This is a genomic window from Dysgonomonas sp. ZJ279 (assembly GCF_011039205.1).
Classification (GTDB): domain Bacteria; phylum Bacteroidota; class Bacteroidia; order Bacteroidales; family Dysgonomonadaceae; genus Dysgonomonas.
This window is the reverse complement of the sequence record NZ_JAAKEL010000015.1, coordinates 1-57,671: the sequence shown is the minus strand read 5'-3', so window position 1 is coordinate 57,671 and position 57,671 is coordinate 1. Positions and strand designations below refer to the sequence as shown.

Sequence of the window (57,671 nt, the reverse complement as noted above, 5' to 3'; positions counted from 1 at the left end):
TGTGAATAAAGAGACCACAACTAGCGTTAAAGTAATTATATATTTTTTCATATTTGATATAGTTTATTTCTATTCTTTAGACTGAACAAGTTTTTATTAGAAACCAATACCTACTGTAAAAGTAAAGCTGGATGTTACACCTTGAAACGAACGTACACGAAACTCGCCGGCAGCAGTACCACTTATCGATTCAGGATTTTCCCCATTAGGCATACTGTTCAACAGATATCCCAAATTGTGTCCAGACACTGTCAGGTTCATATTTTTCGCTTTCATTTTTCGACAAAAAGCACCAGGCACACGATAAGTGAGAGCAACATCACGTAGAGCAATATAATTCAGTTTCTTTACCCATGCGTCGGATACAACACCAAAATTACGTCCAGCCTGTGTCCATGCATTATTTCTATAATTCCATGCAGAAGAGTGGGTCGGTTCTATCACCCCTTTATCAAATAATTCCTGATAAGACTCCCCAGACTGTGAAACGCCACCTTTACCTACTGTATAGGTACTTCCGTCGGGCTGAGCAATCGGAGTTCCTTCAGGGAATAGACCCGCAGGAATAACTCCATCATGATAAGTCAATCCATCAAATGCAGATGTCCAAGTGAGGCCTCCATGCCCCGGAGCACCCTCTAATGATTTCTTGGTAAAACCGTAAGCTGTACCATAACGTGAGTTATAAGATGCTACATATCCCCCAATACGCATATCTAATCCTACAAATAGCGACCAGTCTTTGTATCTCAGTTTAGTAGAAAAAGAACCTAAGAAATCCGGAATCATTGATCCTATTTCTTGGATTTCAGTTTCATTACGGAGATAATTGGCGCGTCTCACAGATTCAGTCCAAACCAAAACAGGTAAACCTGATGTTCCATCTATTTTCAGTTCACTATCTGTCATCAATGTTCCATAGGAAGCACCGACCTTTGCTACCGAACCAATACGGAAGTTACCATAAGCAGGATCCCCTGCCAATACAATATAATCCGCTACGTTCTCATGTAGAGATATAACTTTGTTATCATTCTTTGTATAAGTGAAGAATAATTCCCATTCCAAATCTTTAGTCCGGATAGGCACTACATTCAAAGCTAACTCAACACCTTTATTTTCGATATTACCGGCATTAATCAACTGCTGCGTGATACCAGACTGATAAGGTACGGAAATCGTCATGATCTGATCTTTTGTATTTTCTTTGTAATATGTAAAATCTACACCGAAGCGGCCATCAAAGAAACGCCAGTCCAAACCAACCTCCCAAGCATTTTTACGTTCGGGTCTCAGATTGGTTGAATTCATTTTCGTCGGAATTGTCAAACCGTAGTAATTAGAGGACCCTAACGTAGAAGTTGTTAGTGAATAAGCGGTATTGATATTGTAAGGACTTGTATCATTACCTACCTGCGCCCATGATCCGCGTATCTTAGCAAAAGACACCCAATCTGGCAGGTTGTCGCGGAAAGTAGAACTCAAAAGCCACGATCCATTCACAGAAGGATAGAAGTAAGAATATGTTCCATGCTCATCCGTATATACTAAAGCAGACGACCAGTCGTTACGTCCGGTTACATCCACATATACCTGATCTTTCCAGCTTACTCCGGCTTGGAATGCAACAGAAAGAATTTTCTTCCGGTCAGCAATTCTTGCTGAGTATACAGGTGTTTTTTTCGAATTTGCAATAAAAAACTGACCCGGCACAACCAAACCATCATCTGTTCGTATATCCTGCGCTTGAGCAAAATTTTCGTAATACTCCCCACGAAGGAATCCGTTTACATTCCAATCTCCAAATGCTTTGTTTGCCAAAAAGTTAGCATTTAAGTTGGTCTGTTCTCTGTTTCTCATTCTCATATCGTATTCACCACCTTCATTGGCATAGCCTTGTCCCAGTTGCTTACCTTCATAACGGGTGTAGTAATAATTGTAGCTAGCCTCCGTATTGAATTTCAACCAATCGAGCAAATCAATATCCAGTTTTATTGCCGGACGAACAGATGTTTCCTTTTGTTCATAAGTGTTTTCATAGAGATCAAACCAAACACTACTTCCAGGCATATTACCATATTGATCGCCGTACGATGTACTAGCCAAACCTCCATGAGAACCCAGATACTTCGTTCTAGAATAAGCAGGATCGTAAGAACGCCCCCATGTTCCGTTTACAAAGTTCTCGCCTATATTTTTTTGTGGATTTCTAGGCATAGAATTAGCAAACGCCATGCTCGCTTCCAGCCTTACCTTATCTGTTATTTTATGAGCTGCTTTTCCCAAGAATGATACACGTTGAAACTCACTATTAGGAAGAGTTCCACTGGCATACTTGTATGACATAGAGGTGTAAAATGTTGTTTTATCATTCCCTCCACTTATAGCTATATTGGTATTTGAGTTGAAACCAGCTTGGTAAGCTTCTCTGAAATTATTTTTTTCAGGGTTGTAGGCTCTGAACGTTCCATCATAATATTCGACTTCGCGCCCATCGAATGCAGGACCGTAACTCATTCCCCGACTCGGTATCAAAGTGAAACGTCCATCATTATTTAGCTGAAATTGGCGAAAATTATCGAAGATGAAATAATTACCATTAGCATCTTTTTGACCATAACTCACATTTCCTGCGATTGTACCATTACCAAATTCATTCTGCAAATTAGGAGTAGATGTTATAGCATCAACACCAAAAGTTTGCGAGAACTGGATACCCAAACCTTGATTAGTCTTACCACTTTTAGTTGTAATTACAACTGCACCGTTCAAACCACGAGAACCATACAGTGCTGTTGCAGCAGCGCCTTTCAGTACCGATACGGTTTCAAAATCATCGGGATTCAGATTCTTAAGTTCGTTACCATAGTCATTGGGGTTACTATCCCAATCAGGATTTCCTTCCTTAATTTCATTACCAATAATCATTCCATCCACTACATAGATCGGCTGATTGTTTTTACCTAAAGTAGAAGCACCACGTATCTGAATTTTGGTCGAGCCGAACAGACCACCATCTGAATTCGCGATTTCCACACCGGCGACTTTTCCTTGCAGTGCCAACACAGGGTTAATCACATTACTATTCAAGTCTTCACCTTTCAATTCCGTCATTGCATATCCCAGTGATTTCTGAGAGCGTTTCATACCTAAAGCTGTTACAACAACTTCATCTAAGTCGGTAGTATTAGATTTCAATGTAAAATTTAATGTTGGCTGTCCTGTGTACCTTGCTTCTACAGTAACATAACCTACACTAGAGGCCGTTATTGTAGCTCCTTGCGGAACATTGGATAATGTAAACTGCCCATTTTCATCAGCCATTGTTGCATTAGTAGTACCTTTAACCGATACTGTTGCCCCAGGAATAGGGCCATCGGCATCGGTGATGATACCAGTTACTTTTTGTTGCTGTTGCACACTTTCTATACCATATGAATTATGACTACCCGAGGCCATCATAATCCCATTTGCGCATAGTGTAACAAACAGCACACAATAAATTTTCTTCCTTATTCGATCCATAAGATTAGTTTTAAAGATTTAAATAATAATTTTTCCGGTGTTTTTGAATTTTAGAGTTTTAAGCGAGGTCCGTTAACATTTTGAGTTTTTTTGAAATATATTATCCTTAGTTTTAAATTCGACTTTAGTAAATAGCAAAGCCATACCCCAAACAATTAAATTGTCTAGGGTATGGCCTTTACATCCACCTTTAGCAGGTAGAAAAATATTAAATACGGTAAATCGTTGTTATCTTGGTATTTTTTTAGTATACTATTCTCTCTCTCTCTCTCTCTCTCTCTCTCTCTCTCTCTCTCTCTCTCTCTCTCTCTCTCTCTCTCTCTCTCTAATAAAATAGAGTTAACTGCCAAATTTCCAAGAGGAAAAATAGCAGACATCGCTGATTTATTTGGAGAACAATAGTGCATAAAGATGTTTTTCATAATTCGATACAAATGCAAAATTAAAAATATTTATTATATTTTATTATAAAATACAAATAAAATTTAATCTTTATTAGTATGTATAGACATGGGATGAGTAAACATTTATTAACTAAGCATCATTAGGAATACAATAAGATAGTATCTAAAATACATATAACAAAATAAGCTAAAGACCTTTACAATTCACATATAAGTCAATACCCTAACAATAAGATTGGACGAAAAAAGCCGTCTATGAAGACAGCTTTTTTCAAGTGTTTTTTAACATAAAAACTAATATTCTCATCTCTGAAGTATCTGTAGCCGCATTATTTTTGACTAATTATGGAGATTCAAGAAAAAGAATTGCAAACAACAATGCCATAAACTACCCTTAGAGATATAACAATATCAGATTAATAAAAAAAAGGTGAATTCAATATCCACCTTTTTCCACATTAGCCTATTTGCATTATTATACTTACACGGCTCTTTCATTTGTCACACACCAAAACAATCTGATCAGTAGATGTTTATTTTACGGTGTCACGTTATCATCCTTTTTCAATTTATATAAGATAGGCAATGTAAAATAAACATCTACTGCCTTCCCGTTTTGCTTCCCGGGATTCCAATTCGGCATCGACTTCACGACACGCAGAGCTTCATTGTCACAGCTAGGATGCACACCTCTTATTATCGACACATCCGTAACCTCCCCTGTACTTTTAACGATAAAACGGAGAGTTACCCGCCCTTGTATTTTCGCCTCAACAGCATCAGCAGGGTAGTTAAGATTTTCCCCTATAAACTTATGCATTTCAAGTTCACCACCAGGAAAGGTAGGCATTTGTTCTACTGTTACATATGTATCTCCTTTTTTCTCTCCAATTTTAAATGGTTCAGTCGTTTTTTTCTGTGGAGCTTGATCAACACCTACCTTTTCTTCAAGCAATTGCTCATTATTGCTTTGCGGAGTCAACATTTCTTCCAACGGAGAGGTTACCAATTCGGGTGATGCCTGTACGGCATTACCGAGCAGCAGTACTGCTCCAAGTGGTATAGCCAACAAGTATTTTGCTGACTTGAAAACAGAAGTTTTTTCTTTATTCATCATGGCAATACGTTTTTTAAGTTGTGATACATTAAAATTATTAATTATAGAAATACCGGTATTTTCATTTGAAACCTGCAGAAGTACGTATTGATAGGCCGTAGTATTAAAGCCCTCGTCCAACACGCCTTTATCGGCAAGATATTCGAGATTGACTTTCATCTCTCTCCTCAACAGCCACACAATTGGATTCCACCAAAAGCAAGCACAGAGCAATTGAGCCAACACGACATCGACTGAATGCCATTGTCTGACATGCACACGTTCGTGAGCAATTATTTCTACTGCTTCTGCATTACAGACATTAGCACCAACAAATATCCAATTGAAAAATGAGAATGGAGAAACCTTCTTTCCCGACAATTTTATAATGCAACACCCGTCCGATTCTTCCGATTCATTCACAATTTTTAGTCTTATAATACTACTCATTTGAAAAACGAACTTCAGCAGCATAATCAAGGCTATAAACGAGAGCCCGATAAATATCCAGCTCTGCACTGATACGCTTGTGTTTTTTTCGACAGGCATTACGCCACCTTCTATTTCAGACAACCAAAAAGCAGGAATTTGAGTTTTTTCCGCCGCTGCTACTTCGAAACTAACAGCAGGATAAAGCAAGGAGAAAAATATAGCAAATAAAAAATATATTCTTCTTATCCTCAGGAATGTATCTTTCTTCAGACAGACCATATATAGTCCATAAAAGATAACCAACGATATTGTAACTTTAATCAGATAAATTATTATAGCATTTTCCATAACTGTAAAATTTAGACGATCAGCATTTCTTACCTTTTTCTATCATTTGTATAATCTCAGCCAATTCTTCTGGGGATATCTTCTCTTCTTTCACAAAGAAGGAAACGAGTTCCTTATACGAGTCTTCGAAATAACTCTTCACAACATTCGACATGAAGTATTTTTTGTAATCATCTTCTATTATCTGGGGGCTATATACATATACGTTTCCATACTTCTTCGAATTGAGATAACCTTTCTGCTCAAGATTCCGAACTACAGAGGCCACTGTCGTATAAGGCGACTTGGGTTCATCCATTGCATTTACTATATCTTTCACCACACATTCTTGCAATTGCCAAATGTGCTGCATAATTATTTCTTCCTGATGAGTTAACTTTTCCATGTTGTCTATTTTAAAAACGTAAAACTACTATTTTTTCGTAAATATACATCAAGTTTCGTAACAAGCAAATTTTCAGCAGCTTTTTTTTGAAGAAATGAATAAAAAATAGACTTTCTAATCTACTATTAGTTCAACAGATAAAGAAATGTATATAATTTAAGGAAAGTTAGATATAAGGAAAGAAATGACATCCGATTAAACCTATCATTATAAATTGACAATAACGAATTTCCTATTACAAAATGGAGGAAACCGACATCCCTCATTGCATTTCGAGATGACAGTAATGTACCTAAGCACCTACAAATCATAAATAGGGTAGCCAATCAAACACGATTAACTTAATGATAATGAAGAGACACTCGAACTATTAATTTATAGATTCAACAATTCTATTATTTTTTGTTCCATTAGTGCAATATCCTTTTCTACCTCGGATTGATAAATATTGCCTCCAGTCTTGAAATAAATCACTTTACCTTCTTTGTCAAGAACTAGATTAGTTGGAAATCCTGAAGATAAGTTTAAGCGATAACATTCTTCTTTTGAAATAGAACAAACAACATAGGGTATTTGATATTTTTGAATACTAATCCTAGCTTCTTCGGGGGAATCAAAAGTGAACGATACAAATTGGAACTTAGGATTATCTTTATATTTATAATATAATGCACTAAGAGCCTCAAACTCGGCAATACAAGGAGCACAACTTTGAAACCAAAAATTAACAACAGTCACTTTTTCAAACAAAATTTGCTCTGTGATTCTATTGCCTCCTAATGTTACAGTAGAGAATTGAGGGTATTGTTTTCCAATATTCGACTGACTGATACTATCTTTTTTGGCTTTATAAGTTTGTAAATCCATCTGAGAGTATGAAAATATTGAATAAAATATTAATATGATAAATACCAGTCTCTTCATTAATTATATGTTTTTATAAGAAAAATTTATGTGTCGTAAAGTAGTTAATAACAATTTGTAATAAGCAACCTCTATTTACACAAGTACCAATACACTACGGATCAATAAGAATTATTTTACATTCTGATGAGGCGGCAATACTTTATTCTTAGCTATTGTAGCAACAAATTCTTTCAAGTAAAATGGCTCGAAATAAGCAGAATCGACAAACTCTTTTTTAGCGAAAACATCTTCCGCCAAGTCAACCATATCAATAGCCGAAGGGTAAACATTTTCGACAAAAATTGCATTTGGTGATTGAAGTGCATCTTTACACTTGGCAGACCCATTGCCAAAGAATGCTATTTTCTGATCTTTCAATATCTCTATGAACGAAGTCTCATCAATAATATCAGCCTTAACATCACGAACAAGTGTAAGTTGCGAATCGAATAGTGCATCATACACTTCCATACGACGGGCGTCAATCATCGGACAAAGCAATATAGCCGGATCAACCAAACCTTTTTTTGCCACAGCCGATGCCATAAGCTTTAGTGTACCGATGGCAATCATCGGAATATTCAAACCATAGCATAAGCCTTTTGCTTCGGATACGCCAATACGCAAACCTGTATACGAACCGGGTCCGCAACTGACTGCAACCGCATCAAGTTTTAATCCTTTAGATCGAAGCTCTTTCGTGGCCTCATCGACAAATGTGCCAAGCAACACAGCGTGAGAAGGCCCTTTGGTTTCTTCTCGTTGAAAAATCAACTCACCGTCTTTCGATACGGCAACCGAGCAAACTTCCGTTGCTGTTTCTATATGTAATATACAAGCCATGTAGCAATTATGAATTATAAATTTTGAACAAGCTGCCTATCAGCTGATACCAACAAGGTGACAAAGTAACACCCTGACACTACTTTCTCCATTATAAATAGATAAGCATCTAAAAGGGAAACGATAGCGGATGCAAAATTACACAAATTATTAGATATGTCTATATTACCGAAAGGACAAGAAACATAAAAATAGCAAATAATTGTGATCGAGATAGTAAAAAAATAATATCGGCAACATATTATTTTACTATGCCTTGGAGAATAAAAAACAAGAGACTGTTCCTTAAATAAGAAACAGTCTCTTGCGAATTAAAATTTTAAACAACTAGTGAAAGCCACCCGATTTTATAAATCAGAATCGTATTCCCAGCTTAAGCATTGGCTGTGCGATTACTGATATATTATGATTGTCGGATGACAACAAACCCAATCCTGCTTGAGGGCGTATATTATACACTGAATATTGATAGGATATAGGACGCACATCGAAGCCAACAAATAAAGCGTTCGAGAAGAAATAGTCTGCACCTACCACGGGAGCCACCTTCCACGAGTACGCCTCTCCTACCGATGCACCCATATATTTTTCGCTATCAGAACCATTAGCTTTCATTCTTCCGTAAGCAAACCCGAACTCTCCTCCTACACGCAGATAGAGTTGATCGTAACGTGTTTTGAAATAACGATCGGCGCCTGCACCAATATAAAACTGCATGCTATTGCTACTTGGCACAGCATTGTATGTGGGGACATCTCCCAACTCATCACCTGTTCCCGTAACTTCGGTATAACCGGGATTGTGGCTATTATCAAATCCTCCTGTAAGCTTTAAAGCCCATTTATCAGTCAAAAACCAACGACCCTCAACACTGAGTATCATTTTATTGTCGAACCATGAAGACATGGGAGCCGACAGCGTATATTCCGACAAATTGGGTTCCGGCGCCGACTTTCCGATATACGATCCTACTCCCAAATTGAGAGAGACCATCAGGTCTCCTTTCTTAAGGGGTTCAAAATCGTTACCTTGTGCCGAAACCATAAAGGCAAAAGACAGGAGCATTACTAAACATATTATTTTTTTCATTCTTAGCTACTGTTTTAATCCCGATAGAGACAGAGGCAAGACTATCTTACCTCCGGAACTCTATTTGGATAGATTAACCTTCTTATTTCAACTTATCGTCTACAACTTTCTTAGCTGCTTCAAGTAATTTTTCTTGTACCTTCAGGTCAGCTTCGTCTTGTGCAAGTTGTTTTTCTAAATTAGCAATAATTGCTTTTTGGTTTTGAACAGCATTTGTATTGCTAGCTTTAGATTCTGCAATATATACATTCATACCAGCCACAGCATCTTTATTATCAGCAATACTCAATTCCAACGCTTTTATCTTGGCAGGCTTGTATTCAGACAGTAATTGAGCACCATTCAACGTAAGACCCTCCAACGAATCGTAGCTATCGCTCAATACTTGAGCTTCAGTTCTCTTATCGTCTGCAGCCTTTACAGCTTTTGTTTTAGCGGCTAAAGTTGTTTTCACAGAAGCTTCTAATGTTGCTGGAGTTTTGTCGTCTTTATAAAGTGCTTTCACTTCTTTCATTGCTGCCAGATCAGCATTGTACGATGCTACAATATTTGCTTGAGCAGTAATTGTATTTTGATTCGTAATTACAATTGTATGCTGATCGCCATAAGCAATATCCGCATCACTTTCAGCTGTTTGAGCAGCAGCAAGAGCTACACCGGCAGCAGTAACAGCTTGTTGCGCAGCAGTAACTTGTGCAGGAGTAGCATTAGCCGGCAAATTAGCTTGTGCATCTAAAGCATTGTTATAAGTTGTTTGAGCAGCAACAGTTTTAGCTGTAGCAGCTTTCAGGGCGGCATGTAGTCCGTCGATTTTAGCGTTAGCAGCAGCAAAATCAGCCTCAGCCTTAGTTTTTATTACTTCGGCATTTTTAAGTTCAACCTCAATATTTCTGATTTCAATATCCAATTCTGCAATAGAATAATAAACAGCACCCATCATATCCAGCTCATTATTCCAGCCACTCGTATATTTCATAGCACCATTATCGCGGAATTTTCTCAGCAAGTCCACTGCATTATTGTAGCTTGTAACCGCTGCATCTTCAGCTTTTTCAAGAGGAGGCAGTTCTGTAAAGTTGATCTTATCTTCAGCTGTTTTCAGCCTGGTCATTTCCGCTTTCAATGCTTTTACATCATTCGATACAACAAGATTATTCCAATATGCAAGTTCTTTTGTATCTTTTGCAATATCTACTTCTAAATCTGCAATATTATGTTTGATAAATAATATTTGAGATTCCAAAGCGTTCGGTGCTTTAACCTCTAATGCAGCAAGAACACCCTTAGCACCTACAATATCTACTTTTGCCATTTCAATATTAATCTTCAGGTCGTTTACTTTTCCAATCAGACTTTTGTACTTGTCGATAGCATCCTCCAATACAGGATCACCGTTTTTTGCCATGTCTAAAGCTTGTTGCAGAGCCAACAATTCTGTTTGCAGACTAATTTGCAATTTTTGCAAATCTCCCTTAGCTTGCGCTACAGCCAAGTCAACCTCAGCCTGAGTCTTAGCCAACTGTATTTCTTCACCCTTAGCTACAGCCTCTTTGTACTTAGCTTCGGCTAAAGTTAATGCTGCATCAGCTTCTGATGTAATTTTTGTAGCTTCTGCCTGAGCATTTTTCAACGCTGCTTCTGCTTTTAGCTGTTCAGCCCGGGCACCGCGCAAAGCTGTTACGGTAGACGACTCCGTGTCATCAACGCATGATAAGGTTGTCAATGATAATCCTGCAACAAGAGCTAGTGCAGGAATGTAAAATTTAATTTTCTTCATAATAAAAAAATAGTTAATAAAAAAAACGTTTCATATTTAAAAGTGTTATATAGGCTATTATATTAAATTTATAGGAGTATAGATAATATAGTTTTAACAATAAGAATTCATACCTTTGCTAGATTTTAGTTTTTAGTTAAATGAATATGTATTAAAAATGCACGCATCAATATTCTGAAAATGAGATGGATTTCCCACCGCATTCACTTGTGTAGCTCAGACATAATTCTGGCCTCCATCGCTCTTTGAGCATTTGTTTTTGTTTACCAGAAAATCGTCAATTCAACGAATTTGCGACTCTTAAAAAAAACAATGTGAGACTGAATATGTCATTACAGGCTTTACTTTTTGTTGCGTTTTCCGATTTTCATTATTGTAGCATTTAAGAGATAAGGGTTTTAATTTTTGAATTTATATAGCTGCATTATCAAATCGTAAAAAAACGAATATGCTTAGCCTGTAAAGACTATTTATTATACCTAACACTCGTTATAAAACAAAACTGAAACATTAAAATGCAATATTACATTGTATAATATTCGCAAATATACAATCATTAATTGTAAATAAAAATGTTTCTTTTATTTTTTTTTAAAAAAATATTAAAATTACATGGATAGCTGGAATAGACTAAATGAAGTTATTATATCTACAGGTTTAACAACCAATGCTTTCGCCTCAAGCATTGGCTTAAAAAGATCTGAAAACCTATACAGAATAAAAAAGGGTAAAAATTCGATCAGTAAAGATTTAGCCGACGCTATTGCAACAAAATATTGCAACATAAGTAAATCATGGTTACTCACAGGCGAGGGATCCATGTATATTGAAAACAACGAAAAAGACACACATTCGTCGTCCTACAAAAAAATACCGTTCTATGACTCTGTATATACTGACATAGAGCCGATAGCTGATGGCAAAAAAAACGAACCTTCATATTATATAGAAGTCCCAAGCTTGATGAATTGTGACTTCGCTACTCTTTTTGTCGGAGATTCAATGGCACCGGAGATACCCTCCGGAGCGATTGTCACGCTAAAAGAAATCAATATAGAATCTATACTTCCCGGCGAGATGTATCTCATTGTAACAGATGCATACAGTACCATCAAGTATATAAGGACTGCTGAAAATGACAATTCAATATTACGCCTGATTCCCAAAAACACAGAGTCGTACGACGATGCTATAATCAAGAAGGCTCAGATCAAGCGCCTATACTTGGTTAAAGGTGTAATATCAACAAAGGTTCTATGACAAGAGGATTACAATATACAATCGAATACCAACACTCATAACCCAATATTAAAAATTATTAAGCCGGTCAATTATGTTAAAAACATCTTTTTTTCGTACATTTGACCTAACATAGAATTGGAATATACAGAAATTCATTCCAATTCATTAAAACTTTCAAATAGAAAAGAATCTATATTATGGCAAAAAAAAGAATTCCACATAAAACAGATAAAAGAAAAAGCAAATCAGATATAGCAAATGCTGTCATCAATTTTTTCAACAAAAATTCAGGGGACTCATTTAGCCCCAAACAAGTAAATGAAAAACTCGGTTTCACGAGATCTGCCGAAAGACAAATAGTGCAAAACATAATGCATAGCCTGATCGAAGATGCTTTCATTGTAGAAACCAGTCAGGGCAAATATAAATCGAACAACAGAGGTATACTACTCGAAGGCTCTTTCGAAAGGAGAAGCAACGGGAAGAATTTCTTCGTGCCCGAAGATGGCAATCCTAATATATTTGTGGCCGAACGCAATTCTATGCATGCCATGAATGGAGATCGTGTACGCATTCAAGTATTAGCACAAGCCAGAGGGCGCGACCCCGAGGGTGAAGTTATAGATATACTAGAACGCAAGCAAAACAGATTTGTAGGTACACTCGATGTACAAAAACAGTTTGCATTCTTGGTAATGGACAGCAAGATACTAGCTAATGATATATTCATACCAAAAGAAAATCTGCAAAATGGGCAGGATGGAGACAAGGCTATTGTAGAAATAGTAGAGTGGCCTCAAAAAGCAAAGAACCCGATAGGAAAGGTTATTGATATTCTGGGAAAACCGGGAGATAACAATACCGAAATGAATGCTATCCTAGCCGAATTTGGTCTACCATATAAATATCCAAAAGCAGTAGAAGAAGCTGCAAATCAGATTTCGGACGTAATAACAGAAGAAGAAATAGCCCGCCGCGAAGATTTCAGACAGACTACTACATTTACGATAGACCCTCGTGATGCTAAAGACTTTGATGATGCATTATCTATCAAAAAATTGTCTAATGGCAATTGGGAGGTAGGAGTGCATATTGCCGACGTAACACATTACGTAAGAGAAGGTGATATCATAGACAAAGAAGGTGAAGAAAGAGCAACCTCGATCTACCTTGTAGACAGAACCGTGCCGATGCTACCCGAACATTTGAGCAATGGATTATGTTCGTTAAGACCAAATGAAGAAAAGCTTTGCTACGCAGCCATATTCGAAATGGATGAGAATGCCGACATAAAGAATCACCGCATTACACGCACAGTCATCAATTCGGACAGACGATTCACATACGAAGAAGCCCAAGACATAATAGAAGGTGCCGAAGGCGATTTCAAAGAAGAGATTCTTAAGCTTGATCAATTGGCTAAAAAACTAAGAGGGAAACGTTTTTCTGACGGTGCCATCGCTTTCGACCGCCATGAGGTACGATTCGAAATAGACGAAAAAGGCAAACCAATCAGCGTTTATTTCAAATACGCAAAAGACTCGAATAAGCTTATCGAAGAATTCATGCTTTTGGCAAACCGCACGGTTGCTGAATTTGTAGGGAAAGTTCCCGAAGGCAAACATGCTAAAACGTTTGTATATCGTATTCACGACTGGCCGAACAATGAGAAAATGGAAAACCTTTCGGAGTTTATCCGCCGATTCGGTTATAAGATACAAACAACCGGAGACAAGATGGCCGTGTCGAAATCGATAAATCATCTACTGGAACAAGTTACAGGAAAACCGGAAGAAAATCTGATATCGACGATTGCGATTCGTGCAATGGCTAAAGCGATTTATTCGACCGTAAACATTGGTCACTATGGTTTAGCGTTCGACTATTATACTCACTTCACATCGCCCATACGCCGTTATCCGGATATGATGGTACACCGCTTGTTGACCGAGTATCTGCATGGAGGCAAGAGTGTGAGCAAACAGCTTTATGAAGATAAGTGTAAGCATAGTTCCGATATGGAACAATTAGCCGCTAACGCCGAAAGAGCATCTATCAAATATAAACAAGTTGAATTTATGTCCGACAAGCTTGGGCAGGTATTCGATGCTGTTATATCGGGAATTACCGAGTGGGGATTGTATGCCGAAATCAACGAGAACAAATGCGAAGGTATGGTTCCTATCCGTGATCTGGATGATGATTTCTACGAATTTGACGAAAAGAACTACTGCCTGCGTGGCCGTCGCAACAAACGTAAGTATCAATTAGGTGACGCTATTAAAGTAAAAGTAGCAAGGACCAATCTGGAACGCAAGCAACTGGATTTCGCACTGGTCGAAGATGAATCCAATACTTCTAAAAAAGTGAAATAGACTAAGCTCATTAAATAAAATAAGGCTTGTTACTTTGATGTAGCAAGCCTTATTTATTTGTATATCTTATTTCTTGGTTTTTCTGTCTTGTTTTTCAATTTCAACTTCTCCCGAAGGGCGTATCATTTCCCCTCCGCCTTTAGCTTCTCCAAATAGCGGATTACCATCGGCATTAAAAGTAAATTTCTGCAAATAGACATGACGGTTATTCCATCCACCTTCCAGATTGAGTTTGGAATGGTAATATATCCAATATTCTTTATTATCGGGGGATGTGGTCATACTGGCATGTCCGACACCATAAACGGCAGGATTTCCCTGAAAAACAGGCTTCGGAGATTTAATCCACGAATTGGGATCAAGCGGGTTGCTGCCGGAAGATTTCAAGCGAAGCTGCCCCAACTTGTAATGTTCGCTCCAAGAACCACGGGTTGAATAAAGGATGAAGACATCATCGTTATGTTGAAGCACCTGTGGACCTTCCTGCAAAATAATCTGATCTCCTTTTTCCCATTCCAGTTCGGGCTTCGATAAAAGTACACGTTTCCCCAGTGTCCACGGATTAACCAGTTCTGCGATGTAAAGGTATTGATCTACGTCGTGATGATCGTGCAAGGCATCCCATCCCGACCAAATAGCGTAATTCTTCCCTTTGTGCTGAAGGACAGTCATGTCGATAGACCAGCAGTTATCTTTTTTAGTTTCGGGGTCATCTCCCGTATAAAACATTCCTCTATCGGTGTATGGTCCAAAGGGATTATCTGCTTCCAAAACTCCGGCACGTTGTGCATAAAATGGCGTTCCTTTATGTACAGAACCGGCATAATAGATATACCATTTACCATCGATGGGATGTATTTCGGGTGCCCAAAGATTATAGCTGTTCCACGCGTTTTGAGGAGGCATCCATACAACTTCTTCTTTCTCAAACTTTGTGAGGAAACGAGATTCTGTTACTGCAAATCCACCGCCTTTATTAAAGATCGTATAGTATTTTCCATTATGCTTTACTATAAATGGATCGGCTCCTTTGCGCAAAGGGTTTGTAAAGGTATTTTCGACTTTATCTTTTTTTTGATTAGATGCCGGATATAACCACAAACTGAAAATAAATACAAAAATTAATAGTGCTATTTTATTCATCATTAATCTAATTTAGGAGCTTGCCAAAAATATTCATGATCATTAGTTATAAAATCCCTCTCCCGCTCATTAATTGAATAATCTGGAGTAAGAAGAGAAACATATTTTGCTGTACTGTTACGATATGTTGTTTCTATATTGAAAAAACTTTGAGCCGGACATTGTAACCAATAAAGATTTTTTGCCATATAACTGTCGAGGTACATTTCTTTTGTTTGTTTATTCTCGTTATTCCAATTTGCATCCTCATTGATGACTACCGGGAGATTCTTTATCAGCCTTTCACGAACCTCTTCGATACTCAGATAATTACCTTTATCATCCATCACATATGCATTAAAAGTCGGGTCCATCCATATCCATTTATTATATGTCTTAGACCATACAACGTTTATTACATGGCAATCATTATCATTTTTATCTTTTGGCAAACAAGTTATAAACCTCGATTTAAATCCCATCGAAAGATAACATTCGTTGAGCATAATAGCTAATGCCCTGCAATTTACACCCTTGCCCGTGGCTTTATTATAGTTATAAATATCTATTGCATCTGTTTCGCACAATGGCCAATGGTTTCCATCATGTCTGACAGTGTTGTGCAGCCATGTCATAATATTTATAATCTTCGACATTTCGTCTCCTGTTCCTGCTATCGAATCAAGTTTGAGGTAAGTTTTAACAGATTTAATTCTGCCATTATTGGTATCTTCATATTCAAAATCCAGACGATTACTTTTATCCTCGGATATATAATTCCCGCTTTGCTGAAGCATCAGGATATAATCCCCTTTCAATCTCATTTTCTCAAACAAATCGTTAAATTTCTTATCTTTACGAATAAAGTCAAGATCTGTGTCCTGCATTACATGTTTATAATTTTTATAATCCCAATCTATTACAGCTTTTTCGAGATTCTCTAACGCTTCTTTTTTCTTTTTCTTTAATGAATAAATACATGCCAGATCATAGTAATTCCCTGATGGTATACCTTTGTAATATTGCTTTTCTCCGTCAGGCACATTATTCGTGAAGTCTTTTATTGATTTAATAATTAATTTTTCGGCCTTATCAAAATTATTATCCGAAAATGCCTGACCTATCGCCTCTTGTTGCGGTCTGAATAGTTCATAATAATTTTTCTGATTCTGAGAGTATGTGTTTGATAAGGAGAAGATGAATAGAAATAATAATGATAGTTTTTTCATATAAGATTCTGTTTAAAAATGGACAACTTAAGGTAACATAAAATAGTAAAGAGTTCCCGCATCCGCTGACAGCACCTAGATCTGAGGAGACAAAACGAATGTCAAAAATGTATCAGACGAACTTAAGAGAAACCTCGCGACAAGTTATAAATAAAATTTTACCGATACAAGAAAGCTTGCTACTTTGATTGTAGCAAGCATCCTCATTATATATAGGTGTCTATTAAGGGTTATTTGTTTTGAGCAGTCAATGTACCTTGAGTCTTATAATTTTCTACTAGATAGTTATCACCCTCAGCCATGTCGACAAGCGCATACACTCCTACTCCGCAAATCTGCATTTCGTCCAGAGCATCTACCAGATTTCTGAAAGAAGAATCGTTTGTCGGTTTTATAACAGCAATAATACTTTCATCCGACTTTTTAATTGCCTCGACCGCTATCTTATAATCTTGATCTGATATCTGTTTTTGATACCGTTTTTGTTTCAATTCGCGTATTTTTGCGATAGACACAGCATTGCGCTCCAGCAATACGTTTCGCATACCTTCGTAATCGGTAGCTTTGAGAGAAGCAAAATTGTCATAATCAGCTATACCTGCATAGTAATATACTTTATCGTCTTCGCCCAGTATAAAGGTGAGTGTTCTTGATTGCGGTATTTCAGTAGCGCCTGTATTTTCGGTATCTTTTGCAGGCACTGCAATATCCATCACTTGCGGCATACTTAGCGTAGTACAAAACATGAAGAAGCATATTAGCAACATGTTCATATCCACCATCGGAGTAAAATCGACTGATAAAAGTTTCCGTGTCATTTTGTTTCTCTTACCGTTACCCCCTCTGTTTTCTGAATTTATATTAGCCATGATATTAAGTGTTTGAAAGGTTAAACATTTGTTAAAGATTTATTCTTTATTCTTTAGATGAATATTTTGGTGGAAATCCATAAAGGATGTGCACTTATTTTCATTTATCTTTGTAATCCAAAACATCATCGAACGAAAAAAGCCTAGAAATAAACTAGATAGAGCAGATTACCACATCTGTTTTATCCGCTGAACTACTTTAACTATGAAAAATAGAATCTTCATATTTGTCAGTATATTCTTATATTTCATTTTGATATTTCTTATTGGGAAAGTAATTTTCATTCTTGCCCACACAAGTATGTCTATGTCCGAATCCTTCTCTCCCAATGATATATTAGAGGTGCTCTATCATGGACTTCCGCTCGACTTGTCGATGAGTGGCTATCTAAGCGTATTACCGGCTCTATTCCTTATTCTCTCAATATGGTTTAACCCAAAAGCAATAGCCAAGATCTGCAATATATATTTCTCTTTCGTACTAAGCCTTATTACGATCGTTAGTATTGCCGACATTTTTATTTATCCACATTGGGGATTCCATTTCGATTCTACTGTATTCTTTTATCTCAAAAATCCGGAAGAAGCAATTGGCAGTGGTTCAGCAACAGAAATTTTTGCAGGCATATTACTCTCTGCTATTTTTATTTCAATTATCTATTTAGGATACAGCTACATCATCAAACGACAAATACTAAAACTGAAAATACCGAAATCGATAGGTAAAACATGCGTAGTGATGATTGTTCTCATGGCAGCGCTAATTCTACCCATCAGAGGTGGCTTAAGTGTATCTACTATGAACGTAGGCAAAGTATATTTCAGCGACAATATGTTTCTTAATCACGCCGCAGTCAATCCTCATTTCAATCTTATGTACTCATTTTTCAAATCGGAAGACTTTGCATCCCAATATCAATTCTTTAATAAACAAGAGGCGATCCGAATTTTTGACGAATTAAACAAGCAACCTAAAAACGATAGTATAATCAAGCTATTAAATACAGATAAACCCAACATTATATTTTTTATCCTCGAGAGCTTTTCAGCAAACGTAGCGAATGATTCGCTCATAGCACCTAATATGAATAAGTTTGCCAAAGAAGGCATCTCTTTCAAAAACTTTTACGCCAACAGCTTCCGTACCGACAGAGGATTGGTATCTATACTTAGCGGTTATCCGGCACACCCGACAACTGCTATAATGAAATATCCACAAAAGACGCAATCGCTTCCGGCAATACCTGCATCACTCAAGGAAAGTGGCTATAATTTATCTTTCTATTATGGTGGTGATGCCGACTTTGCAAACATGCGCTCTTATTTTGTAGGCAGTTGTATGATTTGTGATATAACATCCGAAGAAGAATTCCCATTATCTGATCGTCTCACTAAATGGGGTGTTCCCGACCAAATACTCATCGACAGAGTTTACAGCGACCTTGTAGAGAAGCAACCCAAAGAGCCGTTTATGAAGACCGTGCTGACACTTAGCAGCCACGAGCCATTCGATGTGCCATCCAAAGGATTCGACGAGCCATTTATCAATGCAGTAGCATATACAGACAGTTGCCTTGGCAGCTTTGTTGACAAGCTAAAAACGACAGAACTCTGGAAGAATACGCTTATCGTACTGGTTGCCGACCACTGTATGCAGTCGTACCCTTCGGGAGTAGACAACAACTCGCCCGAGCGATTTCGCATTCCGATGATCTGGCTCGGAGGAGCCGTAAAAGCACCGGCCGACGTTCTCGATTACGGTTCGCAAAACGACATTGCCGCTACTCTCCTATCGCAGATGAATATAAACCATAGTGACTTTAAGTTCAGCAAAAACATGTTTAATCCTGATGCAAACAAATTTGCCTTCTATTCTTATGTCAATGGATTCTCAATGATAAATACCGATGGTAGCATTGTTTATGACAATGATAAGAATAGTATTATCGAACAATCGGGCGATAAAACATTAGAGAAGAAAGCGAAGGCATTTTTTCAAAATATGTATTTAGATTTGGGCAGCAGATAGAAAAGATAGCCAGCAGCAAATACTGAATACCCGACCTACTCTAAAACACCTCATCCGATTTTAAGATCACGATTCACATTTTATCGCTCCTAACATTTAAGCTATAACTTTTTTTGTTTACAAAAAAGGTCGTACTTTTGTTTCCTTCTTATAAAGAAAGAACTAACTAATAACATAAGTATTAATTCGATGAATTTTGTTGAAGAACTAAGATGGAGAGGTATGATTCAAGAAATCATGCCGGGAACAGAAGAACAACTACAAAAAGAATTGACTTCGGGGTATGTAGGGATAGACCCCACTGCCGATTCGTTACACATCGGCCATCTGGTGAGTGTAATGATGCTGAAGCATTTCCAACGCGCAGGACACCGCCCTATAGCCCTTGTCGGCGGAGCTACCGGTATGATCGGAGACCCTTCGATGAAATCGCAGGAGCGCAATCTACTGGACGAGGCGACACTACGTCATAATCAGGATTCGATAAAGAAGCAACTCGCTAACTTTTTAGATTTCGAGTCTGACAAGCCTAATGCAGCATTGTTGGTAAACAACTATGATTGGATGAAAGGTATTTCTTTTCTCGACTTTATCCGCGATACAGGTAAACACATCACAGTGAATTACATGATGTCTAAGGATTCGGTAAAGAAGCGACTGAGTGGCGAAGGCTCGGAAGGAATGTCTTTTACTGAGTTTTCTTATCAGCTACTACAAGCATACGATTTCTATCATTTATATAAGACAATGGGTTGTAGAATCCAAATGGGAGGTTCGGATCAATGGGGGAATATCACCACCGGAACCGAACTTATCAGACGCAAAACAAGCGGAGGCGAAGCCTTTGCTCTTGTATGCCCATTGATAACTAAAGCTGATGGTGGCAAATTCGGAAAAACAGAGTCGGGCAATGTTTGGCTAGATCGCAAATATACTTCGCCTTACAAATTCTACCAATTCTGGCTGAATGTTAGCGATGCGGATGCAGAAAAATACATCAAGATATTTACGGCTCTCAGCAAAGACGAAATAGAAGCTTTGGTTGAAGAACAAAAAGCAGCGCCACACTTCCGCCCACTGCAAAAACGTCTGGCTAAAGAGGTCACTGTGATGGTTCACTCGGAAGAGGATTATAATGCGGCTGTAGATGCCTCGAATATTCTATTCGGCAACTCGACTGCCGATGCCCTTAAGAAACTCGACGAGGAGACTTTCCTGCAAGTGTTCGAGGGTGTACCTACATTCGATATATCTAAAGATGAATTAGCGACAGGAATCAAAGCTGTAGACCTATTAACGGAGAGTGCAGCAGTGTTTCCATCGAAAGGTGAGATGCGAAAGACTGTACAAGCCGGTGGTGTGATGCTAAACAAAGAAAAAATTGAAAATTTCGATGACATCATAAACAACTCTTATCTGATTGCAGGTAAATACATTATAGCGCAACGAGGCAAGAAGAATTATTTCTTATTGATAGTAAAGTGAAAATTGTTGTCCAATAATTTTGGAAATTAATAAAAACATTATACTTTTGCACTGCCTTACGAGGTTATAGGATTGTCTCATGGTGTAATGGCAGCACTGCAGATTTTGATTCTGCCTGTCTAGGTTCGAATCCTAGTGAGACAACAACACAAGAAACAGACCGCTGGTTATCATAAATGATGACTAGCGGTTTTTCTTTTTGGGGCAAGAAGCTTACCAATATAAGATGGTGCATAAAGAGAGCTAAGGCTAGCGTATCTAAAAATAAACTAAAGACAAATGATATAGGTATGCCTCTTTGTTCTTAGATGGAGGTATAACAAACTTCTTGGAAAATCCAGACAATACAAAAGCGACCGGTTAAGATCGCTTTCTCTCCTTAGCTATTCATAGCTATTACACTTCTCTCTTAAATATTACTCATCGAAATTCCATAATTTACCAGTTCCGTGCTTTTTTAACAGGTTAATTATATGCTCCTTATTGAGATCCTTTATTGGAACATCATACAAATTTACCATACCCGTTATAGTTGCCCGTCTTTTTAATTCGTTTACAAAATCATCTGTAAACAGTTCCAGAAGGGGTGTTGAGTTTTCTTCATCCTCCAGCTTTCCAAAGAAGATGTATCCATCATAGTTGTTACTATAACTCCCGGCTCTTGGATCGAATTTCATAGGTATCATTCCATCAAAAGGCTCTTTGCCAAACGGGCTGTTTTTCAAATCAAAGGCAATAGGGGTATTTCCGTTCATCTCAAAGACATAATCATACAGGCCATTTCTTATTCGTCCTCCCATTTCTCCTTTATTTCCTACACTAGGACAATGAGGAAAAATTGAGAAAATATCATTATCCGAGAAACGTTCTACTAGTTGTGCTCCAGCTGACAAAGCTGGGATTTGTCCCGGAGGCGTCGAATATGTTCCGGGAATATGAGATTTATATCCGTGCCCAAATCCAACAATAAACAATGAATTTCTACTGTCTTTAGACGATTGAATTGTCTGTTGGATAATATCTGCCATCTGCGTATTTCTATCTTTACTTTTCTTTGATTGGCTTTGAAATTCTTCTGCCGTTTTTATAGATGGCCACGCAAGTTGCTCATCAGCGAATATCACTTTTATTTTTTTATTATTGGGTAATTTTTTATTGAGTTCTCTCAATGCAATTATAAAATCGAACTGACCTTTGTCTGTCCAACCAGCTAACTGCTGACGACCAAAAATATTTAATAAAATAGATTTATCCAGTTCTTCTTGTGCATAGAAACGATCTAATTCTTCTTGATTGTAAGCTCCAAATTCCATAAAAATGGTTCCTGTTGTTTCCACAAACTTAGGATCAGCGATAATCTGCCTTAGCAAATCCCATGAAGCTGTTCTTCTATGCATTTCTCCATAGATTACAAGTTTATGTTTGGCTAGTTTTTCAAGCACATAGTTTTTAGGCTGTTTACCATGTGTTTTTATATATTTTGTAAAATTGACTGTATCTTTCGGCGTTTGTTTTAGCACTTCCATCATCGGAATATAAGAAGCTAGCATAGGTAAATGATTTATTGCTTTATTTTGAGCATCAACAAATTCTCCTACTCCATCTTCTTTTGCAAGCAACCATTCTCCATTTTCTTTACTAAAATATATGATCAAATAAAATGAGTTTGCATCATCCATTGTGCTAATAACAGCTGCTGTTGAATCTCTATATATGATGCATTCTTTTATTTCCCAGTTTAATATTTTATTTTTCAACTCTTCAGGAATTTCTCGATCCGGAGTTCTTTGTTTAGAAAAAGACTGATAAATACTATAAGAGCTATATGCTCTCTTCATACTCATTTTTCCATTTGCAGTTATATTACTTATCGAGATAAAAGCATCTATCGGAGTTGCTTTAGAATATTCTTCGGGAAAATCTTTTACTCGTTTGTCTACAGCAATTGTCTTGAAGTCGTTTGTGTTTTGGGATATTGCCGTTAGTGTAGTAAGGCTAAAAACCAGACAGCAACATACAATCTTAAATGATCTCTTAATTCTTTTCATGATGTTAAATTTTAATTTTTACTCGTTTTACTTTTTATTCAAAGTAAGAGCAAAACCGGCTAAATCATATTTATATCACTATAGAATCGAGGGTGCAACAAGCAGAATCAAACACCATCATATCAATCACTTAACAGATAGACTCCGTTAAATAGTTTATATCTGACGACATGAACTTTATATTGATGAAAAGAATAAGTTATTTGCTTATAAATTCTACAATATCTTCGGCTTGTTGCATGTCAAGCTTCTCTCGTATTGTAGTTTTTCGCTGATAGATAGTCCGGATACTTTGCTGGGTTATGACGCTTATTTCTTTTGTTGTAAAATTAGCACAAAGCAGGCAGCATAATTGAATTTCCTTTTCGGCTAAGACATCTCCATAAGATTTTTGCATTCTTGTATAAAAGTTGTCATATAGAGAGTCAATCAAAGTATATAAATCTTCCCATACAATGAGTGAATCGACAGGAATTTCGTCATTCGTGATTTTTGCTATACGTTGCAACATTTCCTGATTCTGATTTGTAGGATTAGATGCAGTCAGGCGAATAAGCCCTAACTGTTGCAGCAGAACCTTTTTGAAATATGAGCTATTTTCTCTGTTCTTTCTCAGATCGTCAGAGACATCGGCTAACAACTGATGGAGAGATTCCATCTTCTCATCCATCTGAGAGAGTTTTTCCTTTTTCTTCTTTATATAAATATATGTTGTAATGGCAACTATCGATATTATAAAAAGGATGCTTAATAATAGCAGTTGAGTACGCTGTTTTTTTATAATAAGAGCTTGGTTCTGCTCAGATAGCTCTTGCTTAGCCAACAATTGCTCCTCAAATTTTATCATTTCATATTTTTGTGCAGCCCTTAAAGAATCAGTATACTGTCCAATTAAGCTAAAATTAAACGAATCACCCCTTCCATAATCTATAAGATTCTGAAAAAAAGACAATCCTTTTTTTGTGGCTAGAAAGCTTTTTTCTTTATCGTTGCCCGAATGTTGCTCAATGGTCTTATCCAGATAATATTGTGCCGAATCTAATTTGTGTTGTTGTAGGAATATCATCGCTGTTGTATAAGGCACTAAATTATGAAATGAGTTAGCTTTATACTGTTCCATCTCTCTCATGTTGGCTAGAGCTTTATCATAGTTCTTAACAATTATTTGTACATCTGTATAGTTTCGGTAATAATGTAGAGCACTTACAGTGTCTTTTTGTTGCTTAGCAAGAGCGATTGCCTTTTGCATCCAATAATCTATCGTATCGTTATTATGAATTTGACAATAAGCTAAGCCTGCCATATAGAATGTTGAAGGAACAGAGTCATTGTATTCTACAGCTTTTTTATAATAATTATATGCTAACTCATACTCATTCTTTGTATAAAAGTCATTTGCTACCGATCGAAGTATTTTATATGTAAAAAGGCTATCATTCTTATTTTCAGCAAGATTTGATGCCTCTGCCATATAGTATTTATAGTTTACTGTATCGCCTTTCCAGAATAAATGATTAAGAACCAGCATATAGGTATCTTTTAATTCTCTTTGCATATCGTGATTTTTGTAATAGTCTAAAGAGACCATTATTGTAGAGTCTTCGATTGTAGACTTTCCTTTCGAAATATGTGAAGTTGTACGCAATCGCCAATAGTCAGCTTTTTCTTTATCTGTCAGTTCATTATCCGCAATTTTGTCTAAAATATATTTAGCACTATCCGGATGAGAATAGATAATAGAATCTGCCTGTGTCAATAGTTTTGTAGTTTGCTCAGATTGAGTACATGCCCCCAAAAGCAAAATACTGAATACTGTGCAGATAAAAGCTGCTAGTTTACTTTCCATATGATTATTAAAGTTTAAAACAAAGGTATGATTTTTGTTTAAGTAATAATTATTATTCATTTTTATTGCATTTGCGGACTTATAGATGCATGGATCTTTTTAGCTTGGGATATTCTTATATCCTCCTTCTTCTCATAGTTTAACCTTGAGAATAAATGATAAAAATTCTTGCGTAAACTTTGGCATAAACTGGATTACTGGGAGCATTTAACACCCTTATCCATCTTCAAGAAGTCATTTTCATAAAAAAATGAAAAGAACTATTCATGGGCAAATAAGTGCATTATTTTGAAGATATTTCACTCCAAATAGCAATTTTTCTTATAAAAAGAAAAAAAACGTCATTTTTTCATTCCTTATACAGACACGATATAAGAGACTATTAAACTACACAATAACTCCCTTACAGAGTATTTCTTACATGTAATATTCTTTTTTTTCTAAAAAAGTTATATCTTTGTAAAATATTCGTATAAGGACTCACAAAACTCTATAAATTAGCAGCACACATTTAAAATTGCATTTATTGATAATTTCATCTCACATGTTAAAAAAAGACTAAGTACACCATTAATTGTGTAATTGGGACTATGTAACGTCTTAATTATAGTCATTCTCATTGCAAAATGGAGAACAATATTAATCGACAAAACTTTACAAATTTATAAAGAATGAGAAATTGTATCTTATTAACGCTTATTGCGTTTGTTGCTACCATACTAGCTTCCTCAAGCTTAGTAGCACAAGTAACAATAGGAAGCGGCAAAGAACCCAACCCCGGAAGCTTGTTAGACTTGAAACAAACAGATGAAACTGGTGTAAATTCGACTCTAGGACTTATGCCCCCGAGAGTAGAATTGACAGACGCCAAAAATCTGTACCCGATGTTTACAAACGATGCAGACTATGCATCTAACACTAACGACAAAAAAACAGGTGAGGACAAAAATCATGTTGGCCTGTTAGTATTTAACACCAATCAGTGTCTTTTAGGAACAGAATTTTCCAGAGGAATATTTGTCTGGAATGGTTTATCGTGGAAACCACTGATCAAACCGGGAAGCACTACAGGCACAACTACAGATGTTAATATACATACAGATTCCAGAGATGGAAGCACATTTAAGGCTCGAAAATTCGGTACAGCCGGAGAGTGGATGATCGAAAACCTACATGCAAATAAATATGCAGGAGAGGGTGCTTCAATAGGTGGCACACCGTCTTTGTCAACATCAACCACCGATAAAACTAAACGATGGGCATATCCGTCCAAGAATGGAGGAAGCCCCTTAAATCCCGAACTGTACGATAACCAGCCAGAATTAGGCTATTTATTTAATTGGTATGCGGCTAGCGGATCAGATGATGTTGCAAACAACGATGAAGGGGAAGGCACAGCAAACGAATTAGCAACAGGCACTAGAGGAATCTGTCCTGTCGGTTGGCATCTACCGAGTGATGTAGAGTGGAATATTTTAGAAGATGAGATAAGAAGACACTATTCAGATTATTCTTCTCTTACAACCGCCTCAACAACAGGCAACCTTGTTGTGCTGGGGAAAAGAGGTGATTATAGTCAAGCTATGAGAGCAGCATGTTATCCGATAGAGATCGCAAAACTGTCTGATGGTAAGAGCTACTCTATCAACAAAGGAGGTTTTGCGGCATACATGTCGGGTGAAATAGTTGATCTTTCTACAACTGCAGGCATGGGTGCATATAGCGCATTCTGGACAGCCAGTTCGCGAGGAGGAGGTCAAGCATGGAAAAGAGTACTGACAGCAGACGAAAAGACTGTTGATCGAAATACTGCAAAGGCGACAGATATGCTTTCTGTTCGCTGTAAACTTACTGAAGAATTTGCTCGATGCGGAGACTTGTTAAGAGACAGAGAAGGTAACGCCTATCAAACAGCTACATTTGGTAACGCCGGATGTTGGATGACGCAAAATCTTATATCCACCAAGAACTCTATAATTACATTGGTAGAAAATGTAAATAGCACTGATGAAACAGAAGCATACTATGCCAAGCCGAATCAGTCGTCGACCGATCCTATGCAAGGCTATCTGTACACATGGGATGCCGCAATGGCAAAATCATTAGCTACTGAAACATTCATATCTACAGAAACTTCGACAACAGTATCTAGTACTCAAGGTATCTGCCCTGACGGATGGGTATTACCAAGCGAAGCGGATTGGAATATACTGGAAGAAGAAATAGCAAAAAACCCGGCGCAATATTCGACTAATACAACTGCGATATCGTGGGCAGGCAAAGACTTTGCAACAATGATGGGATGGAGACGTCCTGCTGATAGCAGCACAGGATGGGGACAAAATATGAGATCTACAAAAATTGTAAATGGTGTAGCACACGAGTTGGCATCGAAAAGCAAAGATGCTAATGCTGGTTTTGCAGCGCTATTAGTTGGTTCATTAGAATCTGGAACAGCACAAAGCTCTTTTGGAAATTACACTAACATCTGGACAAGCAACGATGTATTCACACCTATAGGTGGAGACGCAAACGCAAGATACCGTGGCCTATCTCACAAAGACAATGGAGTTTATCGCGGCGATGCATCCAAGTCATCTATGCTAACGGTTAGATGTAAGCTTAAAGACTAACAGATCAGCACAATTACATTCAATTCTTTCAGTGTAAAAAATAAGAAATACAATATAAAATGAAAATTAAAATATTTATAATAAGCTGCCTGTTGAGCTTCCCTCTTTTTCTATTGGGACAGCCACTAATGCTGGCACCTCAAAATACAAAAGATTCGGGCATATATCCTCCAGGATATGTTAACCCCGACAATTGGTCGTTCACATGTTTCGATTATATGGGATCTGTGAAGTTCACTTCTGCATATAGGTTCTATTCACCAACAAATGGAACAGCAGCAGCCAATCCTCGTTCTTATGGGTTTAGTATCCCACTGGTAGCTGATTTAAATGGAGATGGTTATCCGGAAATTATTACAAGTAGAACATATGCCGACGGAAGTATTTACGGATGGCACCAAGGGCTCCTAATTTATAATGGACAAACAGGGGAACTCATATCAAATTTGGAATATCCGGGATTAACTGCCGGAGCCTATTTCTTTAATTATGATTATCATACTTCCCCATCAATCATGGCATTGGTAGATTCAGATAGAGATGGTACGGTAGAGGTCGTTATTGCTTTTCCTTCTAGAAATATAGGGGCAGGACTTGCACAATATACAAGTTCTCTTATGTCTTTTAACTTAGTTTATAATGCAGTATCAAAGACATATTCGTTACAACAAAAATGGAAAGCCAATAATTATAATAGTGGTGCCACAAATATACATTTATATGGGAAAACAATTCCTCAGATCGTAGATATCGAGGGAGATGGAGTGCCAGAAGTGTTAGTTCAAAATAAGATTTACAATGCAAAAACAGGTGCTTTATTAATTGCATTAGAAACACTAGGCTCCACAGCCTATACAGGAGCGGATGCAAAGGCTACTACAGGAGCTCTAACAGATGGAGGTGATACTAATATCCCTTTTAGCTATATTTACGATATCGACTTAGACGGAAATTACGAAGTTATTGCCGGGGGTAAAATATACTATGATTTAAATCTCGCCAGTGGCACTTATAAAATTCTACAAATGCCCGGAGTGGGAGATGGTCGTACCGGTATTGCAGATATAGATGGAGATGGTATTGCAGATGTAGTAGTGGTGAATCGAGTATCCTCCACACAAATCAAGATTGTTGTTTGGAATCCAAATTTTTGGATAATAAACCCATCCGACGGGAAAACGATAATAAAAAATCCGGCGGCAACTCCAGTTCCGACTATACTCGCACAACTAACATTCGATATCGATACAAATGCTACAGCGCAAGGGAATAACTCTTACGTGTACATCGGAGATATAGATGGACGGGAACAAACTGTGGGCGGAAAGAAATACAGACTACCGGAGATAGCTATATTAAGTGGACGCATCAGAGGCTCTCAATTGGTTCAGCATCCTAATATCAGTGGATTAGGATTCCCGACCTCAACAACAGTTTCTGCAGGACAAGGAGTTCTTATTGGGTTTACTTTTGACCCTGCAGAAACTAATGTTCAGAATAAATTGAAAACATCGTTCGTGCTGGAACATAATGATAGATCTATTAATACCGGCTTTACGATGTTCGACTTTGACAATGATGGAATGCAGGAGATATGTTACAGGGATGAGGCAACATTGCGAATCATAAAAGCAGGAGTTCAACCTTATGTTCCGCTGTCATATACAGAAACGAGCAATCCTAATGTGATCTTATTTAGTAAGCCTGTGATTTCATTTACAGGTTTCGAATATCCTGTAATTGCCGATATAGATAATGATTCATCTGCCGAGATGGTAGTTATCGGACGTAACCAGTTAGGTTCGGATTATGCGTTTGGATTCCCTTTTGCAGTTGGTACCAATGGCGATAAATTTGCACCCGCACTATCTGTCTGGAATCAGTTTATGTACGATCCATTCAAGATAAACGAAGATATGACAACACCTATCGGTAAGGCAATAAATCGTCTAAAAGGCGAATACGAATTTACGAAAGTGGTTAGGGATGCAAATGGCACAATAACTAAAGTTATAGAGAATTATAATCCATATAACTGTACTCTGGGGCAATTACCTAAATTCATGACAAATCAGGGAGAGTATAATGGAACGATTTATGATAATATGTTCGAACCGATTATCTTCTTAACAGAAGCATATCTCATAAACGAAAAAGATACGGATGTTAACAAAAGACCTAAGATTGTAACCATCAGCAACAAGTTGTATATACAAGTTTATGTCGGCAATAAGAGTACTGCTCAAACAGATATTTCGAGTAATACACCTATCAGTGTCTACAACGACAAAATAGGTGGTGCTACTTTTCTGAAAAAAGTAACGCTAAAAGACTGCGGACTAAGCGCCTCAGCCATAAGAGCAGGAGAAGAAGTACTAATCAACATCCCTATTGAAGATGAGTTTGGTTCTTATATTTTTCGTCTGAGCGATGACTCCGATTTCTCTAACATCTCAAATATTAGTTGGCATTTCGGAACCAATGAAGCTGGAATGAACGATCAAACTAATTTCACGGGAACTGCTACACGTGCATTTCGCGATTGTGACTGGTCTGACCAAATAGCACGTGCTTCTAAGTTCAAATTGAATGATGATGCCCTTACGCTACAAGAGTATGGCACTATCACTACTAATATACTGAGTAATGATATTCTACCACTCGACTTTGTAGCAACATTTAGTAGTGCTATCATTACCGCAGCTCCAACAAGTGGTACTTTAAAATTCACAGGATCTAATTTGACAGGTAATATAATCTATACACATACGGGAACTGCTCCTTTAGCTAATGGTATCGATAAGTTTACTTATCAACTGAGCTATAAAAGTACAGGTGGTGCGACAAAAATTTTGACTGCCAATGTCTACATCTTTATTCTGCAAAGCGATCTGGGTGGCTTTGCCGCATGTTATAACGAGGATTACACTGCAGCACTTAAAAACGCTCCATCGGGAGTTGAATATAGTTGGTACGAAGTGGATGGAACTACTGAAGTAGGAACAAATCCTCAACAATCGATTGTTATCTCAAACATTACCACTACTATGAATTACAAGATCAAACCTGTAATTCCTACAAATTATGTTGAGTATAGTGAATTATCTTTCCCTCAGGGAGACTTATCCATCAAGACTGTTACCGGCAGTGAAGGGGACGTTAAAAAACTGCAATGGACCGGTAAAATAAGTTCTGACTGGTATAATCCGGCAAACTGGGTAGATGATTCTAATGTGGAAGCTACTTTTGCTCCTACCGGATGCGTCGATGCTATTATACCAATGGTTACGACAAACTATCCATCACTAAATAAAGATAGTAGAGTTTCTCAGTTGAGCCTGAAGGATAGAGCGATGATCGCAAATGCCCATAAATTGACTTACAATGGTGTAGATATAGAACTAATTTTGAAGAATGTAGAGCAGAATAAATGGATGGTATTGTCTGCGCCTCTGCGTAAGACCTATGCCGGCGACTATCTTCCAATGGATGCCGACAACAATCAGATCAAGAAAGCGATGTATATGAGTTACTATGAAAAGATGAATCCTGATAATCCAGCATCTACGGCAGAAAACTCTACACTGACTCGCCCGTTTGGTAAAATTGAAAGTGATCTTCCGTTAGGGCAAGGATTTATGCTATATGCCGATAGAAAGTATGCTGAAAATCCTCGATTATTATTCCCTTCGGGAACAAATCAATATACATACAATATGCACAATGCTTTAGGTATGCAACCAAGAACGCAGGCATCTGAGACCTTATCTCGTGTAGATGGCTCGACCGATGTTAGCAAAGGACGTTTCATTTTCGAGGCTGCAACAGATTTGAATGCAACAGACGGGTCGTTTACTGTCACTTACAGCGGAACTTATATTCTTGTTGTAAACCCATTCCCAACTTCATTCAACATTAAAAAATTCCTGGAAGTTAACTCAAGTGTTTTAGCCCAAGAGTATAAAATTTGGTCTGGTACTTCAGATAGCTTTATCGGATTGGTAAATGGAAACGAGGGAACAACTTGGAAAATAAAAGATGGTGCCACATTTACTCCTATTGGCAGTACAGATGTATACGCAGCACCATTTCAATCTTTCTTTGTTAAAACATTGGGATCTTCTTCGGTAAATTTAAAATACGAGCCGGAAACTATGACTAAAGGGCAAGCTACCAATTTCTCTTATTAAGAAAGCCTGTCTAAATTATATAAAAAGCTATCCAGAATATTTTGGATAGCTTTTTTATTGTGGATATAGGACGAGTTATTTTGTGTCTGAAATAGCCACTAACAGGCAAAGCATTTTAAGATACCAGCTCTGCCTGCGTTATATTTCTGCTTTTATTTATATATTTGAGTTAAATACAAAAATTACAGATTATGCTTATTTGTTGGATTCCGTTCTTAATTATATATTTTGTATGGCTCAGAAAGAAAAAGCCATTTACAAAGGATAAAACATATAATTTTCCACTATGCGAGTTTTCAATAGTAATACAACAGAAGTTATTTTAATTATTAATATATAATAATATATCAACACACAATATCGTATTTTTTTGCAATAAAAACAACGAATAAATAAAAAAAGACAGGATTAATTAAACTTTATTAATGGTTCATTGTTAAAATAAAAGACAATACCATTATAAATGTTAACTAAATCCTAAGCATCATGAAAAAATCCTTTTTCATTCTAGTCACTTTATTAATTTTTACAGCAGCAAATAGTAATTTAAAAGCGCAGGATGTATCTTTCGGATATGAGAATAAATCCGGTGATACTTTTACTGCTAAAGTTACTTGTACTCAAGCTGCAACTGTTACTTTCGAATTACAAACCAGCAGTTCGCTCGAATACAAGTGGGCTAACTATCAGGTATGGGGTATTAATTCAGTAAAAGTTTACTGCACTGTCTATACTCCCGGCAGAAGAGTGGATTATCTGACTGTCGATCTTCCCAGAGGAGAATCCAATGTTCAGATAAACGGGTCTAAAACTACAGCAATCATGCTGGTAAGTACAATCAATGGGAAGCCCAGTGCTACCCGACCTATAGTTGTTACATTCGACTAATTTATATTTTAAAATATAAAAGCTAACGATTGATCGTTAGCTTTTTTTATGTCTTTCAACTACCTTATAAACTATAAGATTTATTTGATCAAGATCGTATTAAATGATTGTGGCGAAAGACTTGGTGCAATATGCTTATCTCCTATTTTCACATTCACAGTTTTAGGTATATCCTCATCATTTTGAATAATTATTACTATGCTATTATCCGTATTTCGGAATGCTATCAAATTTGTAAAATCGCCCGAAAGAGCGAGTCGTTTAGCTCCCGGCAGCACATAATGGCTAAAGTGTTTCATCAGGTAATATTCATAATTATACTTGTATGTTTTTGTTGCCACATCCACCGAAACTAACGAATTCTGACTCCATCCCCATCTGCTGATGCCGCCTTTATCGAGCGATGTATTCCAATAAGTATATACATTTGTTCCATTGTTGAGATAATGTTTCATCAATTCCCAAGCATAACAACAATACTGCCAGTCGTTCTTTCCATCACCACATTCCTGTTCTGTCTGATATATTTTGAGAGCAGGGTAGTCTTCATGTATTTTGCCGACTGCTCCTTTTCCTGCCCATTGAAAACCAATCCCTTTAATATACTTACTACTATTGGCATTTTGCAGTAATGTATCTACTAACAGAGCATTAGCACGTTCCATAGTTCCAAACATCACATCCACACCTTGCTTCTGCATTTGTGGGCCTAAGTATTCTCCAACAAACTTATCAATCCCTTCGGCAGTCCACGTACAGCTAGGAAAAATCTGACACGAATTAAATTCATTCTGAGGCATTACAGCAAATATGTCAACCCCTTGCTTTTTGTAAGCATCCACATATTTCGAAAAATAGAGAGCGTACGCCTTAAAATAGGCATCTTCCTGAATAAACATATTTGAACCTTCTGTCCCTTGCTTATTTGCATCAAGACCATTGTGATACTTCTCGTCCAGATCCTTTGGCGGTATTGCACAAGCATAGTGTTTATTGTATTTCATCCACGAAGGCGGACACCATGGTGATCCCCATACCTTCAATGCCGGATTATATTTTTGAGCATTCTTTATAAAAGGAACTAATGTCTCCATATCGTTTGCAATAGTGAAGTTCTTCATATCAAAATCGCCATCTGTTTCATTATACGAATACCATTCTCTAGAGAAATCGTTCGCACCGATAGGCATTCTGCATATTGTGAAATTTGCGCCGACTCCCGGCTCGAACAATTCTTTCATAATGCTCTCACGATCTTCTGCACTTAGTGAAGAGAGTGAAGTCCAACCCAATTCGTTGAAACATGTACCGAACCCATCGATTGTTTGTTGCGGATTGTTCAAATCTATTTCGACATCGAACTGCTCGTTATCTACATATTCCAAGCCTTGGCTTGGATAAATCCACGAACTATCAGATGTAGTGACAACCCATTCTATCGATGTTTTTTTGTTGCAGGAAAATAAAATTGCCGTGATACCGAAAAGAAGTATTAGAAACTTTCTCATATGATAAGATTTAGGTTATTCCTCTATTTTATCTAAAAGTAATAATATTTGACTTAAGAGTCTTATTCTCAAAATAAAAATAGTGTAAAATACTTCATTTTAGTCTAATTTCTACATCCTAAATATTTTTAATAAATAAGATAAATCAATACCTTTGCAAGTATACCGAATCAATACCCTCAATTAAAATGAAAAACAGATTTACTCTATTGGCTATTTGTTATGCTATTTGTTTATTCAGTTATGCTCAGATAGCAATCGTAAAAAATGGAAAACCCCAGTCCCGCATTGTAGTCAACGAAAAAGACAGTACTGATCTGCAGGCTGCAAAGCTGATGCAGAACTTCTCTGAGAAAATAACGGGCACGAAGTTAGAAATTGTACCAAATAATAATAAGATAAAAAAAGGCGATATCTTAATCGGTGACTTTCAGCTACCGACAAACGACATCGATCAATCGAAAATTACGGAAGATGGTTTTATACTCTCCACCAAAGATGGCTATATCCGTGTAGTAGGCAATAAAGGCAAGGGGACAATATACGGAGTAGTAACGCTTCTCGAAGATTATTTCGGCATCCGTTACTTTGCGGAGAATACATATAGCCTCAACAAGAGTAAAGATATGATTGTAGATGCTAACATTCATAGAATTGACAATCCTTCGTTTCGCTATCGCCAGACACAGTCGTACAGCCTAAAAAATGACCCTGTCTATAAATTATGGCACAGACTTGAACAACCAAACGAAGTATTTGCCGATAATCTATGGGTACATACATTCAACCATTTACTTCCCGCTTCCGAATTTGGAGAGAAACACCCCGAATATTACTCATTCATAAACGGTCAGCGCAGGCCCGGAACAGCTAGCCAATGGTGTCTGACAAACCCCGAAGTTTTTGATATCGTATCACATCGCTTAGATTCCATATTCAAGAAGAACCCTGATAAGAACATAATTTCAGTCAGTCAGAACGATAGTCAGACACATTGCTATTGTGATGCTTGTAAAGCAATAGACGAAAAAGAAGGAAGCCCATCGGGAACAATTATTTATTTTCTGAATAAGCTTGCCGAACGTTTCCCCGATAAAGAGTTCTCTACACTTGCTTACCTATATTCCGTTCCCCCTCCGAAGCATATTAAACCATTACCCAATGTAAATATTATGCTATGCGATATCGATTGTTACAGGGAGGTCACATTACCTGAAAACCCTTCGGGACAAGCTTTTGTAAAAGATATGGAAGGATGGGCAAAGATCACCAATAATATATTTGTTTGGGACTATGGTATTAATTTCGACAATTACGTTTCGCCTTTTCCTAATTTCCACATACTGCAACCCAATATGCAGTTATTCAAGAAAAATGGAGCGACAATGCATTTCTCACAAATAGCCAGCATCAGAGGGGGGGATTTTTCCGAACTTCGCAGCTATGTAGTAGCTAAGCTATTATGGGACGTAGATGCCGATGTGGATGCAATTATACAATCTTTCCTCGAAGGATATTATGGCAAAGAGGCTGCCCCATACCTATACGAATATATGAAAACTCAGCAAGGCGCTCTTATCGGCAGCAATATCCCCCTTTGGATATACGACACTCCTGTAACACACAAATCGGGTATGCTAAACGATGCCATGATGAGACGTTACAAAGCTCTTTTCGACAAAGCCGAGCAAGCTGTGGCTGCAAATCCGACCTATCTCGACAGAGTGAGAATGGCGCGTCTGCCGATCCAATATGCAGAATTAGAAATAGCTCGTACCAAACCGATTGAAGACACTGAAAGTTTAAAAACGAAACTGGCTCTATTTCGTAAACGGGCAGCAGATTTCGGCGTAACCAGCCTTAATGAACGTAATAATACAGTCGAAGAATATTGCGATTTATACATACAACGCAACTTGTCTCACGATAAAAAAAGTCTGGCACAAGGGGCTAAGATAGATTTCATTGTTCCGGCAAATGCCCCTTACGATAAAATTGCCGGCACAGCATTAACCGATGGTTTGTATGGAGGTGCTACTTTCAACGAAGCTTGGGTAGGATGGTTGAAGGATGCCGAGTTTATTATCGACTTGGGAGAAACGAAGCAAATAAGAAGTGTAGAAGGCGACTTTCTTCATAAGTTAGGTGCATGGATTCTGCTACCTAAGAGCATGACAGCTTATACATCTACCAACAATAAAGATTTCACCTTAATGGGACATGTAGATATACCCGAAGATCGGGATATTGAAGTAAAATACGTAAATATTGCAGTAAAATCGGAAAAAGCCATAAGCACCCGTTATATAAAAGTAAAAATTGGAACAATCGGATTATGTCCGCCATGGCATTACGGAGTAGGAAATCCCGCCTGGTACTTCCTCGATGAAATTACAGTGTATTAAATAAAACTACTCAAAATTGGAGATATAATTACAGGCTGTTTTCGGCTGCGACAACAGCCTGTAATTATTTATAAAATCGAACAAAACAACAAGTTACACAGCAATCAAACCACACTATTTATATAAAATCTAAATAATTAACACACCCTTTCAAAAAAAAGGTTTGAATTCCCTAAACCCCAAGGGGGGTATTCTTGTTTTTATAGTATATTTGTACCTCCAAAACTATTAAGATGGTCATGAAAAATTTATTTCTTAATTCTACTTTTTCTATTTTGGGAGTTATTCTCCTACTTTCTTCTTGTACAAAAAAGGGAAATCACGAAGCCAATCTGATAGCGTTCGACACGATTAACGTGGCGAAAGTATACCATCTTGACAATGATTCTACAAAACCATCTTGCTCGTTGAAGATTGACTACATCTACCCCAATCAGTTTGAGAACGCAGATGTACTTGCTAAAATTCAGCAAGAATTGAACTTTATATTTATGGAAGGGGATGTTTACGAAACACTTACGCCTGTAGATGCTGTTAATAAATACGTTAACGACTATATAACAAACTACAAAGAAGAAGTAGAGTCTCAATTTGGGAACTGGGAAGAATCGGGAGAAACTGAAGATTACTTTTCATTCTACAAGACGCTTAGCAGCGAGATACTGTTTAATGAAGCAAACATTCTTTCTTATCAGATAAAAATGATGGATTATAAAGGTGGTGCTAACTCATCTACTTTATATCAAAATATAGTATTCGATCTCAATACAGGAAATGTTATTAAAGAACAGGATATATTTTCTCCCAACTACAAAAAATTACTGAATACATTACTTATTAACAAGATAGTCGCTCAAAACAAAGTACAAAAACCGGAAGACTTGCTTGAATTTGGATACTATGGTATAGAAGACCTTACATCCAATGGCAATTTCTATGTAGATAATAAAGGTATTACCTATATATACAATCAGAGAGAAATAGCAGCTCCATCTTTGGGCGAAATCCGTATATTTATTTCTTACAACGAAATAGAAAATCTATTGAGCGAAAATTCACCGATATCAGTCCTTTCCGGAAAATAACTATGGATATAATCTTAAAATACTTTCCTCATATCAGCGAGGAACAAAAAAGACAGTTTGCGGCACTATACGATTTGTATGTTGACTGGAATTCTAAAATCAATGTAATCTCGCGAAAAGATATTGAGAATTTATATACTCACCATGTTCTACATTCTTTGGCTATAGCTAAACTCATTAAGTTTTCCGATGGTACAAAAATAATGGATGTTGGTACAGGCGGAGGCTTCCCCGGAGTACCTTTAGCCATACTGTTTCCTAAGTGTCAGTTTTTGTTAGTAGATAGTATTGGTAAGAAAATACGAGTAGCTACCGAAGTATCGGAAGCCATCGGATTAAAAAACATACAATTCCGTCATTGCCGTGCCGAAGAAGAAAAAGGACTGTTCGACTTTGTAGTCAGCCGTGCTGTAATGCCTTTGCCTGATTTAGTGAAAATTATCCGCAAAAACATTTCGAAAGAGCAGAAGAATGCCATCCCAAATGGATTGATATGTTTGAAAGGTGGTAATCTCGACGCAGAAATGAAGCCGTTTAAGAAAAGTGCCGAAGCGGACGATCTCACAATGTATTTTGAAGAAGAATACTTTGAGACTAAGAAAATCGTTTACGTCCTCATTTAAGCAACTCATTTTAAGCCGCCCTAATCCCTCCCAGAAGGGCTACTTACCTGGATGGGTAACAACTCGATCTGAAAAATTCAGTCAGAACTTGCCGCAGTTATTTATGGTTTGTCCGAGCGGCTTTGCTTAAGCATCCACTCATACATCTGAGGATATTTCTCATAAAGATACTGTATTCCATGCCCTTCGCCTTTTAATTTTGTAAACTTAATCTCGCCCTTACATTCAGACAGAGCATCTACAATACGTTCTGTTTCAGTGATAGGTATTTTATCGTCGGCTGTTCCATGAAATGTCCAGATTGGAATGTCTTTAAGATTACAAATACGCGACATATCACTATCATTGCAACCTCCACACAATGGCACTATTGCAGCAAATTTGTCAGGATAATCCATCGCAACTATATATGTGCCATATCCTCCCATGCTTATACCTGTGAGATAAACTTTATTAATATCAATTCGATACTCAGCTAGTATTTTTGCATATAATGGCTCAAACCAATCGTCTGACGACCAATATTTATTATCAGGGCATTGAGGTGAAACTATAATAAAATCGAAATCGTTTCCCTGATCCACCAAATAAGGCAATCCATACTCTTTCAGCTTATTCAAATCGTTTCCTTTTTGTGAGCCTCCATGAAGGTAGATTACGAGAGGGTAATTTTGGGTTTGTTCAGAATAGTCTTTAGGCAGATACAGCAGATAATTGTAATCTGCTTTGGGCTTCGGCTGTGAATAGATATACCCACAAAAATAAAAAGTAAATAGTAAAAATAAGTATATCCTTGTGCTCATTAAGAAGTCAACTATAAATAAGATGTGCAAAGATATTATTTTTATTATTAGCACACTAGTTGATGAGAAAAGAACTATCGAACCTTCTCCAACACAGAATTGTTATAAACAAAGAAACTAAATTCAGAAACTACAACCGGTAAAATACTTACGGCTCTCAATCAGATAAGCTGTGCAACTTCAGCTGATTTCAGTAATAAGTTTCAATAATATTTTTCGCCAAAACAGTAACAAAATAAAATATAGATTACAAATTTAAGTAATAAAGATTATGAAAGTAGCATTACTAGGAGCAACAGGATTCGTAGGTTCACACCTATTACAAGAACTATTATCGAGAGGTTATGAGGTAACTGCAATTGCCCGTTCGGCAGAAAAGATTCCCGTAAAAGACGGAAAGCCAAAAACAATAAGCGCAGATGTTACCGATCCGAAGGCTTTAGCCAAGGCAATAAAAGGAAATGACATTGTACTTAGCGCATTCAACGCAGGATGGTCAAACCCGAATATTTATGACGATTTCATGAAAGGATCGCAGGCGATACAAGCAGCAGTAAAAGCAGCGGGAGTAAAACGCTATCTTGTTATCGGCGGTGCAGGCAGTTTATTCATAAACGGCAATCAAATAGTAGATGGTAAAGACTTTCCGGCCGAAATAAAAGGCGGAGCTACAGCTGCGAGGGATTATCTGAACTTACTGAAAAAAGAAACTGAACTAGACTGGACAGTATTCTCTCCTGCAATTGAGATGCATTCTGGTATTAAAACAGGTCGCACAGGCAAATACCGCACAGAAACAGAAAGCCCCGTTTTCGACAGCAACGGACATTCTAAATTATCAGTAGAAGATTTAGCGGTGGCAGTAGTAGACGAAATAGAAAACCATAAGTTTTCGCGTCAAAGATTTACTGCCGGATATTAAAAGTGTTACTCTCTTTTGTCATTCTGAACGAAGTGAAGAATCCCCACTCTTGATAAGAGATACTTCACTCCGTTCAGAATGACAAAATCACACGAAGAATTACTTGTGACACTCTCTCTTTTTCTATAAAATCATTTAAAAGAAATAGCCCCGGATAGAAAAAATTGTATCTTTAATCTTATATTTTAAACCCGATAAAAATAGAATAATAAATATGATTGTAAGAACATTCGAATTCAATCCAATAAGCGAAAATACATACATAGCTTACGACGAAACCAACGAGTGCGTGGTAATCGATCCGGGATGTTTCTATCCCGATGAAAAAGCAGAGCTATTCAATTTCATTACCGATAAAGAGCTTATAGTAAAACATCTCATCAATACACATCTTCATTTCGATCATGTATTCGGCAGCAGTTTTGTAGAAGAGCAATTTCAGATAAAAACGGAAGCCAACAAAAATGATGAATTCTTATTGGAGCAAATGCCAAAACAATTGCAAATGTTTGGCTTTAAAGATGCGAATACCAAAGCCCCTCAAATAGGAAAATATCTTAAAGAAAATGATGTAATCACATTCGGAAAACAACGAATAATTGTATTAGAAGTACCCGGACATTCTCCCGGTAGTGTAGTATTCTACAATCAGGATGCAGGATGTATATTTGTGGGAGATGTACTATTCAGAGGCAGTGTCGGACGAACCGATCTGGCCGGAGGTAGCCATATTCAGTTGATTACAGGCATCAAACAAAAACTATTAACGTTACCCTACGAGACTATTGTATATCCCGGACATGGACAGACAACTACAATAGGATACGAAGCGAAGAATAACCCATATCTACAATAAATAAAAACACAAAAAATTATGGAGACCGAAAAATTCCAGTATCGTCACATTGGTATCAATGCCGAAGATCAAAAGCTAATGTTGGCTAAAATCGGTGTAAAATCGATTGACGAACTGATAGACCAAACCATTCCTCAAAACATCAGGTTACAAGGAAAATTGAATTTGCCGGAAGCACTAAGTGAGCATGAATATGCCGAAGAAATGGCGCTCATGGCATCAAAAAACAGAATAAGTGCATCATATATAGGAATGGGCTGGTACGATACCGTTGCTCCTGCTCCTATCATCCGCAATGTATTTGAGAATCCGGTATGGTACACATCATACACACCATACCAAGCCGAAATATCGCAAGGACGGCTGGAAGCTTTGATGAACTTTCAAACAATGGTGAGTGATCTGACAGGATTACCGTTATCGAACAGCTCGTTGCTAGACGAATCGACAGCAGGAGCTGAAGCCGTAACAATGATGTATGCATTACGCAGCCGCGATCAGATTAAAAACGGAGCAAACAAAGTATTTGTAGACCAATATATTTTCCCTCAAACTCTTGCTGTTATAGAAACACGCATGAAACCGCAAGGAATAGAGGTGGTAATAGGTAGTTACAGAGAGATAGCATTAGACAATAGTTATTTCGCTGCCGTAATACAATATCCTAACTCGAATGGAAGCGTTGAAGATTATGCCGCTTTCACCGAAAAAGCACACAGTGCCGATTGTAAGGTTGCTGTTGCCACAGATCTTATGGCATTAGCCCTACTTACACCTCCGGGAGATTGGGGAGCAGATATCGCATTCGGTAGCAGCCAACGATTTGGCATACCAATGTTTTACGGTGGACCATCGGCAGGATTCTTCGCTACGAAAGAAGAATATAAACGTAACATTCCGGGACGTATCATAGGTGTATCGAAAGATGCTTATGGAAAAGCAGCCTATCGCATGGCTCTTCAAACCCGCGAACAACATATCAAAAGAGAGAAAGCGACATCTAATATATGTACTGCACAAGCATTACTAGCAACAATGGCAGGATTTTATGCAGTATATCACGGACCGAAAGGCTTAGAAAATATTGCAAAACGCATCCATTCCGCAACCGCTCTTATCAGCGATGAACTTAAAGAGTTGGGTTATATTTGCGAGAACGAGCAATACTTCGACACATTGAAAGTTGCACTTCCTGATGGAATAACACAGGACATGATTCATGATATGGCCGAAATGCGCGATATCAACTTAAGATATTTTACAACAGGCGAAATAGGAATAAGCATAGACGAAACTATCACCGAATATAAAGCGCACGAACTTCTTGCTGTTTTTGCTATGGCAAAAGGCAGAATGGAAGTATTTATGATAGACGACCTTCCTGAAAAATGTATTATAAAGGAGCAGTTTATCCGTAAAAGCAGTTACCTGCAACACGAGGTGTATAATTTATACCATACCGAAACTGAACTGATGCGCTATATAAAACGCCTCGACAGGAAAGATATATCTCTGGCACACTCCATGATTTCGTTAGGCTCATGTACAATGAAACTGAATGCAGCATCGGAGCTGTTACCATTGTCTTTAGGTGGATTTCAAAACATCCATCCTTTTGCACCCGAGTCTCAGACACAAGGGTACACCGAACTAATTGGCGAGCTGAAAGAATATCTCAAAGAAATAACAGGATTTGCTGACGTAAGCTTCCAGCCTAATTCGGGCGCAGCCGGAGAGTATGCAGGGCTAATGACCATCCGCACATACCTTGAGAGTATAGGAGAAGGGCATCGCAGTATTATATTGATACCGGCTTCGGCACATGGAACTAATCCTGCATCAGCAATTCAAGCAGGATACGAGACTGTAACAATTGCCTGCGACGAACTGGGCAATGTCAACATGGAAGACCTTGTTGCAAAAGCAGAGTTACACAAAGCCGATCTTGCCGGCTGTATGATTACATACCCGTCTACACATGGAATTTTCGAGAAAGAAATAAAAGAAATGTGTAAGATTGTACACGACAATGGCGGACAAGTATATATGGACGGTGCAAATATGAATGCTCAGGTAGGTCTTACCAATCCGGGCTTTATAGGAGCAGATGTATGCCATCTTAATCTGCACAAAACATTTGCCATACCACATGGTGGCGGTGGTCCGGGCGAAGGTCCTATCTGCGTAGCTGAACATTTAGTTCCGTTCCTTCCACACCATCCACAGACAGACGGCAGCACACTCAATACTGTTGCTTCTGCCCCTTATGGCAGCGCAGGCATCCTCCCTATCACATACGGTTATATTCGCATGATGGGAGCCGACGGACTGACAAATGCAACAAAAATAGCAATACTAAATGCTAACTATCTGGCTGAAGCCTTAAAAGATACTTATGGTATTGTTTATAGAGGAACAACGGGCAGAGTCGGTCACGAACTGATACTGGAATGCCGAAACGTAAAAGAAACATCGGGCATCACAGAGAGTGACATCGCAAAACGCCTTATGGACTACGGCTACCATGCTCCTACCCTTTCGTTTCCGGTACATGGTACACTGATGATAGAACCAACCGAAAGTGAAAGCCTTGCAGAGCTAAATCGCTTCATCGAAACTATGAATCAGATTTGGGAGGAAATAAAAGAGGTGGAAAATGGCGTTTACAGCAAAGAAGACAATGTTTTAATAAATGCACCACATCCCGAATATGAGATATGCGCAGATGAATGGAAGCATGCATATCCTCGCTCAAAAGCAGCATATCCACTTGATTTTGTGAAGAATAACAAATTCTGGATAAATGTTGCCCGCATCGATAATGCGTATGGGGACCGCAATCTGATCAGTTGCCTTTGCGATATGGGATAATTTTTTCTTAAAATTAACATTTTAATCTAAACAGAATAGCGTTGTAAATCGTTTACTAAGGAACGATAACTATTAAATTTAAAGTTAAGTTATGAATATTAAGATTTTTTCATTAGTTCTCACCCTCTTATTAACAATTGGAGGAGTATCTTTTGCCCAAGACAAAAAGAATAAAAAAGACGATAAGGAGATCGTTCTTTTTGATGTCTCTATGCATTGCGATAATTGTAAAAAGCGTATCGAAAAAAATATTGCTTACGAAAAAGGGGTAACGGATATGAGTGTTGATTTGCCGAATAAAACAGTAGAGATTGAATACAAGAAAGACAAGACATCGGTAGAAAAACTTCAGACAGCTATTGAGAAATTGGGCTATGAAGTCACTGTACATAACAACGAAGAAACAGAATGAAGATGAAGAAGCTATTAATTTTACCCTTAGCTATGCTAGTTTTATATAGCTGTGGAAACTCCTCCAAAACATCAGAGCAGGAAGTAGCATCAGTAGATGAATTTTCGAAAATTGCTAAAAACATGAATGATGAACATAATGCCAAGAATTCACTTGACATTATAGGAACGTACAAAGGGACATTGCCTACAGCTAGTGGCGAAGGAATGCAAGTTGTAATAACTCTTAACGACAATGCATTTACGAAAACTACTACATACATAGGAAAAAAAGATAGCACTAGTGAAGAGAAAGGTAATTTCAGCTGGAATGTCGAAGGTAATACAATTACACTCGATGGTATTGATTCTCCTAATCAATACTTCGTTGGAGAAAACACTCTTATTCAACTAGACATGGAAGGGAATAGGATAGTAGGAAACTTAGCAGATAAGTATGTTTTAAGGAAATAAGTTATTTACAATCTTAATGTTCAAAGCTTCTTTATAAAAATAGTTACGATTCGCAGATTAATAAACAAATAAACAACAGAGAAATTTATGAAAAGAAATGTTATTTTATTGACAGGAGCAGCAAGTTTGCTATCCCTATCACTACTTTTTAGCTCATGTAATAGCAAAGAAAAGGAAGTAGTTGCAACACCTGTAGATACAACTGCAACTGAGATCGCAAATGATCAGATCTTAACAAGCACAGTATTGACAAAAGCTGATCAAGACAAACTTACTCCACAAGATGTATTGAACAGTCTTAAAAAAGGAAACGAAGAGTTTACATCTGACAATCTAACTGTTAGAAACAATTCAGTTAGAGTAAGAGAAGCTTCATTAGGTCAATTCCCTAAAGTAGCTATCCTATCTTGTCTTGACTCTCGTGTACCGGTAGAAGATGTTTTCCATCTTGGTATTGGTGATGCTTTCGTTGGTAGAGTTGCCGGTAACATCGCAAACGACGACCTTATCGGTAGTCTTGAGTTTGCAACTAAAGTATCTGGCGCTAAACTAATCGTTGTACTAGGTCACGAACATTGTGGAGCTGTAATGGCAGCTATCGATGGTGTAGAACTAGGTAACATCACAGGATTACTTAACAAAATCAAACCAGCTGTAGATGGTGCTAAAGTAAAATTCGACGGTGACAAAACATCTGCAAACCCAGCTTTCGTAGAAGCAGTTTGTGATCACAACGTAGAACTTGCGATCAACCAAATCAGAACTAAGAGCCCTATCATTAAAGAAATGGAGAGCAAAGGTGAAGTTAAAATTGTAGGTGGTGTTTATGACATGACAACTGGAAAAGTAAGCTTCATGGAGTAATGTACTCATGAACTTTAAATAAAAAAACTAATTGGAGGATGTCTGCCTAAAGCAACATCCTCTTTTTTCACTAAAACTAAGACACTGAATTTATGAATGACAGAATTACGATTTACTGTACAAACAACAACACTCGTACCGATTTCCCGGCAGGAATCAGTCTTCTTGAGATTCTTAAAGAACTTAATATCGAATCAAAATATCCGATAATAAACGCGAAAGTAAACAACAAGACAGAACCTCTCGATTATAAAGCTTATAATAACAAAACCGTAAAATTCATTAGTATCAATGAATCATCGGGCATGAGAACATATGTACGCTCACTATGCTTCTTATTAGCCAAAGCGGTATCCGAAGTATTACCTAATGCCGAGCTAAATATAGAACATCCGATTTCGTTAGGATATTTCTGTAAGATCATAGGTAATGGCATTTTAGGAACTAAAGACATAGAGGCTATAAAAGCCAAAATGAAAGAATATGTTGCTGCCGATCTACCATTCGAAGGTGTGGAAGAAGAAACATCCAGAGTTGTAGAATTATTCAGGGCGCAAGGATTTGAAGATAAGGCGCTACTTCTGGAAACATCAGGAGCACTCTATTCTAAATATTACAGACTGGGAGATTCTATAGATTATTTCTATGGTTGCCTGGCTCCATCGACAAAGTATATAAATATATTCGATCTCGAACTTTATCATGACGGATTGCTACTTCGTGTACCAAACAGAAGTAACCCCGTAGAATTAGAACCGGTTATTGACCAAGCCAAAATGTTTAATGTATATGGGGAGCAATTAAAGTTTCTCAACATAATAGGGCTAAGCAATGTCGGTGATCTCAACCAAGCTAACCAAAAGCATAGAATGCCGGATATTATAAAAGTATCTGAGGCGTTACAAGAAAAAACAATTGCAAATATTGCAGGAAAAATAGCAGCAAGAGTAGATAGCGGCCTACGTATCGTTCTTATTTCGGGACCGTCATCGTCCGGTAAAACAACTTTCCGCATGCGTCTGGAAGTACAACTGATGGTCAATTTATTAAAACCGGTTGGCTTATCTCTCGACAACTATTTTGTAAATAGAGAGAAAACACCTCTTGACGAAGATGGAGGCTACGACTACGAATCGCTGCATGCCCTTGACATTGCCCAATTTAATGAAGATTTGGAGCGTTTATTAACAGGTGAAAAAGTTAAACTACCTACTTACAATTTCACAACAGGAAAAAGAGAATACAAAGGTGATGAACTACAATTGGAGGAAGACAACATTCTGGTTATAGAAGGAATACACGGCTTAAATCCGGACTTGACTGTAAATATACCGGACGAACAAAAATTCAAAGTTTATGTTTCGGCTCTGACCACCATTTCACTGGATAATCATAACTGGATACCAACTACTGATAACAGATTGCTTCGCCGTTTGATACGCGACTACCGTTACCGCAACTATTCGGCTATCGATACACTATCACGCTGGCAAAGTGTTCGCAAAGGTGAGGAGAAATGGATTTTCCCTTATCAGGAGAATGCCGATGTGATGTTCAACTCGGCTATGATATACGAGCTTGCAGCTTTACGCCGCTATGCCGAGCCTATACTTACACAAGTACCAAACAATGCCCCCGAATATGCAGAAGCACATCGTCTATTGAAATTTTTAGGGTATTTCAATTACATCAGCGATAGAGAACTGCCCCCAACATCTCTTTTGAGAGAGTTTTTAGGAGGAAGTAGTTTTAAATATTGATTAAACGAAAAGGAGGAAAGTTTTAGCTTTCCTCCTTTTTTATTTCATCTATCATAGAATCCTCTATGACTCTTCAACTTCTACATTTTTAGATTCCATCAAGCTTTCTACATGACTTTTATGTTTATTCATTATGTAGTGTATGAATTCAGAATCATTTTTCAATCGCGCCATAGCCATCTGAGCGGCCTTCTGCTGCGATTCTTTTTTTGAATAGCCTGTTCCCTCACCAACTGTCTCGTGAAGTATCCTGACCACCGTCTTGAAGATCGGCGTATTGTTCTCATCTACGAAGCTATCGACTAGGTCGAAACTCACGGCAATCTTTTCTTTCTGACTCCACTCTATCAATCGTGATTTAAAGTTACCTTCCGATTCGGCGACAGTATCTATATTTAGAAATTGCTGGATCAAACGTTCATAAACAAACTGTTTAGCCATCCTGTATCCCTGATCGAGATAAATAGCGCCAATCAATGCTTCCAGAGCATTTCCATACATGTGTGTATTGGGTGTAGTACTACGGGCTGATGTCTTGATGAGTTTATCGATACCCAATTCGAGTGCAAGTTTGTTTAAAGTTTCACGCTGAACTATTTTAGAGCGCATGTTGGTAAGAAAGCCTTCTTTCTTATACTCAAATTCTTTGAATACGATATCAGCCACTATAGCATCGAGAATCGCATCACCTAAGAACTCAAGGCGTTCATTATTTATCCAACGCCCATCCTTCATCTTTATCGAAGAAGACTTGTGCAAAAGCGCTTGTTCATAGAGCGTTATATTGTACGGGGTAAAGTTTAGTATCCTATAAAAAGAAACATAAGGCTCCTTCCCTCTTTTAGGAAGAAGCCTCATACTTCGATATAGTTTTTTAAGCACTTCTACTTATTTTTTAAACTTCTTAATGATTACGCAAGCATTATGTCCACCAAAACCAAACGTGTTAGAAAGAGCAGCATTAACAACTCTCTTCTGAGCTTTGTTGAATGTAAGGTTTAACTTATAATCAATGTCAGCATCTTCATCACCTTCTGTGTAGTTGATTGTAGGAGGAACTATGTCGTTCTGTACAGCTAGTACGCAGAACATAGCTTCTATTGCTCCGGCAGCACCTAACAAGTGACCGGTCATTGATTTTGTAGAACTAATGTTTAGTTTGTAGGCGTGATCACCAAACACATCTTTAATTGCTTTGATTTCAGAAGGGTCTCCTACCGGTGTAGATGTACCGTGTACATTTACATAGTCAAGCTCTTCGGGCTTCATATTAGCATCTTCAAGTGCATTTCTCATCACAAGTTTAGCTCCTAATCCTTCAGGGTGCGATGCTGTTAAATGGTAAGCGTCGGCAGACATTCCACCTCCAACTACTTCCGCATATATCTTAGCACCACGAGCAATTGCATGCTCCATTTCTTCAAGGATTAAACAAGCAGCTCCTTCACCCATTACAAACCCATCGCGACTAGCGCTAAACGGACGTGATGCTGATTCGGGAGATTCGTTACGGGTCGATAATGCAGTCATTGCATTAAAACCACCAACTCCGGCCGGAGTAATTGCAGCTTCGGCACCACCCACTACCATAGCATCGGCTTTACCCAAACGGATAAGATCGAATGCTGTAATAGCACTGTTGGTCGACGAGGCACATGCAGATACTGTTCCGAAATTAGGTCCACGTAAACCATGTCTAATAGAAATATGTCCTGCTGCAATATCAGAAATCATCTTAGGAATAAAGAACGGATTGAATTTAGGACCCATATCTTCGTGAGTGTAGTAGTATGCAACTTCCTCTTCGAAAGTTTTAATACCACCGATACCTGCCGAGAATATAACTCCGACTCTATCTTTGTTCACCTTTTCAAAATCGAAATTCGAATCGGCTATCGCTTCCTCTGATGCTGCGATTGCAAGTAATGTATATCTATCACACTTGCGAGCTTCTTTTCTATCCAAATAAACAGATGGATCGAAATCTTTAACTTCACAAGCGAATTGCGTTTTAAATTTAGACGCATCAAAATGAGTAATAGGTCCGGCACCACTCACTCCATTGATAGCATTGTTCCACGTAGTGGCTACATTGTTACCAATAGGGCTTATCGACCCCAGACCTGTTACTACTACTCTTTTTAACTCCATAAGTAAATATTGGAAAAAAGATTATTTTGCATTTGCTTCAATATAAGAGACAGCGTCTCCTACTGTAGCGATTTTTTCAGTTTGATCATCTGGAATAGAAATACCAAATTCTTTTTCAAATTCCATGATTAATTCTACTGTGTCAAGTGAATCAGCTCCTAAATCATTTGTAAAGCTGGCAGTATTTGTTACTTCAGATTCTTCTACGCCTAACTTATCAACAATAATTGCTTTCACTTTTGATGCTACTTCCGACATAATTCTTAGTTTTAATTAATAATAAATTTTTTATTTCTAATTTTGTCGATGCAAAGTAACAGTTTTTTATACATACGAAACAAATATTTCATTGATAAAATAGTTAAAACTGCACATTATTTTTATTTCTGTGCAGACAACATTAAACACGTTTATGACAAAAATCGCCATTTTCGCCTCAGGATCAGGAACTAACGCTGAGAATATTGCTAAATATTTCGAAGGAAACAGCAATATAGAAATCTCTCTTATTGTATCTAATAAAAAAGATGCATTTGTACACGAGCGAGCCAAAACACTTGGTATAGAATCCGTTACATTCTCTAAAAATGAAATTGAGAACACAAATGAGGTAGTTAATTATCTAAGAGATAAGCATATCGACTTCATTGTTCTTGCCGGATTTTTGTTAAAAGTACCGGATAATATACTTAAGGCTTATCCTAATAAAATTGTAAATATACACCCTGCTCTACTCCCTAAGCACGGAGGTAAAGGCATGTATGGAGATAATGTGCACAAAGCCGTTGTTAAGGCAGGTGACACAGAATCGGGGGTAACAATACATTATATAAACGAAAACTATGATGAGGGAGATGTTATCTTCCAGGCAAAATGCCAAGTGAGCAAGGATGACACCTATGAAGATGTCGCAAAAAAAGTGCATATATTAGAATATACGCACTTCCCTATTATTATCGAAAGCATTCTTAAGGATAAAAACGATTAATCGTTTTTATCCTGTTCAGCTTTCTGTTTTCTATTTTCTTTTATTCTTCGGACAGACTTTTTAGGCTCGTCCTTCTTTTCCACTTCTATTTTTATCTTTTCGCCTTTATCGCTTTTCACTTCTTCCATCTTAATTTCGGTCCTTTGAGCCGGCTTGATCGTCTCACCATCTTGACCTATTTTCCGAGGGGCAGAATCTATCTCTTTAGATTTATTTTTGTTGGAAGGCGAAACTTTTATCAAATCGTCAAATAGTACCGGTTCCTCAATTGGAGCCATCTCCTCTTCTGATGGGTAATATTCAGCTCCGACAAATAAACTTTCAGCAACTTCCGGCAGGACCTGAACCCAAATTTCACCATTGGGATTACCCGAAAGCGTATTTGTAGCCTTTACTGTACGGCTTAACACATCGGCAGGACGCAAGAAATCGATAAAAACAGGATCAACCTCTATCCCGTTTATATAGTAAGTTGGCCTGTCGCCAAACTTAGCATACAATTCAGCTAATTTAAGAGCCGTGGATTCCGCCAATATACTATCGGCAAGACTAGTAGCCACAACTTCTTTTTTTCGCTTCATCCTTTCTACTTGTGATGCTCGAAAACCTAAAGATTCATTTACTGTTATATTTGCGGTATGCTCTCTAGCTACTTTATCCAATAGTTTATTAACATCCAGGGCTGCTTCTTCAAGAGATTGATATTTAGTATCCATTTCTAAGAATACTTGCTCTTCTTTAAATCTTTTATCTCTATTTAGAAACCTGGCCTTTTCTCCTTGTAAACCACTACTTAGGTTATTCACAAGAACTGTTGTATCACCCGTACTAAGGATGATCTTCGTTTTCCCTATCTGAGCCATAGCCCAGACCGGAATCAAAAGCATTATGCATACTAAAAATATGTTTCTGCTTGTATTCATTTGTGCTTAATTCTTTTATATTCATTTGCCACCAACACGTATGGTCGCTATATACAACGCAAATATACAAGTTTTTTTAGTAAAGACATTTACTCATAACCAAAATTAGTATAAGAAACAGCGATTTACTACTTTTTAAATAAGTGAGGTATATTGACTCAAAGGGATATTTTCATTACATTTGTGGTATAAAATATCAACTAAAACAACATCATGGCAACACCTCCATTCAAGTATCAGGACACGTTCCCGATGGGAAAAGACACGACCGAGTATTACTTATTATCGAAAGATTATGTATCAACAAGTCGTTTCGAAGGACAAGAAATTCTGAAAGTAGAACCAGAAGCTTTAACATTATTATCGCAACATGCTTTTCATAATGTTGAATTTCTTCTTCGCCCCGAACATCAGGCACAAGTAGCGAAAATCTTATCAGACCCTGAAGCCAGCGACAATGACAAATTTGTGGCACTTACTTTCCTTCGCAATTCTGAGATTTCGGCTAAAGGTATTTTACCTTTCTGCCAAGACACAGGTACAGCAATCATCATGGGTAAGAAAGGACAAAACGTTTGGACAGGTGGCAATGACGAAGAAGCTCTATCTAAAGGCGTATACAACACTTTTACCGAAGACAATCTGCGCTATTCGCAGAATGCACCGTTAGATATGTATAAAGAAGTAAACACAGGAACAAATCTCCCTGCGCAAATAGACCTTTATGCAATAAACGGAAACGAATATAAATTTCTTTTTGTAGCTAAAGGCGGTGGTTCTGCCAACAAAACATATCTGTACCAAGAAACTAAAGCATTGCTTACTCCGGGGAAACTAGAGAAATTCCTGATCGAGAAAATGAAATCATTAGGTACAGCTGCCTGTCCTCCTTATCATATTGCATTCGCTATCGGTGGCACTTCTGCCGAATCGAATCTTAAGGTGGTGAAACTTGCTTCTACCAAATATTATGACAATCTGCCAACCGAAGGTAACGAAGGCGGACAAGCATTTCGTGATATAGAAATGGAAAACAAATTACTAAAAGCTGCTCAAGAACTTGGTCTTGGTGCTCAATTTGGAGGTAAGTTCTTTGCTCACGATGTACGCGTTGTACGTTTGCCTCGCCATGGTGCTTCTTGCCCTGTAGGCATGGGAGTATCTTGTTCGGCTGACCGTAATATCAAAGGAAAAATCAACAAAGATGGTGTTTGGTTAGAAAAAATGGAAGATAACCCGACACGTCTTATCCCCGCAGAACTGCGTGAAGCAGGAGAAGGAGGCGGTGTGAAAATCGACCTTAACCGACCGATGAAAGAGATTTTGGCCGAACTTACAAAATATCCGGTATCGACTCGTTTGTCTCTTACAGGAACGATTATTGTGGGTCGCGATATTGCCCATGCTAAACTTCAAGAGAGAATAGACAATGGCGAAGGCCTTCCACAATATATAAAAGATCATCCTATCTATTATGCGGGTCCTGCTAAGACTCCGAAAGGATATGCCAGCGGATCGATGGGACCAACTACCGCGGGACGCATGGATTCGTATGTAGACTCATTTCAATCGCATGGTGGCAGTTTAATTATGATCGCTAAAGGAAACCGCAGCCAACAAGTTACAGACGCTTGTCATAAGCATGGCGGATTCTATTTAGGCAGCATTGGTGGCCCTGCTGCTATTCTGGCACAGACTAATATCAAGAGCCTTGAATGTCTGGAGTATCCTGAATTGGGTATGGAAGCTATCTGGAAGATAGAGGTAGAAGATTTTCCTGCATTCATTCTGGTAGATGATAAAGGAAATGATTTCTTTCAACAAATAAAGCCGACTAATTGCACGTCTTGCTAAGAGACAGTTTTCCATAAACAAAAAAAGCTCCAAGTTTTGGAGCTTTTTTTGTTTAACAAGTTAGCACACGCACCACATTAACCTTAATTAACTTAAAGCCTTACACGACATATATAAATATTCCTATTTTTATTAAATATTTAAATCTATGAAATCATGAAAAAAATACATTTATTGTGCATTTTCGCACTAATATTCGCAATATCGTGTTCCAGCGATAACGATCAGGAAGATCTTATAATTCCGGGGCAACCAAAAAATGGAGAAATACAACTCATTTATGATGCAAGCTCATCTTCGACTTTTTCCGGTTTCAGTATACAAGCCAAGGATATAACAGTCGATTGGGGAGACGGCGAAATACAACAGCTACCGGGATCCACTTCTTCGACAGAACTGACTCATGAATATAAAGACACCAAAACGTATACGATCTCAATTAAAGCTATAGATATTCAATCTCTAGCTGATAATGGAGATGTTTATACTGATTTATCAGAACTTTCGACTATCAAAGGCTTGTATATCGGTGAAAGCATGGAAATAGGAGACGTTGAACTCATCAGTAAAGGATTAGAAAAGATACAAATACCATCTAACTCTAAAATCCGATATTTAAGAATGGATGTCAACAGCGAATTTAATTTTGAACAACTCAACAACTGCCTGTTATCATCCGTAAGCCTTGATTTGTGGACTGATATTGGGAGTATAAACCTAAACAATAATAATATACTGGGTCTAACTGTAAGATTTATTGATCTGATAACTATTGAAAAATTAGACTTGAAAGCATGCAAAAACCTTAATTATTTACATATATCAAATTACAATCCGATCGATATACAAAATACTAAAAGGGCTGAAATAAAAGACATCCAATTACAGGAATTATCTGGTCTTAAAACATTAAAAATAACAAATACAGCAATAGCGAAACTTGATTTAAGCGCCATTACATCATTATACACATTATCCTTAACTAATATTGAAACCAAAGAACCTATAAATTTAGGAGAAGGTGCAGAGAAAATTGAAATAATAGAATTCAATGAAATGCAAAATAGCATTACTTCTCTAGATATCAGCAAATGCAAAAATCTATCAACATTAAAACTAGTTAACCTACAAGCTCTTAAGAGCATTAAATTTGGAGGTATAAAAAATCTATTTATTATTGAAATTGGTTTATGCGACAAACTAAAATCACTTGATTGCCAAGACTTATCTCACCTATTCCTTTTAAGCTGTACAAGTAATACAAATAAACAAGATGCTTTAGAATCATTAAATATAACAAACGCAACCAGTTTAGGGATTTTGCGTCTGTCCGGTACAAATCTAACTACAATTACATCGGGAAACAATCATCAGCTTCACGAGGTATCACTCTATGATAATAATCTGGGAGAAAGTACTCTAATCGACTTTATAAATAAACTGGACGACACGCCACTAGCAGGTCCGAAAAGAGAATTGAAGCTTTTCGGGAATACAGGTTATACTACCAAGGTTCAGAATAGTGCGAAACAACTGAATAATTGGAGCCTGATCGATCCAGAATAAAAATATTGAAAAGGCATCATTATCTGAAACCTAATTCCTTTAACAATATCCGCTCGTCTTCTGACGCGTTTACAACAGCGTATGCTTTATATTCGCGTCGAAGTGGGTATTCGTTCCTCAATTGTTTAAAAGTGTCCGGTGCAGCAATTAAACGCCCGAAATCACCCATCGGTGTATATGTTTCCAATATCGCATCGTAAACTCGATTGTCAGAAGTTGGATAAGTAGCTAAGTCTATAAGCGGATTTATTGGTTCGAGTTCTTTTATTGCCGAAATCGGCTCTTTACTTAACTGATAGAAATCTGCTATGGATTCTAACGACATACGTGTGGCATTTGCCTTTCCATCGGCAGAATAGCCTGCTATATGAGGAGTGGCAATATCTACTAAATCCATATATTCAAGATCAATAGTCGGTTCCTTTTCCCAGCAATCTATTATAGCACCCGATATCTCACCCAGCTTAATTGCATTTTTGATAGCCTCTGTATCGATTATACCACCACGAGCTGAATTAATTATAATAGGTTTTTTCTTTAGAGATACGAAAAAGTTTTTATCTGCTAAATGATACGTTTTATAGCTTCCGTCCTTAGTTAGCGGAGTATGGAAAGTTATTATATCTGCTTCCTGTTGAATAGTTTTGAGACTTACAAAACTATTATCATTTTCTATTGCTTGTCTTAGTGGGTCATTAAGTAAAACTTTCATACCTAATAAACGACAAGCTTTTGCAACCTTCTTACCCACATTACCGACACCTACTATACCGATTGTTTTGTCTCTCAGATCGAATCCTTTCTTGCGTGAAATAATTATCAACGACGAAACAATATATTGCTGTACCGAACCTGAATTACATCCCGGTGCATTCTTCCATACAATATCATGAGCATCACAATAATCTGTATCAATGTGATCATAACCGATAGTTGCCGAACAGATTAATTTCACATTAGTATCTTTCAGTATCTTTTCATCGAAGTGAGTAACAGTTCGTACTATAAGTACATCAGCATCTTTGATACTATCATGTGTAAAATCGGAACCCGCAAGGTATTCTACTATACCATAATTCTCGGCTACGCCTTTTAAGAAAGGAATATTTTTATCAGCTATTATTTTCATTGATCAACTGGTGAAAAGTTTCTTGTATAGATTCTATCGTATCAATATCCTGATCGGCAACAACTAGACCTTTATCCATAAGTATAAAGCGTGAGCAGATATCTTTTACTTCTTGTAATATATGAGTAGAGAAAATGATCATTTTCTCTTTTGATAATTCGACAAATAAATTATTCAGACTTTCTCGCTGATTAGGATCTAATCCGCTTGTTGCTTCGTCAAGAATAAGAAATACGGGATCATGCACCAAAACCTGTGCAATGCCTACACGTTGTCTATTACCTTTCGACAAAGTTTTTATCTTCTTCTTATATTCTTTATGTAAGCCGGTTTGCTCTATAACAGAAGATACTTTATCTTTCTCTACTTTATAAATATCAGCGACGTATTGGAGGTATTCCCTCACATACATATCTTCATATAAAGGATTATCTTCAGAAAGATAGCCTATATGTTTTCTTATTTCAAAAGTATCAGTAAATACATCTTTTCCTTTATAGGTTATCTCACCTTTATCAGGATGAATGATTGCTGCCAAAATCTTCATTAAAGTCGATTTTCCTGCACCATTTACACCCAGCAGTCCGACAACATGGCCTCTATCTAATGTAAAACTCACACTAGATAAGGCTTTAATGCCACCGTAGGATTTTGATATATTATCGACTTTTAACAATATCTTTCCACTTTTGATTATTTATTATATAAAAAATCACCCCGGAAAAGCTCTGGAGTGATTCTAGTATAGTACATCCAATTACTCAGCAATTGGAGAATAAGCACGACCTTGTAATTCTTTATCAAGGGTATATATACCAAAGCCATTATCTTTAATCAATTTCAAAGCATCAATGAAGCTCGTAGCTGTAGCTTCTTCTTCCACTTGCTCGTCTATAAACCATTTCAATAGACTTTCGGTAGCATAATCTTTTTCTTCCTTAGCCAAAGATACAAGATCATTAATAAGACCTGTTACGACTTTTTCATGTTTCAACGTATCTTCAAAAGCATCTAACGGCGATTTCCATGACAATGGAACTTCTGCCACAGGTTTTAATTCAACCTTGCCACCTCTTTCTATAATATATTTGAAAAATTTCATCGCATGATCTTGTTCCTCTTTGAATTGAATCTCGAACCAGTTTGCAAATCCTGGTTTCCCCTCTGCTGCAAAGTGAGCAGACATTGATAAATATAGGTATGCCGACCATAATTCAGCATTGATTTGCGCATTTAATGCATCTTCTAATTTCTTACTTAACATAATAATGATATTTATTTTGTTTTACAATTCTTGTTAATGCTCTCTAATCTGACATCGTTTTCTCACAAAACATACTATCAGAAAATACTTTGATGATTTAACAAAGATATAATACAATAATGAAAGAGCATTATTTAAGAGTGTAAATTATGATAAAAAATACTGATATGCTTATTCACGCTTTTTATCTATCCCTATCTATAGTATAGAATTATGTATTTTCAGATTAGGTAAAGAGTAATTGGAGCTTGCAGTTTTTGTAGTAATACTAGTACTAGTGATTGCAGTATATAATTATATGAGTGTATTGTATCTACCAAAATAAGCGCCTGTAGTATTTCTACTAGAGGCGCTCTTGCTTAAAGACGGCGGTAACCTACTCTCCCACATAATTGCAGTACCATCGGCACGATTGGGCTTAACTTCTCTGTTCGGAATGGGAAGAGGTGGAGCCCCAATGTTATAACCACCTTA

The 57,671-nt window shown here is 37.5% G+C and carries 43 protein-coding genes and 1 rRNA gene (1 of these 44 running past the window's edge); 20 read left to right on the top strand and 24 right to left on the bottom strand.

Annotated elements, in window-relative coordinates:
- The 9 genes from G7Y57_RS13330 to G7Y57_RS13290 form a co-directional block, all read right to left on the bottom strand.
- Window positions 1-51 carry the 5' end (the start) of a SusD/RagB family nutrient-binding outer membrane lipoprotein gene (locus G7Y57_RS13330; RefSeq protein WP_165024960.1) on the bottom strand. It extends 1,815 nt beyond the left edge of the window, so only the first 51 of its 1,866 coding nucleotides appear in the window; its start codon is at window positions 49-51; its stop codon lies off the left edge, out of view.
- 45 nt (window positions 52-96) lie between these two features.
- The gene (locus G7Y57_RS13325) at window positions 97-3,525 is read right to left on the bottom strand and encodes a SusC/RagA family TonB-linked outer membrane protein (protein ID WP_165024957.1); all 3,429 of its coding nucleotides are present in this window, start codon (window positions 3,523-3,525) and stop codon (window positions 97-99) included.
- A 164-nt stretch (window positions 3,526-3,689) separates the two neighbouring features.
- Entirely contained in the window at window positions 3,690-3,947 is a 258-nt protein-coding gene (locus G7Y57_RS13320) for a hypothetical protein (RefSeq protein ID WP_165024834.1), read from the bottom strand.
- Window positions 3,948-4,467: 520 nt separating this feature from the next.
- The gene (locus G7Y57_RS13315) at window positions 4,468-5,805 is read right to left on the bottom strand and encodes a M56 family metallopeptidase (protein WP_165024940.1); all 1,338 of its coding nucleotides are present in this window, start codon (window positions 5,803-5,805) and stop codon (window positions 4,468-4,470) included.
- Between the two features lie 19 nt (window positions 5,806-5,824).
- Window positions 5,825-6,190, bottom strand: coding sequence for a BlaI/MecI/CopY family transcriptional regulator (locus tag G7Y57_RS13310; protein ID WP_165024937.1), 366 nt, complete (start codon window positions 6,188-6,190; stop codon window positions 5,825-5,827).
- Window positions 6,191-6,565: 375 nt separating this feature from the next.
- Window positions 6,566-7,057, bottom strand: a complete 492-nt coding sequence (locus tag G7Y57_RS13305; RefSeq protein ID WP_165024934.1) for a TlpA family protein disulfide reductase — start codon at window positions 7,055-7,057, stop codon at window positions 6,566-6,568.
- A 168-nt stretch (window positions 7,058-7,225) separates the two neighbouring features.
- A complete protein-coding gene (gene tsaB, locus G7Y57_RS13300) occupies window positions 7,226-7,939 on the bottom strand; it encodes a tRNA (adenosine(37)-N6)-threonylcarbamoyltransferase complex dimerization subunit type 1 TsaB (protein ID WP_165024931.1) in 714 nt (237 codons plus the stop codon).
- A gap of 354 nt (window positions 7,940-8,293) precedes the next feature.
- On the bottom strand, window positions 8,294-9,028 hold the full coding sequence (locus tag G7Y57_RS13295; RefSeq protein ID WP_165024928.1) for a BT1926 family outer membrane beta-barrel protein: 735 nt from the start codon (window positions 9,026-9,028) through the stop codon (window positions 8,294-8,296).
- Window positions 9,029-9,110: 82 nt separating this feature from the next.
- Complete coding sequence (locus G7Y57_RS13290) at window positions 9,111-10,805, bottom strand: hypothetical protein (protein WP_165024926.1); 1,695 nt, start codon at window positions 10,803-10,805, stop codon at window positions 9,111-9,113.
- Between the two features lie 612 nt (window positions 10,806-11,417).
- On the opposite strand from G7Y57_RS13290, the gene G7Y57_RS13285 reads away from it, so the two are divergent.
- Window positions 11,418-12,065, top strand: coding sequence for a S24 family peptidase (locus tag G7Y57_RS13285; RefSeq protein WP_165024923.1), 648 nt, complete (start codon window positions 11,418-11,420; stop codon window positions 12,063-12,065).
- Window positions 12,066-12,244: 179 nt separating this feature from the next.
- On the top strand, window positions 12,245-14,422 hold the full coding sequence (rnr, locus tag G7Y57_RS13280) for a ribonuclease R (RefSeq protein WP_165024920.1): 2,178 nt from the start codon (window positions 12,245-12,247) through the stop codon (window positions 14,420-14,422).
- A gap of 66 nt (window positions 14,423-14,488) precedes the next feature.
- Here the strand turns inward: rnr and G7Y57_RS13275 are convergent, their stop codons facing one another.
- From G7Y57_RS13275 to G7Y57_RS13265, 3 genes are all read right to left on the bottom strand, one after another.
- Window positions 14,489-15,568 carry a family 43 glycosylhydrolase gene (locus G7Y57_RS13275; RefSeq protein WP_165024917.1) on the bottom strand — a complete coding sequence of 360 codons (1,080 nt, stop codon included), beginning with the start codon at window positions 15,566-15,568 and terminating at the stop codon, window positions 14,489-14,491.
- Window positions 15,568-16,773, bottom strand: a complete 1,206-nt coding sequence (locus G7Y57_RS13270) for a TPR end-of-group domain-containing protein (RefSeq protein WP_165024914.1) — start codon at window positions 16,771-16,773, stop codon at window positions 15,568-15,570. The genes G7Y57_RS13275 and G7Y57_RS13270 overlap by 1 nt, the downstream gene beginning before the upstream one ends.
- 230 nt (window positions 16,774-17,003) lie before the next feature.
- Window positions 17,004-17,642, bottom strand: a complete 639-nt coding sequence (locus tag G7Y57_RS13265; RefSeq protein WP_165024911.1) for an ExbD/TolR family protein — start codon at window positions 17,640-17,642, stop codon at window positions 17,004-17,006.
- Window positions 17,643-17,949: 307 nt separating this feature from the next.
- Here G7Y57_RS13265 and G7Y57_RS13260 point away from each other — a divergent pair, with 307 nt between their 5' ends.
- Window positions 17,950-19,671 carry an LTA synthase family protein gene (locus G7Y57_RS13260; RefSeq protein WP_255491451.1) on the top strand — a complete coding sequence of 574 codons (1,722 nt, stop codon included), beginning with the start codon at window positions 17,950-17,952 and terminating at the stop codon, window positions 19,669-19,671.
- A gap of 189 nt (window positions 19,672-19,860) precedes the next feature.
- A complete protein-coding gene (gene tyrS, locus G7Y57_RS13255; protein WP_165024906.1) occupies window positions 19,861-21,156 on the top strand; it encodes a tyrosine--tRNA ligase in 1,296 nt (431 codons plus the stop codon).
- Window positions 21,157-21,572: 416 nt separating this feature from the next.
- Here tyrS and G7Y57_RS13250 read toward each other — a convergent pair whose 3' ends face one another.
- The gene (locus G7Y57_RS13250; RefSeq protein WP_165024903.1) at window positions 21,573-23,204 is read right to left on the bottom strand and encodes an erythromycin esterase family protein; all 1,632 of its coding nucleotides are present in this window, start codon (window positions 23,202-23,204) and stop codon (window positions 21,573-21,575) included.
- A 199-nt stretch (window positions 23,205-23,403) separates the two neighbouring features.
- The gene (locus tag G7Y57_RS13245) at window positions 23,404-25,050 is read right to left on the bottom strand and encodes a tetratricopeptide repeat protein (protein ID WP_165024900.1); all 1,647 of its coding nucleotides are present in this window, start codon (window positions 25,048-25,050) and stop codon (window positions 23,404-23,406) included.
- Window positions 25,051-25,721: 671 nt separating this feature from the next.
- Here G7Y57_RS13245 and G7Y57_RS13240 point away from each other — a divergent pair.
- From G7Y57_RS13240 to G7Y57_RS13230, 3 genes are all read left to right on the top strand, one after another.
- Window positions 25,722-27,683, top strand: coding sequence for an FISUMP domain-containing protein (locus G7Y57_RS13240; RefSeq protein WP_165024898.1), 1,962 nt, complete (start codon window positions 25,722-25,724; stop codon window positions 27,681-27,683).
- A 59-nt stretch (window positions 27,684-27,742) separates the two neighbouring features.
- Window positions 27,743-31,873, top strand: coding sequence for an FG-GAP repeat domain-containing protein (locus G7Y57_RS13235; RefSeq protein ID WP_165024895.1), 4,131 nt, complete (start codon window positions 27,743-27,745; stop codon window positions 31,871-31,873).
- A 486-nt stretch (window positions 31,874-32,359) separates the two neighbouring features.
- A complete protein-coding gene (locus tag G7Y57_RS13230) occupies window positions 32,360-32,761 on the top strand; it encodes a hypothetical protein (RefSeq protein WP_165024892.1) in 402 nt (133 codons plus the stop codon).
- Window positions 32,762-32,841: 80 nt separating this feature from the next.
- Here the strand turns inward: G7Y57_RS13230 and G7Y57_RS13225 are convergent, their stop codons facing one another.
- Window positions 32,842-34,269: a glycoside hydrolase family 30 protein gene (locus tag G7Y57_RS13225; RefSeq protein WP_165024889.1), complete on the bottom strand. Its 1,428-nt coding sequence runs from the start codon at window positions 34,267-34,269 to the stop codon at window positions 32,842-32,844.
- 188 nt (window positions 34,270-34,457) lie between these two features.
- Here G7Y57_RS13225 and G7Y57_RS13220 point away from each other — a divergent pair, with 188 nt between their 5' ends.
- The 3 genes from G7Y57_RS13220 to rsmG all read left to right on the top strand — a co-directional run bounded on the left by G7Y57_RS13220 (window position 34,458) and on the right by rsmG (window position 38,382).
- Complete coding sequence (locus G7Y57_RS13220) at window positions 34,458-36,674, top strand: DUF4838 domain-containing protein (protein WP_165024886.1); 2,217 nt, start codon at window positions 34,458-34,460, stop codon at window positions 36,672-36,674.
- A 239-nt stretch (window positions 36,675-36,913) separates the two neighbouring features.
- Window positions 36,914-37,759, top strand: a complete 846-nt coding sequence (locus tag G7Y57_RS13215) for an RsiV family protein (RefSeq protein WP_165024884.1) — start codon at window positions 36,914-36,916, stop codon at window positions 37,757-37,759.
- Between the two features lie 2 nt (window positions 37,760-37,761).
- The gene (gene rsmG / locus G7Y57_RS13210) at window positions 37,762-38,382 is read left to right on the top strand and encodes a 16S rRNA (guanine(527)-N(7))-methyltransferase RsmG (protein WP_165024882.1); all 621 of its coding nucleotides are present in this window, start codon (window positions 37,762-37,764) and stop codon (window positions 38,380-38,382) included.
- 101 nt (window positions 38,383-38,483) lie between these two features.
- On the opposite strand, the gene G7Y57_RS13205 is transcribed toward rsmG, so the two are convergent.
- Window positions 38,484-39,185 carry a prolyl oligopeptidase family serine peptidase gene (locus G7Y57_RS13205; RefSeq protein WP_165024880.1) on the bottom strand — a complete coding sequence of 234 codons (702 nt, stop codon included), beginning with the start codon at window positions 39,183-39,185 and terminating at the stop codon, window positions 38,484-38,486.
- A 271-nt stretch (window positions 39,186-39,456) separates the two neighbouring features.
- Here G7Y57_RS13205 and G7Y57_RS13200 point away from each other — a divergent pair, with 271 nt between their 5' ends.
- The 7 genes from G7Y57_RS13200 to G7Y57_RS13170 all read left to right on the top strand — a co-directional run bounded on the left by G7Y57_RS13200 (window position 39,457) and on the right by G7Y57_RS13170 (window position 47,322).
- Window positions 39,457-40,107, top strand: a complete 651-nt coding sequence (locus G7Y57_RS13200; protein WP_185153939.1) for an NAD(P)-dependent oxidoreductase — start codon at window positions 39,457-39,459, stop codon at window positions 40,105-40,107.
- A gap of 214 nt (window positions 40,108-40,321) precedes the next feature.
- Entirely contained in the window at window positions 40,322-40,963 is a 642-nt protein-coding gene (locus G7Y57_RS13195; protein WP_165024878.1) for an MBL fold metallo-hydrolase, read from the top strand.
- Window positions 40,964-40,981: 18 nt separating this feature from the next.
- Window positions 40,982-43,834: an aminomethyl-transferring glycine dehydrogenase gene (gcvP, locus tag G7Y57_RS13190; RefSeq protein WP_165024876.1), complete on the top strand. Its 2,853-nt coding sequence runs from the start codon at window positions 40,982-40,984 to the stop codon at window positions 43,832-43,834.
- Between the two features lie 91 nt (window positions 43,835-43,925).
- Window positions 43,926-44,246 carry a heavy-metal-associated domain-containing protein gene (locus G7Y57_RS13185; RefSeq protein ID WP_165024874.1) on the top strand — a complete coding sequence of 107 codons (321 nt, stop codon included), beginning with the start codon at window positions 43,926-43,928 and terminating at the stop codon, window positions 44,244-44,246.
- Between the two features lie 2 nt (window positions 44,247-44,248).
- Window positions 44,249-44,698, top strand: coding sequence for a copper resistance protein NlpE (locus G7Y57_RS13180; RefSeq protein WP_165024872.1), 450 nt, complete (start codon window positions 44,249-44,251; stop codon window positions 44,696-44,698).
- Window positions 44,699-44,785: 87 nt separating this feature from the next.
- Entirely contained in the window at window positions 44,786-45,562 is a 777-nt protein-coding gene (locus G7Y57_RS13175) for a carbonic anhydrase family protein (protein ID WP_165024870.1), read from the top strand.
- A gap of 92 nt (window positions 45,563-45,654) precedes the next feature.
- The gene (locus G7Y57_RS13170) at window positions 45,655-47,322 is read left to right on the top strand and encodes a nucleoside kinase (protein ID WP_165024868.1); all 1,668 of its coding nucleotides are present in this window, start codon (window positions 45,655-45,657) and stop codon (window positions 47,320-47,322) included.
- A 63-nt stretch (window positions 47,323-47,385) separates the two neighbouring features.
- Here G7Y57_RS13170 and rnc read toward each other — a convergent pair whose 3' ends face one another.
- The 3 genes from rnc to G7Y57_RS13155 all read right to left on the bottom strand — a co-directional run bounded on the left by rnc (window position 47,386) and on the right by G7Y57_RS13155 (window position 49,731).
- Complete coding sequence (rnc, locus tag G7Y57_RS13165) at window positions 47,386-48,081, bottom strand: ribonuclease III (RefSeq protein WP_410492648.1); 696 nt, start codon at window positions 48,079-48,081, stop codon at window positions 47,386-47,388.
- A gap of 129 nt (window positions 48,082-48,210) precedes the next feature.
- A complete protein-coding gene (fabF, locus tag G7Y57_RS13160) occupies window positions 48,211-49,473 on the bottom strand; it encodes a beta-ketoacyl-ACP synthase II (protein WP_165024866.1) in 1,263 nt (420 codons plus the stop codon).
- 21 nt (window positions 49,474-49,494) lie between these two features.
- Window positions 49,495-49,731 (bottom strand): acyl carrier protein, encoded by a 237-nt coding sequence (locus G7Y57_RS13155; RefSeq protein ID WP_165024864.1) that lies wholly within the window; start codon window positions 49,729-49,731, stop codon window positions 49,495-49,497.
- A 154-nt stretch (window positions 49,732-49,885) separates the two neighbouring features.
- Between G7Y57_RS13155 and G7Y57_RS13150 the strand changes: the two genes are divergently transcribed.
- Window positions 49,886-50,461, top strand: coding sequence for a phosphoribosylglycinamide formyltransferase (locus G7Y57_RS13150; RefSeq protein ID WP_165024861.1), 576 nt, complete (start codon window positions 49,886-49,888; stop codon window positions 50,459-50,461).
- Here G7Y57_RS13150 and G7Y57_RS13145 read toward each other — a convergent pair.
- The gene (locus G7Y57_RS13145; protein WP_165024858.1) at window positions 50,458-51,384 is read right to left on the bottom strand and encodes a hypothetical protein; all 927 of its coding nucleotides are present in this window, start codon (window positions 51,382-51,384) and stop codon (window positions 50,458-50,460) included. The genes G7Y57_RS13150 and G7Y57_RS13145 overlap by 4 nt on opposite strands.
- Before the next feature lie 213 nt (window positions 51,385-51,597).
- On the opposite strand from G7Y57_RS13145, the gene G7Y57_RS13140 reads away from it, so the two are divergent.
- Window positions 51,598-53,238, top strand: coding sequence for a fumarate hydratase (locus G7Y57_RS13140; RefSeq protein WP_165024855.1), 1,641 nt, complete (start codon window positions 51,598-51,600; stop codon window positions 53,236-53,238).
- A gap of 156 nt (window positions 53,239-53,394) precedes the next feature.
- Window positions 53,395-54,804: a hypothetical protein gene (locus G7Y57_RS13135; protein WP_165024852.1), complete on the top strand. Its 1,410-nt coding sequence runs from the start codon at window positions 53,395-53,397 to the stop codon at window positions 54,802-54,804.
- Window positions 54,805-54,823: 19 nt separating this feature from the next.
- On the opposite strand, the gene pdxB is transcribed toward G7Y57_RS13135, so the two are convergent.
- From pdxB to rrf, 4 genes are all read right to left on the bottom strand, one after another.
- Window positions 54,824-55,933, bottom strand: coding sequence for a 4-phosphoerythronate dehydrogenase PdxB (gene pdxB / locus G7Y57_RS13130; protein ID WP_165024849.1), 1,110 nt, complete (start codon window positions 55,931-55,933; stop codon window positions 54,824-54,826).
- The gene (locus G7Y57_RS13125) at window positions 55,917-56,552 is read right to left on the bottom strand and encodes an ABC transporter ATP-binding protein (protein ID WP_255491448.1); all 636 of its coding nucleotides are present in this window, start codon (window positions 56,550-56,552) and stop codon (window positions 55,917-55,919) included. The genes pdxB and G7Y57_RS13125 overlap by 17 nt, the downstream gene beginning before the upstream one ends.
- A 138-nt stretch (window positions 56,553-56,690) precedes the next feature.
- Window positions 56,691-57,197, bottom strand: coding sequence for a ferritin (locus tag G7Y57_RS13120; RefSeq protein ID WP_165024836.1), 507 nt, complete (start codon window positions 57,195-57,197; stop codon window positions 56,691-56,693).
- 363 nt (window positions 57,198-57,560) lie between these two features.
- Window positions 57,561-57,671, bottom strand: a 5S ribosomal RNA gene (gene rrf / locus G7Y57_RS13115).

Coding starts and splice junctions, on each gene's coding strand:
- G7Y57_RS13275 (WP_165024917.1), bottom strand. CDS start 15,568: ATGATGAATAAAATAGCACTATTAATTTTTGTATTTATTTTCAGTTTG.
- G7Y57_RS13225 (WP_165024889.1), bottom strand. CDS start 34,269: ATGAGAAAGTTTCTAATACTTCTTTTCGGTATCACGGCAATTTTATTT.
- G7Y57_RS13270 (WP_165024914.1), bottom strand. CDS start 16,773: ATGAAAAAACTATCATTATTATTTCTATTCATCTTCTCCTTATCAAAC.
- G7Y57_RS13140 (WP_165024855.1), top strand. CDS start 51,598: ATGGCAACACCTCCATTCAAGTATCAGGACACGTTCCCGATGGGAAAA.
- G7Y57_RS13310 (WP_165024937.1), bottom strand. CDS start 6,190: ATGGAAAAGTTAACTCATCAGGAAGAAATAATTATGCAGCACATTTGG.
- G7Y57_RS13180 (WP_165024872.1), top strand. CDS start 44,249: ATGAAGAAGCTATTAATTTTACCCTTAGCTATGCTAGTTTTATATAGC.
- G7Y57_RS13305 (WP_165024934.1), bottom strand. CDS start 7,057: ATGGATTTACAAACTTATAAAGCCAAAAAAGATAGTATCAGTCAGTCG.
- pdxB (WP_165024849.1), bottom strand. CDS start 55,933: ATGAAAATAATAGCTGATAAAAATATTCCTTTCTTAAAAGGCGTAGCC.
- rsmG (WP_165024882.1), top strand. CDS start 37,762: ATGGATATAATCTTAAAATACTTTCCTCATATCAGCGAGGAACAAAAA.
- G7Y57_RS13245 (WP_165024900.1), bottom strand. CDS start 25,050: ATGGAAAGTAAACTAGCAGCTTTTATCTGCACAGTATTCAGTATTTTG.
- G7Y57_RS13175 (WP_165024870.1), top strand. CDS start 44,786: ATGAAAAGAAATGTTATTTTATTGACAGGAGCAGCAAGTTTGCTATCC.
- G7Y57_RS13290 (WP_165024926.1), bottom strand. CDS start 10,805: ATGAAGAAAATTAAATTTTACATTCCTGCACTAGCTCTTGTTGCAGGA.
- G7Y57_RS13145 (WP_165024858.1), bottom strand. CDS start 51,384: ATGAATACAAGCAGAAACATATTTTTAGTATGCATAATGCTTTTGATT.
- G7Y57_RS13295 (WP_165024928.1), bottom strand. CDS start 9,028: ATGAAAAAAATAATATGTTTAGTAATGCTCCTGTCTTTTGCCTTTATG.
- G7Y57_RS13150 (WP_165024861.1), top strand. CDS start 49,886: ATGACAAAAATCGCCATTTTCGCCTCAGGATCAGGAACTAACGCTGAG.
- G7Y57_RS13215 (WP_165024884.1), top strand. CDS start 36,914: ATGAAAAATTTATTTCTTAATTCTACTTTTTCTATTTTGGGAGTTATT.
- G7Y57_RS13315 (WP_165024940.1), bottom strand. CDS start 5,805: ATGGAAAATGCTATAATAATTTATCTGATTAAAGTTACAATATCGTTG.
- G7Y57_RS13240 (WP_165024898.1), top strand. CDS start 25,722: ATGAGAAATTGTATCTTATTAACGCTTATTGCGTTTGTTGCTACCATA.
- G7Y57_RS13170 (WP_165024868.1), top strand. CDS start 45,655: ATGAATGACAGAATTACGATTTACTGTACAAACAACAACACTCGTACC.
- G7Y57_RS13230 (WP_165024892.1), top strand. CDS start 32,360: ATGAAAAAATCCTTTTTCATTCTAGTCACTTTATTAATTTTTACAGCA.
- tsaB (WP_165024931.1), bottom strand. CDS start 7,939: ATGGCTTGTATATTACATATAGAAACAGCAACGGAAGTTTGCTCGGTT.
- G7Y57_RS13320 (WP_165024834.1), bottom strand. CDS start 3,947: ATGAAAAACATCTTTATGCACTATTGTTCTCCAAATAAATCAGCGATG.
- G7Y57_RS13285 (WP_165024923.1), top strand. CDS start 11,418: ATGGATAGCTGGAATAGACTAAATGAAGTTATTATATCTACAGGTTTA.
- G7Y57_RS13200 (WP_185153939.1), top strand. CDS start 39,457: ATGAAAGTAGCATTACTAGGAGCAACAGGATTCGTAGGTTCACACCTA.
- G7Y57_RS13250 (WP_165024903.1), bottom strand. CDS start 23,204: ATGAAAAGAATTAAGAGATCATTTAAGATTGTATGTTGCTGTCTGGTT.
- G7Y57_RS13325 (WP_165024957.1), bottom strand. CDS start 3,525: ATGGATCGAATAAGGAAGAAAATTTATTGTGTGCTGTTTGTTACACTA.
- gcvP (WP_165024876.1), top strand. CDS start 40,982: ATGGAGACCGAAAAATTCCAGTATCGTCACATTGGTATCAATGCCGAA.
- G7Y57_RS13205 (WP_165024880.1), bottom strand. CDS start 39,185: ATGAGCACAAGGATATACTTATTTTTACTATTTACTTTTTATTTTTGT.
- G7Y57_RS13195 (WP_165024878.1), top strand. CDS start 40,322: ATGATTGTAAGAACATTCGAATTCAATCCAATAAGCGAAAATACATAC.
- G7Y57_RS13185 (WP_165024874.1), top strand. CDS start 43,926: ATGAATATTAAGATTTTTTCATTAGTTCTCACCCTCTTATTAACAATT.
- G7Y57_RS13235 (WP_165024895.1), top strand. CDS start 27,743: ATGAAAATTAAAATATTTATAATAAGCTGCCTGTTGAGCTTCCCTCTT.
- G7Y57_RS13120 (WP_165024836.1), bottom strand. CDS start 57,197: ATGTTAAGTAAGAAATTAGAAGATGCATTAAATGCGCAAATCAATGCT.
- G7Y57_RS13265 (WP_165024911.1), bottom strand. CDS start 17,642: ATGGCTAATATAAATTCAGAAAACAGAGGGGGTAACGGTAAGAGAAAC.
- rnr (WP_165024920.1), top strand. CDS start 12,245: ATGGCAAAAAAAAGAATTCCACATAAAACAGATAAAAGAAAAAGCAAA.
- G7Y57_RS13155 (WP_165024864.1), bottom strand. CDS start 49,731: ATGTCGGAAGTAGCATCAAAAGTGAAAGCAATTATTGTTGATAAGTTA.
- fabF (WP_165024866.1), bottom strand. CDS start 49,473: ATGGAGTTAAAAAGAGTAGTAGTAACAGGTCTGGGGTCGATAAGCCCT.
- G7Y57_RS13220 (WP_165024886.1), top strand. CDS start 34,458: ATGAAAAACAGATTTACTCTATTGGCTATTTGTTATGCTATTTGTTTA.
- G7Y57_RS13260 (WP_255491451.1), top strand. CDS start 17,950: ATGTCCGAATCCTTCTCTCCCAATGATATATTAGAGGTGCTCTATCAT.
- tyrS (WP_165024906.1), top strand. CDS start 19,861: ATGAATTTTGTTGAAGAACTAAGATGGAGAGGTATGATTCAAGAAATC.
- G7Y57_RS13135 (WP_165024852.1), top strand. CDS start 53,395: ATGAAAAAAATACATTTATTGTGCATTTTCGCACTAATATTCGCAATA.